This is a genomic window from Erythrobacter sp. SN6-5 (assembly GCF_057364945.1).
In genome coordinates, this window is record NZ_CP200282.1 from 2,506,087 (window position 1) to 2,561,304 (window position 55,218).

Here is a 55,218-nt window from a genome sequence, read left to right on the forward strand (position 1 = left end):
CTTGATGGTAGAAGAAGCCGCCGCCCCATGTGCCGCTTTCGTTGAGCGGCCAGCCTTGCGTGTGAATGACACGGCCCGGCACGTGCTTACCCGGTTCAATGTCCCACAATTCCTTGATGCCGAGGCCATAAACCTGCGGTTCGCAATTGGCCTCAAGGTCGTATTGCGCCTTCATCTGCTTGGTCAGCGATCCGCGCGCGCCCTCAGCAAACAGGGTGTATTTGGCCTCAATCTCCATGCCAGGCTGATAATCTGGCTTTTGCGAGCCATCCTCGGCGATGCCCATGTCTTGCGTGATGACACCGCGCACCGCGCCCTTGTCATCAAACATCACTTCATTCGCGGGGAAGCCGGGGAAGACCATCACACCCAGCGCTTCGGCCTGCTCACCCAGCCAGCGAGTCATATTGCCCAGCGAACCGGTGTAGCAGCCGTGATTGCTCATTAGGGGCGGCATTACGAGATGTGGGATCGACGTCTTGCCGTTCTTTGACAGAACCCAGTGCCAGTTATCGGTCACTGGTGTTTCTGCCATTGGGCAATCCATATCGCGCCATTCCGGCAGCAGCTCAGTCAGGGCCTTTGGATCGACCACCGCGCCAGACAAAATATGAGCGCCAATTTCGGAGCCCTTTTCAAGGACTACAACCTCAAGCTCTTCATTGATCTGTTTCAGCCGAATTGCCGCAGAGAGGCCCGCTGGACCGCCGCCGACAATAACGACGTCGCATGGCATTGATTCCCGTTCGCTCATGAGCCTATTTGATCCCCGAATAATCCTAGAGTTTGCGTGCCTACCCACTTGCTAACTGCCACGGCTAAGGTCAAGACCTCCGATTAACAGTATGTCCGCCCCCGCTCCGCCTTTGTCCCGAGAATTTGTTGCTACCCTTGATTGGTGGCGCGCGGCCGGTGTGGACATCGACTTTGCCGATGACGTTACGGATTGGCTTGCGAAGCCAGAACGTGAGGCAGAGCCAGGCGACGGTGCTAAGGCGAAGAAGCAGGAAAAATCGGGTGGGACTTCGCAAAAGACCGAAATCAGCGATCCGCAAAAAACTCTAGGACCGAAGGGCGATTTACTGGGCGAGGACGCGCCGAGCGACCTAGCGGCGTTCCAAGAATGGTGGCTGAATGCGCCCGGTCTCGATCCGATTGGCCCGCGCGGCCGCGTGCCGCCACGCGGGAAGAGCGGCGCGAAGCTAATGGTGCTGGTGCTCGCGCCAGAGGATGGCGACAGCGAACAATTGCTGTCCGGGCCGCAGGGGCGATTGCTCGCCAATATGCTGGCCGCAATGGGCTTTACGCAGGATGAGGTCTACTTCGCCTCCGCCCTCACCCGGCCTACACCCATGGCCGACACTGCCGCTTTGGCTCATGCGGGAATGGCAGAGGTCTTGGCCCTGCACATTAAATTGGCCGCACCAGAAAAGGTTTTGGCGCTCGGTTCCAACATCCCGCCGCTTTTGGGCCACGCAGCGGCGCAAGACACAATCAATTCACAAAAAAGTAACCACACATCTGCACCAGAAAACAACCCTAGTGAGCCATTAACTAAGCTTCTTGTTAGCGAAAGTCTGGAAAGCCTGATGGCAAGCCCAAGGCTGAAAGCGCGTTTTTGGCGGAGATGGATTGAATGGTCGGCAAATCGGTGATGGCGAAAAGCCTTAGGCCAGTAATATTGGCCGCTTCATTCGCCGCCGCACTTGCCACGCCGAGCGTCGCTTTGGCGCAAGCGGGCAGCATGGTTGCGCATTACGATGCGAGCTCGAATGGGCGCAGCGAGGCTGTGCCAACTGTCCTATCCGCAAATGAGCGCGCGTTTTATTCTGACCTGTTTGGTGCGATTGACGCGCAGCAGTGGGAGCGTGTTGAAGGTATGCTGGCCCAGCGCCGGGGCGGATTGCTGCACCAGATCGCACGCGCCGAATATTACACCCATGCCAACAGCCCAAAGATTGAGGCGGAGCGGATTGCCCGCTGGTTCGACGATGGTGTGCACCTGCCTCAGGCGGCACAGCTGGGGCGGATGGGTGCGAAGCGCGGTGTCGAAAACCTGCCCTATTTGCCTCAGGCTCAGCGGTTTAGCTCAGCAACCATATGCATCAAAGCGGATCCGTCCGCGTCCGGTGAATGATGGTACAATGCCATCCAGCACCAAGTCAGCGATCCTCGACCGTATCAAGAACGATGATCCGGCGGGCGCGCACAGCCTGTTGATTGAGGTCGACCCGCAGCTCAGCTCTGCTGCTCGGGCAGAATGGCGCCAAAAAGTCGCGTGGAGCTATTACATCGAGAATGATGACACCTCGGCGCAGGCCCTGGCCGAAACTGTCTCAGAAGGTTCCGGCGCATGGGTTGCCGAAGGTGAATGGGTCGCTGGCCTAGCCGCATGGCGCCAGGGTTTTTGCGCGCTAGCGAGTGAGAGCTTTGCCCGCGCCGCTGATCGATCCTCCAATGTAGAACTGACCGCTGCGGCACATTATTGGGCGCATCGCTCGCTGGTCCGTTGCCGCGAGCCGGGCCAGGCCCAGCGGCACCTTAGCGCCGCTGCGCGCCATGACGAGACGCTCTATGGCTTGCTGGTCGAGCGAGCAATTGGGCGTGAAGGTACCCGATAGCGCCAAGCCTGCGCCTTTCACCCGGGATGACTGGAGCGTTCTGCAACGAAGCACCAATCCGCGCATCGCAGCCGCGCTTAACGAGATTGGCCGTCCGGTGCTGGCAGATGAAGTGCTGCGCCATCAGGCGCGGATCGGCAATCCGAACGAATTTCCTCTGCTAGCGCGCTTTGCCCGCGAGCTTGGCATGCCATCAACGCAATTGTTCATGGCGCACAACGCCCCGCGCGGCATGCGTTCTGACCCATCACTGCGTTATCCCGTGGCTCGCTGGCAACCGGCGACAGGCTGGACGGTTGATCCCGCCCTCGCCTTTGCTCACGCTCTGCAGGAATCGAACTTCCGCGCTGGCGCGGTTAGCCCAGCCAATGCGCGCGGGCTGATGCAGATCATGCCTGGCACGGCGCGTGACCACAATCGCCGCCTGAACCTTGGCGCGAGCTATGCTGATCTCAACAATCCAGAGGTCAACCTCGCTTATGGACAGCGCCATCTGGAGATGCTGCGCGACAGCTACGCCACCGAGGGCAAACTTCCAAAGATCATGGCTGCTTATAACGCAGGCCTTACGCCGATCAGCCGGTGGAACAGTGAAGTGCGCGACTACGATGATCCGCTGCTCTACATGGAATCGATCCCCTATTGGGAAACGCGCGGCTATGTCGCGATCGTGATGCGCAATTACTGGATGTACGAGCGCGCTGCGGGAGTTTCCTCGCCAAGCCGCCGGGCGCTCGCCGAAGGGCGCTGGCCAGAGTTTCCGCAAATGTCTATGGGGCGCTCTGCACGTTTGGAAAGGTAGTACGCGATGGCCATTGATGAGGCGAAACCATTCACCCCGATCAATATTGCCGTCCTAACCGTTTCCGATACGCGGACCCCAGAAACTGACACGTCGGGCGATATTCTCGCCGCGCGGGTCAGCGCGAAGGGCCACTCGTTGGCTGCGCGAGAGATCATCAAAGACGATGCAAGCACTCTGGTTGATCAATTCAATGCTTGGATTGATGATCCCGATATCGATGCGATCGTCAGCACCGGCGGGACTGGCCTGACCGGGCGTGATGTTACGCCAGAGGCGCTGTCCCGGATCGAAGACGCGCGAGACATTCCCGGATTTGGCGAATTGTTTCGTTGGCTTAGTTTCAAGACCATCGGCACCAGCACAGTCCAATCGCGCGCCTGCGCGGTTGTGGCACGCGGCACCTATATCTTCGCCCTGCCCGGTTCAAACGGCGCGGTGAAGGATGGCTGGGACGGGATCCTCAGCGAGCAATTGGACAATCGCAATCGCCCTTGTAATTTCGTGGAACTGATGCCTCGGCTAACCGAGAAATAGCACCCTCGCGCCTGTTACTCGCTTGGATTGAGGGTGTGCATTGATGCGTCGAAATCCTTAAGGTCAGGCTTTTCTGGCTTGTCACCATAACCCTTCACAACAGCGGCAAGCACCGGCTGTTTCGTGCCAGGCGTTCCTTTGGACTTGCGCTCCATTCCAAGCACTTTTTCGCCGATGTATTGGAACACTTGTGCAGCGACGCCTTGCTCTTCAGCTTTCTTAATGCGGACCTGAGCCTTGGGCGAGACGATGTAGAATTCTTCCCCGCGAACCAACACTGCACGGCCACCTTCGCTGGTGCGCACCACATCGCCGATTTCCAAACGTGTGCCCTTGGCGGCATAGAGTGCCTTAGCATCGCGGGTGATCGAAACCTGCCCGTCTGTCTCAGAAATCATCCAGCCAGAATCACTGGCGAGTGCTGCACTGCTTGAAAAGAGCCCAGCAAGAATGCACAGATGTTTTGACAGTTTGATCATGGCCTTACCTCGGGATCCTTAGATTAGACTAGGCATCCACGTTAGGCCGATGGTTTTCCCAACCGATTAAACCGATTGGCTAAGAAAGCCTTGGACCATTGGGTTAACTTTCCCTTTTTTGGTCCGCTTTCGACGTATGACTGAAAACGCAGTTTCGCCAGAGATCCATCATCCAAACACGTCCCCGCCCTCGCCCGGCTTAAATCGCATCAATCGGCTGTCGATCAGGGCAGCGCTGCGATTCACAACGGCCAGTTGATAGTTCGGGTCTTTGATCATTTGGAAGAACGCCCCGCTATTCGGGTATTGCGCGACAAAGCCATCGTGCCACACCTTGTCATCCGGCTCCGGCCCAGTGACCATGGTTTGAAATGCGCCGCGCCAAACAATCGACCCGCCAACCCGGCGAAAAATTGGACCGCTGGTCGCGCCATATTCTTTATAGGCCCGCCGTCCGCTCCAACCATTGCCGTGACGCTCATGTCCTTCAGGATACTCGGCAATGTCGCGATAGCGCAGCAGGTTGAGCATATGGATCGGCTCATCGCGTGGCAGATCCTTGAATGCCTGGAAATTATTCAGACTGGGATCGATATAGTTTGTCATCAACTTGGCTCCTCAAACTGCAATTTCGCGCCATTCACCGGGCGACAATCCCTCAACTGACCAATCTCCGACACTCCAGCGCACTAAGCGCAAGGTCGGAAGGCCCACGGCGGCTGTCATGCGCCGCACTTGCCGGTTCTTCCCTTCCGATATGCTCAGAGAAATCCAAGCATCTGGCACATTCTTGCGGAAGCGGATCGGCGGATCGCGATCCCACAACTCAGGTGAGTCAATCCTCGCTGCTTTGGCCGGTTTAGTCATACCGTCTTTCAGCTTCACGCCACGTCGCAGCGCCTCCAGCGCTTGCGTCTCTGGCTCACCTTCGACCTGCGCAAGATAGGTCTTTTCCGTCTTATAGCGCGGCTCGGCTATCTGGGACTGTAATCGGCCATCATCGGTCAGCAGCAACAGCCCTTCGCTATCCTTGTCCAGACGCCCAGCAGGGTAGACCGTCGGCATATCGATCAGACGCGCCAGCGTGTCTTGAACGCCTTCCTTGCCGCCGCTAAATTGCGACAGGACACCAAAGGGTTTGTTCAGCAGGATCAGCCGAGCGATTGCGGCGGCCTCCTAAGCGCCTTCGAGCTTATAATCGCTGAACCGGTCGCGCAGGTTCTTCTTGGAAATCTTACCTGTTGCTGTGTGCGGAATATCATCCACAAACTCGACCGCATCGGGCATCCACCATTTCGCGATCAGGGGTTTGAGATGCTCTAGCACATCGTTACTCGAGAGGTCCGCGCCCTCGTTCTTTACGACGAACAGCACGGGCCGCTCATCCCATTTTGGATGATACATGCCAATGCAGGCAGCCTCTGCAATGTCCGGATGGCCAACCGCCGCGTTCTCCAGCTCAACCGAGCTAATCCATTCGCCGCCTGATTTGATCACGTCCTTGGTGCGGTCGGTTAGTTGAAGGGTGCCATCGGGATGGATGATGCCGACATCGCCCGTGTCGAACCACCCCTCGTTGTTGACTGCATCCTGTTCGCCTTTGAAATAGCGCCGAATAATCCAGGGACCACGAATTTGTAACGCACCGGAAGCCACGCCATCGCGCGGCAATTCGGTGACCATATCATCAAGATCGACTGTGCGCAGTTCCACGCCAAAGATCGGGCGACCTTGCATTGCGGTCTTATCAACCTTTTGTTCAAACGTAAGCTCATCCCAATCATGGGTTGGTCCGCCAACCGTTCCGATTGGGGACGTTTCCGTCATACCCCAGGCGTGCTGCACCCGTGTGCCATTCTTCATCAGCCGTTCGATCATAAAGCGTGGACAGGCCGAACCGCCAATCGTTGCAGCTTTCAGCGGTGGCAGATCAATGCCTTCTTTGTCGCAATATTGGAAATGGGCGAGCCATACTGTGGGCACACCAGCGCTGTCGGTCACCTTCTCACGCAGCATCAACTCGTGCAAAACCGCTGGGTCATTGACGGTGGAGAACACGAATTTGATTCCCGCCATCGCGCCAGCATAGGGAAGGCCCCAGCTCGCCGCATGAAACATCGGCACCACCGGCAACATAACCGAGGCGCTGCTGAAATTGAACGTCGATGGCTGCAATCCGGCAACAGCATGAAGCACGGTCGAGCGATGCTCATACTGTACGCCCTTGGGATTGCCTGTCGTGCCAGAGGTGTAGCACAGCATGCATGGATCACGCTCGCCCACCTCGGCCCAATTGTATTCGCCATCTTGCGCGCCGATCCAGCTCTCAAATGCGTGACCATCAAAACCGTCAGCTGGATCGTAGCAAACATAGTGCTCAATCGTGGTCCAGCGGTCGCGCATCTTGTCGACGATGGGCTGGAAGGCGGCATCATACAGCAGCACTTTGTCTTCGGCATGATTGACGATGTATTCGAGTTGATCTTCAAACAATCGCGGGTTTACGGTGTGCAATACCCCGCCCATCCCAGCGACGCCGTACCAGCTAACAAGATGGCGTGAGTGGTTCATCGCCAGGCTGGCGACACGATCGCCTTTCTTCACACCAAGCGCTTCGAGGGCCTGTGCCATCTTCAAGGCATCAGCGCGAATGCCTGCCCAATTCGTGCGGGTCTCATTGCCATCGGCCCAGCGTGTTACGATTTCGCGGGTGCCAGATTCTCGCGCGGCGTGATCGATCACATGTGTGATCCGCATCGTCCAGTCTTGCATCGCTCCGAGCATTTATCCACTCTCCCAAATTCGTTGTTTGCCGTTCATGGCTTTGCTCATAGAGACTAGCGATCAGTCCGGGGCGCGCAAGTGATAGAGACGTTCACACAGTTAAAATTATGGCTGGTTGAAAACACCAGCCTAGCGAAGGATGCGCTGCACATTTATGTGGCGCTTGCCGTCTATCTTGGCTCCTGCCTGCTGCTGAGGTGGCGAGCGGCGAGCTTAAAGCCGTGGGCGCTGGTGCTGGCGATCACTCTGCTCGGCGAACTGTGGGATGCGCAAACCAGTCAAGCTCATGGACGTCAGCCCATTCCAGAGGCGCATTGGAAAGACGTTTGGAACACCATGATGGTGCCAACGATCCTGCTAATTGTAGCACGTTTTACCGCCGTGTTTGAGCGACCTGTAGAAGCAAATGAGCCGCCGAAAGACGACCTAAGCGACGAGCTTTAGGTTCGCGCGGCCTCGCAGCGGTTGCAACTCAACGTTCTCAATCCCTTCGATATCGGCGACCCGCTCGGCCAAATCACCGTCGAGAATGAAGCCGCGTCCAAGGCGCATATGCGCCTCCTGCCCGTCAGCCAGGATCAATCGCACAAGAACCTCTCCGGGTGCCTCTTCACCTGTAGTGAGCGACAGTTTCAGCTCGCTCAGCGCCTCAGCCCGGGTCACATCGGCGCGCATCATCATCGGAGTGCGTCCGCTCACGCTGGCGAGAGGCTTCGCCCCGCGCACCGTCAGCCGCGGTGGTTCACCGGGATTGGGCAGATCGAGCTCAACGGATAGTAGCAGGCACGCGCCCTCTGCCGCCCATTTCTCAAATTCTGGCACTAGGCTTTCTTCAAAGCAGGCGGCCGAAAATTGACTACTCGAATCGGAGAAATCCGCGCGCACAAATTCGCCGCCGCGTTTGGTCCGGGCCTTGTTCATACCCTCCACCATCGCTGCGATGACGGCGGTTCCGCGCCCACCGGGTGGAGCACCAGCCTCCATCAGACTTTGATACGTTCGCGCGCCATTGGCCGAGGCAACTTCGCGGTATTGCTGCACCGGATGGGCGGCAAAGTAGAATCCGAAATTCTCGCGCTCTTTCGCCATTTGCTCTGTGCGAGACCATTCCTCGGTCATTTTAAGGCGTAGTTCCTCTTGCGGTGCATTCTCACCGCCAAACAGAGCCACTTGTCCACTCGATCGCTCGCGCTCTGCCGCGTCCGCAATCGCCAGCAACATGTCTGCATTGGCGAAGATCGCCGCGCGGTTGGACTCCAGGCAATCAAGCGCGCCTGCCCCGACCAGACCTTCCAGCTGGCGGCGGTTCATGCTGCCCTGAGGCAGACGGTCGAACAGGTCTTGCAGGCTCTCAAACGGCCCGCTCGCTTGGCGCTCCGCGACAATCGCATCCATCGCCTTCTCACCGACATTGCGGATGCTTAGCCAGCGCATAGCGCACGCCGTACCCATTGTCGTTCTGCTCTACTGTAAAGCGCGCCTCAGAATGGTTGATGTCTGGCGGTAGAACCGTGATCCCACCCTCATCACCGGTGGGATAGCGCCGTGCATCATCGACAAAGATCGACAGCTTTTCCGACTGATGCAGGTCGAAACACATCGAGGCGGCGTAGAATTCCTCTGGGTAATGCGCCTTCAGCCATGCGGTTTGATAGGCGAGCAACGCATAGGCCGCCGCATGCGATTTGTTGAAGCCGTAGCCTGCGAACTTGTCGATCAAGTCGAACAATTCGTTGGCCTGTTTGGCTTCGATGTCAGAGCAGGTCTTGCACCCGTCAACGAAGCGCTGGCGCTGTGCGTCCATCTCGGCCTGGACCTTCTTACCCATCGCCCGGCGCAGCAAATCCGCGTCACCGAGTGAATATCCGGCCAGGATCTGCGCGGCCTGCATAACTTGTTCTTGATAGACAAAAATGCCGTAGGTTTCGGCGAGAATGCCCTCCAATTTCTCGTGCGGATATTCAATCGCGACTTCGCCCGCCTTGCGCTGACCAAACAGCGGGATGTTATCCATCGGGCCTGGGCGATAGAGCGAGACGAGTGCGATAATGTCGCCGAAATTGCTCGGCTTCACCGCTTTCAGCGTGCGCCGCATGCCTTCCGATTCCAGTTGGAACACACCGACTGTGTTACCATCCTGCATGAGATCATAGACCGCAGAGTCATCAAGCGGCAGTTCGCCAAGATCGATGGTGATCCCGCGCAGCTCCAGCAGGTCGACGGCCTTGCGCAGCACCGACAGGGTCTTGAGCCCTAGGAAATCGAATTTGACGAGGCCAGAGCTTTCAACATGCTTCATGTCGAACTGCGTCACTGGCATGTCAGAACGCGGATCACGGTACAGCGGCACCAACTGCGCCAATGGCCGATCACCAATCACCACACCCGCCGCGTGAGTGGAGGAATTACGCGGCAACCCCTCCAACTGCATCGCCAGATCAACCAGGCGCTTTACCTCATTATCATTGGTGTACTCCGCCTTGAAATCGGCCGCTCCATTAAGCGCGCGCGGCAATGTCCACGGATCGGTCGGATGGTTTGGCACCATCTTGCAGAGGCGGTCGACCTGGCCATAGCTCATCTGCAAAATCCGTCCGCAGTCGCGCAGGACCGCGCGTGCCTTCAGCTTACCAAAGGTGATGATCTGGGCGACGTGATCATCGCCATATTTCTGCTGAACATAGCGGATCACCTCGCCCCGCCGGGTTTCGCAGAAGTCGATATCGAAGTCCGGCATGGATACGCGTTCTGGATTGAGGAAGCGTTCAAACAGCAGACCCAATTGGATCGGATCAAGATCGGTGATGGTCAGCGCCCAGGCCACAATCGACCCTGCGCCTGAGCCGCGCCCCGGACCCACCGGAATGCCATTGTCTTTGGCCCATTTGATAAAGTCGGCAACGATCAGGAAGTAGCCGGGAAAGCCCATTTTGACGATTATGTCGATCTCGTAGTCGAGGCGCTCTTTGTATTCGAGCACATCCTCCCAAATTCCGTTCGTCCTGAGCTTATCGAAGGACTGCACTTCTTCTCTAAGCAATCTTGCCGAAGAGAAATGCAATGCTTCGACAAGCTCAGCACGGACGGCTTCCGGGTAGTAAGGCTTCAAGCGGTCCACCAACCCTGCGCGCGATTCCTCCGCCAACATTTTCGCCTCACCCTCCAAATCGCCAGCGAGGCTGGGCAGGATCGGGTCGCGATACGGCGGGGCAAAGGCGCAGCGTTGAGCCACTACGAGTGTGTTCGTCATCGCCTCTGGTATGTCGGCGAATAGCTCGTCCATCATCGGCGCGGATTTGACAAAGGCCTGCGCATTGGAGGTCGGGCGATCCTCGTTCTCGATATAAGTCGAATTGGCAATACACAGCATCGCATCATGCGCCTTGTGCATGTGCGGATCGGCAAAGTTGGACGGGTTTGTCGCAACCAGCGGCAGGTCGCGGGCATAGGCCAGCTCGATAAGAGCCTCCTCCGCCTTCGCCGCCGCGTCATCACCATTGCGTGCCAGCTCCACATAGAGCCGTTCCGGGAACAAGCGCTGCCAAGTATCGCACAGCGTATGTGCTGCCTCGATCTGCTCTTCCGCTAGCAATCGGGTGAGAGCGCCCTCGCCTGCGCCAGTCAGGGCGATCAAGCCATCGGTGCGACCTTCGAGCTCTTCTATGCCGACATGCGGATCCAGCTCCAGCGGGCGATCAAGGTGCGCCTTTGAAACAAGATGGCACAGATTGTCATAGCCCGCCTCGTCCTGAGCAAACAGCGGCAGGTAATCCACAATTGTGCGTTCACGCTCATCATTGCTCGGCCTTGCAACACCCAGCAATGTCCCGATGATCGGCTGCACACCCTCAGCCTTGCAGGCCGAGGCGAACATCACTGCACCATAGAGGCCGTTGCGGTCGCAGATGGCGATTGCGGGAAAGCCGCGTTCCTTGGCGAGTTTTGCAATCCCTTTTGGATCAATCGCCCCCTCCAGCATGGAGTAAGATGATAGAACGCGAAGCGGGATAAACGGAGCGAAAGCCATGCTTGCTACGCTACGATGCTGGCCCGCGCATTCAAGTGACAAAGGCCGCCCGCTTGGGGAAAAGCTGGGGGCAAGCTAATATCGAGCGCAGGAGGTGAAAATGAGCGACAAAATCGAGATTGAGAACGTCAACACTCCTGGGCGCACATCGCGCGTCAATGCGGCGAAATATCAGGATATGCGCCAGGCCTTTGAGCAAGCGCTGCCACGATCATCGCCAGGCCTGACCCAGGACGAAACCCGAAAGGCAGTCAAACCGCATTTGAGTGACGAACTTTTCCCTCAAGGCAAGACTTGCGGATGGTGGGCTAAGACCGTCCAGCTTGATCTGGAGGCCAAAGGCCTAGTGGTGCGCGAGTCGACGAAGCCGCTGCGATGGTTCTGGAAATAGGCAGCCTTACAGTAGCTTTTCGATGTCTTTCGCTATCGCCTCTGGTTTATCGGAAGAGCCATAACGCTTCACAACATTACCCTCACGATCGATCAGGAACTTGGTGAAGTTCCACTTGATTGCCGTCGTGCCCATGACCCCGCGTGCCTCTTTTTTCATCCAGTCGAACAACGGTGAAGCGTCCGAACCATTGACATCGACCTTCTCCATCAGCGGGAAAGTGACTCCAAAGTTGAGCTTACAAAATTCCTGAATTTCCTCGGCACTACCGGGCTCCTGCGCGCCAAACTGATTGCAGGGAAAACCAAGCACTTCAAAGCCCTTGTCTTTGTATCCTTGAAAGACCGCCTCAAGCCCATCATATTGCGGGGTAAAGCCACATTTGCTGGCCGTATTGACCACCAGCAACACTTGCCCCTTCTTATCGGCAAGGTCCAATTCCTCTCCGCGATTGGTGGTCACCTTAAAATCGGCGATAGTGGTCATAGTTCATCCTGGTCAGCGGTGTTGGGTTTCGGCCGATATAGAAAATCAAAGCTGGTTTGCCACGTAAGTCCGTGATCGGGTGAAGCTTCCCCGTGTTGACGCACGCTGCCATCTTCCTTCGGCGTGAAGGTCATGCGGATCAGCAAATGCGGGACAGTCGGCGATGGCCAATTACCCACCAGAACCATCGCGCCATCCGCAACACCGCCGGTAAACTCGACCGCAATCGGTGCGCTGCCGACCCATTTCTGTTTCCATTGCCCGGCAGCAGCGTCGTAATGGTTCAGGCTTGTCCCACCCGCGCCGGAAAGGGGCATCCAGTTTTCAAGCACCGCGCAGCCATTGTGCTTTCGTTCAATACGGCTGTTGGCGACCTTCGTTTCAAGGTCCGAGGCGCTGTAAACATCCCATTCCCCGAGCCAGAAATCGAAGCCAGCGTGCTTTTCTGTCTGGCAATTAGGCGGCGGGGCCGCAGGTGTGGCTGGCTGTTGAATAGCATCAGCGCCAGACGCCTGCAAAACCAACAGCAAAGCGCTCGAAATATTCATCAGCATATCGAGTTCCTTTCCACTATCGTGTGACTTGACGATTTGGCTTGGGACATAGGGCTTCGACAGAAGCCAGCCTGACGTCGCCAGATGTCACTATTCCAGCACCCCATCATGCAAGCGCACCACCCGGTCCATACGGGCGGCCAAACGTTCATTATGCGTCGCGACCAGAGCCGCACTGCCTTCGCCGCGCACCAGCTCAAGGAACTGTCCCAATACACGGTCAGAGGTGGTCTCGTCCAAGTTTCCGGTCGGTTCGTCAGCCAGCACCAATGTTGGTTGGTTGGCGAGCGCCCGCGCGACTGCAACGCGCTGCTGTTCTCCGCCAGAAAGCTGGCTGGGCCTATGTGTCAGGCGGTGCTCCAGCCCGAGTGAGGTCAGCAGGCTGTCAGCGCGTGCTTCAGCCGCTCCACGTTCCTCGCCAGAGATCATTTGCGGCATCACGACATTCTCGCGCGCATCAAAATCGGGCAGCAAGTGGTGGAATTGATAGACAAACCCAAGGTGATCGCGCCGCAAAGCCGTGCGTTTGTCCGTTGGCAATTTGCTTGCCTCGGTTCCCGCGATTGCGATTGAACCCTCAAACCCGCCTTCAAGCAAGCCAACCGCTTGCAGCATCGTCGATTTACCCGAGCCAGAAGGACCAAGCAATGCGACAATCTCGCCTGGCATAATGTCGAGGTCAACGCCGCGCAAAACCTCTATCGTTTGCTCACCCTGGGTGAAGCTGCGTTTGAGCCCCTTGAGCGAGGCAATTGGCGCTGCAGTCAGATTACTCATAACGCAACACCTGTACCGGGTCCGTGCTGGAGGCCTTGAGAGCAGGATAAAGCGTCGCGAGGAAACTCAGGATGAGCGCCAAGGCGACAATGCCCGCGACTTCCCATGGGTCTGTGCGCGATGGCAGGGCCGAGAGGAAGCGCACCTCAGGGTCCCATATCTGCTGCCCGGTGGACCATGCGATGAAGGTCACAATCGGCCCGCGGAAATAGAGGATGATGAAACCAAGCACTAAGCCGGCGGCGGTACCGATCACTCCAACCGTGGAGCCGGTTGTGACGAATATCTTCAGCAGACTGCGGCGGGTTGCCCCCATCGTGCGCATGATCGCAATATCGCGCGTTTTCGCGCGGACCAGCATCACAAGGCTAGAAAGAATGTTAAAGGCGGCCACGAGAACCATGAAACTAAGTGCAAAGAACATCGCAACACGTTCGACCTGTAACGCTTCAAAAAGGGCCGAGTTGATCGTCTGCCAATCCGACACAACCGCGCGCCCGGCGAGTTTTTCCTGAACCGGAGCCAGTATGGACCCGACTTTATCTGGGTCCTCCACCGTCACTTCAATCATACCGATTTTATCGCCCATCAACAGCAATTGTTGAGCATTCACGATCGGCATGATCACGAAGGTTTCATCATAGTCGTAAATGCCCGCTTCGAAGATCGTGACGACCTCGTAATCCACTTGTCGGATTGAGGTTCCGAAAGGCGTCGTGCGCCCTTGCGGATTGATGATCGTCAGGCTGTCACCGACGCGCGCACCGATATTCTGCGCCAGGCGCGAGCCAATCGCGATCCGCCGTTCGCCGGGGACCAAATCGGCAATGTTCCCCTGAACAACTGTGTCCGCAAGCCCTTCTATATCCTCGGCCGTATTACCGCGCACAAAGATCAGGTTTACCCGGCCATTGAGCGAGGCCATCAGTGGCTTTTCAATCAGCGGCGATGCATCGACCACGCCGGGAGTGGCACGCACATCGTCCAGCACGCCCTGCCAATCGCCCAGATCATCATTATAGGCCTGCACAATCGCATGGCCATTAAGCCCGGTGATTTTGTCCAGCAATTCCGCGCGAAACCCGTTCATCACGCTCATTACGACAACCAGCATGGCGACGCTGAGCATCACCACGCCCACCGATATACCGGCGACGAGCGCAATGAAGGCCTCCCCCTTGCCCGGCAAGAGGTAGCGTTTGGCGATCATCCATTCAAAAGGCGTTAGAAACAAAGTGATTAAAGCTCTGATCAATTGAGGCTTAACGCAGGCTGTAAGCGCGCTCTTCCGGCGGCGCAATGTATGGCGGCCACGCGCTTGTGTGAAAAACCCCGGTGAACGCCCTGCCTTATCGCTTGTAATTGAGTTGTAACATCGTCATTGAGGCCCGCATCCAGCAGCGGCGCTTTAGGCAGGATCAGCGATGAATTTCACGCACCCCTTTCATGATGAAGATGGTGACACTCTGCGCGAGGAGTGCGGTATCTTCGGGGCGATCAATTCGTCCGACGCTGCGGCGGCTACGGCTCTGGGCCTTCACGCCCTACAACACCGCGGGCAAGAGGCCGTTGGCATAACCAGCTTTGATGGCGAAACCTTCTTCTCACGCCGTGGCCAAGGGCAGGTTGCGGAGAATTTCTCCTCGCAAGAGGCGATTGACGAGCTTCCAGGCGGCATGGCGGCGGGTCACGTACGCTATTCCACCACTGGCGGTGCGGGTCTGCGCAATGTTCAGCCGCTCTATGCAGAACTCGCCAGCGGCGGCTTTGCGGTGGCGCATAACGGCAATATTTCCAACGCTCAGGCGCTGCGCAAGGATTTGGTTGGTCGCGGATCGATCTTCCAATCGACCTCTGACACTGAGGTGATCATCCATTTGGTGGCGACCTCGCGTTATCCCACAGTGGCAGACCGCTTGATTGACGCTCTGCGTCTGGTTGAAGGGGCCTATGCGCTGATCGTGATGACGCCAGAGGGTATGATTGCCTGCCGTGATCCACTGGGTATTCGTCCGCTCGTGATGGGCAAAATGGGCGATGCGGTCGTTTTTGCCAGCGAAAGCGTGGCCTTTGACGTGGTCGGCGCAGAGATGATCCGAGAGGTTGAACCGGGCGAGATGATCCAGGTTGATTTCTCTGGAGAGATCAAGCCTATCCGCCCATTTGGCGATCACAAACCGCGCCCCTGCATCTTTGAGCATGTCTATTTCAGCCGTCCGGACAGCTATTTTGCCGGGCACAGCGTCTATGAAGCGCGCAAGGCCATTGGTGCCGAACTCGCCAAAGAATCGCCTTGCGATGTCGATCTGGTCATCCCGGTGCCCGACAGCGGCGTTCCCGCAGCCATCGGCTATGCTCAGGCATCAGGTCTGCCGTTTGAGCTTGGAATTATCCGCTCCCACTATGTTGGGCGAACTTTCATTCAGCCATCCGACACAGCCCGCCATGCGAGCGTTAAGCGGAAACACAACGCCAATCGCGGCCTGGTCGAGGGCAAAAAGATCGTGCTGATCGACGATTCGATTGTACGCGGCACCACCAGCCTTCGCATTGTTGAGATGATGCGCGAAGCCGGGGCGAGCGAAGTGCATTTCCGCGTAGCCAGCCCGCCGACGGCACACAGCTGTTTTTACGGGGTCGACACCCCGGAGCGCTCCAAATTGCTCGCAGCCCGGATGGAGCTGGAGCCGATGCGCGACTTTATTCAGGCAGACAGCCTTGCGTTCATCTCGATTGACGGACTGTACCGCGCGGTTGGGGCCAAGGGGCGCGACAAAGCCTGCCCGCAATTCTGCGATGCGTGTTTCACCGGTGACTATCCAACGACGCTCACCGACCTTGATATGGGCGAGCATGAGCCAGCCCAACTGCCATTTAGCGATCACAAAGCGGCGTAAATCACATGACACAGGACAAGCCGCTAAGCGGTAAAACCGCGCTTATTACGGGCGCTAGCCGAGGTATTGGCGCGGCCACAGCGCAAGCACTGGCTGCTGCGGGTGCGCATGTGATTCTGGTCGCGCGCGATGTAAAGGCGCTCGAGGCGATCGAAGACAGGATCCATGCGGTCGGTGGGACTTCGACGATCGCCCCGGTTGATTTGACCGAATCTGACGCCGTCACTCGTCTCGCCGGTGCTATTGGCGGGCGTTGGGATGTGCTAGACTATCTCATCATTTCAGCGGCCTATTTGCCGGAGTTGTCACCGGTCACCCAGATCGATCCCAAGCTTTACAACAAAGCGCTGGTGACCAATGTTGTCGCGACGCAGGCATTGCTCGCCTCGTTTGATCACCTACTGAAGAAATCCAAGGCGGGCCGCATCATCGGCCTCACCAGCAGCGTTGGCGCGGCCCCTCGACCATTCTGGGGCGCTTACGGCTCGACCAAGGCAGCTTTCGACAATTTGATCCTCAGCTACGGCGCAGAGGTAGAGAAACTCGGCAATACCCGCGTGGCCATCCTTGATCCCGGCGCGACTCGCACTGAAATGCGTGCACGCGCCTATCCGGGAGAGAATCCAGAGACGGTCAAAGAGCCCGCAGTGGTCGCTGAACGGATCACAGCACTACTCATTGAAGGCTTTGAGACCGGTCATCGCGAACGCGTCGATTAGTCCTCAGCGCCCGGGCAAGCACCCACAACCATTTCAATTCGTTTGATAAGCGCGCCTCGCGCGGCGCATTTCGTATGCGCATCCTGGCTGCGTCGCTCGTCTGGTAAATATCTGGTAACCATGTTTGACAACTCGCCCTTAACGTTAGGGGCCGAATTTGCGCCCCAAGACCGACCGGCAAGAGACCACAAGCTGATTGGAAATAAGGGTACGCATCCTATGCAGACCGAACACGACCGTTACACATTGGCAGCGCAAGAAGACCGCTGCTCACCGCGCACAAAGCTAACGATACCGGCAACTTTGCGGGCGTCGGGTGGCCGTGCGTTTCAATCCGTTGTCCACGATCTGTCGATCTCCGGCTTTTCAGCCGCGTCGATCAATCGCATGCACGAAGGCCAATTGTGCTGGTTGACCCTGCCTGGCCTCGAATCGCTACAATGTGAAGTCGTATGGTGGGAAAACTGCGTCGTTGGCTGCGCGTTCAATGAACTGCTTAGCCCGATCGTGCATGACAACATCCTGCAACGCTACAGCGAAACCGGCGCTTACCGCCGTTGATTCTTCGCATTTGACGCTCAATCAATCGCGGCGATCTTCGCTGCGATGCCGCCCCATTTGACGCGGTATTCGCTGCTGGTTGCGGTTGGCCAATTGCTGACCACTGCCAACACCAATTGCTCTGATGGCACGATTGTAATGGATTGGCCAAAGATGCCCCGAGCGCCATAATTACCGCCGGGATAGGTCCACCATTGGTAGCCATAGCCAAAGCCACCATTTTGGAAATCGACCTGGGCTGCGCTAAGCAGCGGCAAACCAGCCATCGGGCACAATACCCTCACCCCCTCCTTCTAGGGCGAACAAGCCCATCCTGGCATAATCGCGCAGACGCAGTGACAGGCAACACCCGCCTACATTGCCGCCGCGTGGATCGGTCATCCAAAACAATCCGCCTTCAAAGCCAGCGGGCTCAACGATCTTAGTTTGCGCATATTCAGCGAGGGGCAGGCCGATAGCGTTCTCGACAACCATTCCAATCAGGTTGGTCTCGCCTGTGCTGTAATTCCATTTCTCACCCGCTGGTGCTGCTCGGCCCAATTGCTTCATTTGTTCTACGATCGCATTCGGCCCAAACTCGACAACGAAACGATTGAGCTGCGCCACATCACTAGTCGGATCGGTGTAATTCTCATTCCAGGCTACGCCGCTTGTCATTGTGGCGAGCTGCTTGACTGTTACGCCGTCGTAGGAAGAACCAGCCAATTCCGGCACGTATTGGGTGATCGGATCATCCAAGCTGCCGATAAAACCATCGGCGATTGCTGCACCGAGCAGGGTAGAGGTGAAGCTCTTCGCGACGGAAAAGCTGGTCCAGCGGTCCTCTGCTCCCAGGCGAAGGCTGTAGCTTTCAAAGCGGGTTGTCCCATTCTTGATGACCATCACGCCAGAAGCGCCCGATTGCGTCATCAGTTCAATAATTTCAGCCTGAAGTGCAGGTGGCAGCGGCGCTCCATTGGGCAGCTCGCGCGGATTGGCAGAGGCAGGAACTTCATGACCCGCAAACCAGCTTTCCATCTCGCGAAAACGCGCCGAACGGGTTTCATCATCCCAAAACAGCACCTGCAGTTCTGATGGATCACGTGCTGGCGGAGTGACCAATTGCACTGGCTCTGCCGCGGCAGTGGTTTCCACAGGTCCGCTGTAGCTCGCCGAACATCCTGCAATTGCAAGTGCGGCAATCCCGCTGAGTAGTGTCTTGGTGATCATCATCTGCGCCCTGCTCTCAAATTGGTTTCGAACGGCAACCTTAATAGGATGACACCGCTAAGGACAAGGGGCGAATGGCACTGCGCGTTTCGCTATTCGCCCTTCATCGCCTTGTACGCCGACAGCGCTCGCTCACGCGCTTCCTTGTGACCGATGACTTTCGCTGGGTACGCTTTGGGCAGGCAGCCATGCTCTTCGGGATCGTGAATGTACGGCTCGCTCAGGTCCGCCAGCTCTGGCACATATTCACGAATATAGGCCGCGCTGTCGAACTTCTCCGACTGGCTGAGCGGGGCCATAATCCGCACGAACATATTGGAATCAACACCTGTTCCTGCGGTCCATTGCCAATTGGTCGCGTTGGAGGCGTAATCGGCATCGACCAGCGTATCCCAGAACCACTTTTCGCCCTCGCGCCAATCGATCAGCAGGTGCTTGATCAGGAAGCTTGCCGTGATCATCCGCACGCGGTTGTGCATCCACCCGGTCTGATACAACTGCCGCATGCCTGCATCGACGATGGGATAGCCTGTCTTGCCCTCCTGCCAGGCCTTCAAATCGCACGCGGCGGCCTTGTCGGAATGGGGGTCGCGCCAGTTTAGCTTGTCATAATCCTCGCGGTAATTTGTGCTCGCATAGGCGGGAAACTGAGCGATCGCGTTTTGCGCATAATCGCGCCAGATCAGCTCCTTCTCATATGTCCGCCATCCATCGGAGCGGCTATGCGTCAGCATATGCCATATCTGCACCGGAGAAATCTCGCCAAAGTGCAAATGCGGGGACAGCTGCGATGTTTTCTCAACCGAGGGAAGATTGCGAGCCTCATCGTAGTCCTCGACGTGGTTCTCCCACCAGGCGAGCCGTTCATGCGCGGCCGCCTCGCCCACTTCCCAGAATGCGCGCATACCGCCTGCCCAATCGGGCTTGGTGGGTAGTAACTGCCAATCCTCCAACGCATCACTGGCGGGCCATTTGTCGGGCGAAGACAGTGTCTCTGGCTCTGGCAGAACATCGCGCGGCGGGAACTGCGCCAGGCTCGCTTTGGAAAACGGGGTGTAGATTTTGTACTGCGTGCCAGAGCCGGTCGTGACCGAGCCGGGCGGCGTCAGATAGTTGCCATCATACAGCTTTAGGTCGAGCTTCTCCGCCAGAGCGCCCTGCGCCTTGCGCCACCACGGCTCGTAATGGCGATTGGCATGGATGGCCTCAGCGCTGGTTTCGTGCGCCAGCTTGGTCAACTCCTCCACCGCATCGCCGCGCCTCAGGATGAGCCGCGCATTATGCTGGCCAAGCGACTTTGACAGACTCTCCAACGAATGGTGCAACCACCAGCGTGATGCCCCGCCATAGGCGTGGCCCTTCGCGCATTCATCATCAAGCACATAGAACGCGATGACGGGACCTTGCTGCGCCGCTGCGTACAGAGCCGGGTTGTCGGCCATACGAAGATCGCGCCTCAGCCAGACGATTTGTGGTTTGGTCACTCAAATGCTCCGTTCGTCCTGAGTCTGTCGAAGGACGTGGTTCCTGATGCACGTGGTTCGACAAGCTCACCACGAACGGCTTCCTTAAATGATCCAACGCCGTCATGCTGAACTTGTTTCAGCATCCATCTCATTCGCAAAGATATAATCTGTGCGGGGGATAGACCCTGAACCGAATTCAGGGTGACGAGACGGACAAAGGTTCGCATTTCACATTGGGTAACGCGATGGTGAAGCGATCACGTGATAGCGGGTCATAGAAACGTGCGTCGCGCAGGAGCACAGAACCATCTTCGGCACGCTCGGCGAAAGGTGCCCGTGACCAAAACATGAAAGCGTGAAGCTCCGAATTTTCTGTCCGTTTTTTCGTTAGATCAGGAAAAATGCACTGCGGTGCCGCAGGCTTATAAAAGCCATATCCTAGCTCTTGACCTTGCCACTCACTGGATACCCAATGGTTGTCATAAAGCTGGACAATCCGCTCACGCTCCCAAAAGGCCAAAGGCACCGGACTAATAACAACCTGTTTTCCGTACGGCTCGCTACTCTTCGTCCGATCATCTTTATATTCGGTAATCGCCCCATTCAGCCCGATATACGCCAGCGATACTGCTATCGCGACGCGCGCGGGATTGATCCAATCCCCGCCCTTCTTCTCGCGCCGCAATGAAAACCACGTCGCAAAGCCCATCAGCCCCCACAGCCACACATCGATGATGAACAAAGTATCGCCGTAGAACCACTGCGAGGAGAACGGCTCAAGCAGGCGGATGCCATATACATTCAGCCAATCGAGCGCGGGATGCGTCAGGCAGCCGATAAAGCTAAGCAGGAAAAGCCATTTGAAACTGACCGGGCGTCTACCCTCAGGCCGTTTGCCACGTTTTGCCTGCCACCGGTCAAACCCCCACAGCAGCCCCGCCAATATCAGCGGCAACAGCACCAATGCTGGCGGCCCATGCGTGATCCCGCGCCGAAATCCGAGATGCTCCTGCCCATCCAGCCAGAAGAAACACGCCGCATCAACATCGGGCAAATTCGCCCCAATGATCAGCGCCAGGCATTGCCAGGCCGGTTTTCTTCTTAAGCCCCGCCTGACCCAGCAAAGCGCCGACCAGGCTGTGTGTGAGATTGTCCATGTGCGAGGGCGTATCTCCGCAAGTCCTTTAATCCAAGTGGAAAAGCCGCGTAGAGGAGACTAACGCAGGATCAAACAAAGTTTGGAACGAGGTATCAATATGAGCGCAGCAGCACCCTTTATCCGTCCAGATATGAAGGCATTCTTGGATGCATTGGCGGCCGCAAACGGCCCAGCCATCACCGATATGACGCTGGAAGAAGCGCGGGCAGGCTATGGCGCGCTGCACACCATGGCGGATAGGCCTGCGCGTGACCTGGCGGTGATCCGTGACCTCAACTGTCCCGGCCCAGCGGGCGAGATAGGCCTGCGCCTGTATGATACACGTAAGACGCGAGAAGCTGGCCCAGTGATCATGTTCTATCACGGCGGCGGCTATGTGATCGGCGATCTCGACACGCACCAAAACCTTTGCACCGAAATCGCATATCTAATGGATTTGCCGGTGGTGGCGGTGGATTATCGTCTCGCGCCAGAGGCCCCCTTCCCCGCCGCGATTGAGGATTGCGAGGCGGCGACGCGTTGGGTCGCATCGGGGCCATCAGAACTAGGCCGCCCAGCCAATGGCATCATCACAATTGGTGACAGCGCTAAGCGGCAACTACCGCGATTGTCATGGGGCAGCAATTGGCGGCAAACCCCGCCAATATTCCGGTTGCCTTGCAAGTGCCGATCTTCCCACTTGCCAGCGATGCCATGGGATCAGCCAGCCTTAATGAATTTGCAGACGGCTATGTACTCACCAAGGCGGCTATTGAATTCTTCGATGCGCAGTATCAGCCCAATCGCGGTGACCCGCGCGCCTTCCCAGTTTTAGGCGACCACAGCGCAGCTCCGCCAACGGTACTGGTCACCGCCAGCCTGGATCCAATCCGCGATTCCGGCCGGGATTACGGCGCTGCGCTCTCTCAGGCAGGCGCAGACCACATGCTGATCGAGGTGAAAGGCGTAACACATTCCTTCACCAATCTACGCGGCGCCGTGCCCAGCGCTCAGGCCGATCTGGAACGCATCATCGCCGCTATGAAACACATGCTCGCGGGAGCCACTGCATGAGCAATCTGCCCTATCGTCCCTGCGCTGGTTTCATGCTGGTCAACGCCGATGGTCAAATCTTTGTTGGGCAGCGCATTGATGCCAACCGCGATCCCAAGACGCTTGGCGCCTGGCAGATGCCGCAAGGCGGGATCGACAAGGGCGAGGATGAGGAACAGGCCGCTCTGCGCGAGCTGGAGGAGGAAACCGGCATTGGCGCGCATTTGGTCGAGGTGATCAAACGCTCGGCCACCACACATCTCTATGATTTGCCGCCTGAATTGCTGGGTAAGGTGTGGAAGGGCAAATATCGCGGGCAGGAACAGCATTGGTTCCTCGGCCGGTTTTTGGGGACTGAGGCGGACATCAACCTAAACGTGCACGAACCGGCGGAATTCGAATCCTACAAATGGATCGAGCCTGCGCAACTGCCGGAGCTGATCGTGTCCTTCAAACGCGATGTTTACGCGGCATTGGTTGAAGAGTTTGCGCCGCTGATTTAGCGCAGTGAGCCTCAGTTTTGCGCGACGCCGCCCTCAGCAGCCGCGGTTTCTGCCGCAAGCCGCGCCTGAGCGCCGGTCGCGATGCTGCTTTGCAAAGCCAACGTCTCTGGGCAGTTCGCCCCGCACAGGCTGCGCAGTTGCGCCAGGTTGAGCTTCGCCTTCTCCAGCGCGCCCTTCTCTACCAGAGCCTCACCCTCGCCCGACATGGCCGCAAAATTGCCGGGATCACGCACCAAGGCTTCGCGGTAATAACGGATCGCCTTGCCTTGCAGTCCTTCAAACCGGGCCACACTTGCCAGCTCTAGAAACACCCCGACATAGCCCGGATCAACCGCCAATGCGGCCTCAAAGGCATCAATCGCGGCCTGCGGATCCTCAGCCTTAAGCGATGCCTGGCCCTGCGCCACAAGCGCGGCAGCGCGCGCATCAGGTTTATAATCCTGCGCGCTGGTGACGCTCGCCGAGATGGTGAGTACGAGCGATAGTGCAGCGGCGGCGGGCGCAAAGCGCATAAGCGTCTCCTTAAGGGAAGCTAAGCTGGAAGTTTGAGGCTCAGCCATAGCGCATGAGCTAACACGCAAATTCCAGATTTGCGACAAAAAATCCGTCCGTGCCATGCTGGAACGGATCAAGCCGCCAACCCTCGCCGCGCGGCGTACCCAGCGCCAAGTCTGGTGCCTTCGCTGTCCATCCCTCATGCCGTTCTAGAAAGGCCTTGATCCGGTGCGGGCCCTCTGCATCCAAAAGCGAGCAGGTGACGAACACCATTGAGCCGCCCGGACGAACCAACTGTGCCCCCACGTCGAGCACATGATCCTGAAGCTCGTTCAGCCGGGTAAGTTCGGCCTCGTCTAAGCGCCATCTGCTTTCCGGATTGCGCCGCCAAGTGCCGCTGCCAGAGCAAGGCGCGTCGACCAGCACGTGATCCGCCTTTGCGGCCCACTGGGCCAAGGCCTCCATTTCCTTGCCCGGATCGAGCAAAACGATGTGGTCTACCTCTGCGCCTGTGCGGGCCGCGCGCGGGGCCAGATTGCCAAGCCTGCGTTTGTCGGTATCCGATGCGATAAGAGAGGCTGCATTGCCCAGCTTTGCCGCCAGAGCCAGCGTCTTGCCCCCGGCCCCTGCGCACAGATCAATTACCGTGTCACCGGGTTTCGCCGTCAATGCTTCGCACACCAGCTGGCTGCCGTGGTCTTGCACCTCGATCTTGCCATCGCGGTACGCCTGCCATTGCTCCACCTGAGTACCGAAGGGAAAACGAAGGCCTTGTTCTGAAGCCAACTTCTCGCTCGGTTCAGGGAGTTCAATCGTCACACGATCGGCCTTCAGCGAGTTCACCCGAATGTCGAGCGGTGCGCGGCCGAGCAAGGCTTCGGCGGCCTCGCCGGTAATCCCGCTTTGCGAGAGCAATTCGATCAGCCATCCCGGCGCGACACCGACCTTGGCGAATTTTTCGCCATCTCGGATCTTTGCAGGTCCATGATCGGAACTATCAAACAATTCGAGGATCGCGGGGTCTTCCTGGCCCAGGGCAAGCATCGCCGCTCGCCCATTCTTGGGCACCGGCCCGCACAACCGTATTGCTCGGTAAACCAGCTCGCGAATGGCGCGCCGATCTTTCGACCCAGCATAGCGCCGCGCCTTGAAATATTCCGAGATTAAACGGTCTGCCGGAGCGGCCTTACGCCGGGCGCAATCGATGATCGTATCAAGCAGTTCAATGGCTGCTTGAACGCGCGCTGCGGGCCTCATTTCCTTGACTTTAAGTGGTTCTGCCAGACGGATTCATATTCCGTTAGGGCTGGCGCACTCATGCAGCGATGCTCGTAGCGTACGCCGCTTTTGCCGTTCGCCGCCTGCGTCATTTCCTTCGCCATTTTGGCACCAGCTTCTTCGCATTCCGTCGCTGAGGCGAACAGGAATTCTAGGCGCTGGATATCCGTCTCACCCGGTTGATTTGGATGCCATCCAACAAAGAACAGCATAACCGGCACAAACAATTCCATCATATGATCCTAGCGCGTTGGATAATTGGGGGCTTCGCGAGTAATCGCCACATCGTGAACGTGGCTTTCAGAAAGGCCAGCGTTGGTAATGCGGACGAACTTGCCGCGCTCACGCAGGTCAGGAATGGTAGCAGAACCAGTGTAGCCCATGGCGGCTTTGATGCCGCCAACCAATTGGTGGACCACATCCGCCGCAGGGCCTTTGAACGGCACTTGGCCTTCGATCCCCTCCGGCACCAGCTTCATCGCAGAGACGTCTTGCTGGAAGTAACGATCTGCACTGCCGCGCGCCATCGCGCCGACAGAGCCCATGCCGCGGTATGATTTGTAGCTGCGGCCCTGGTAAAGGAACACCTCGCCGGGGCTTTCCGCGGTGCCAGCCAGCATAGAGCCAACCATGACTGCGGACGCGCCCGCCGCCAGCGCTTTGGCTGCATCGCCGCTGGTCCGCAGGCCGCCATCAGCAATCACTGGCACGCCGGATTTCGCCGCTTCTGCCGCGCTGTCCATGATCGCAGAAAGCTGAGGAACGCCAACCCCGGCTACAACGCGCGTGGTGCAGATTGATCCCGGCCCAATGCCGACCTTCACCGCATCCGCGCCCGCATCGATCAGCGCGCGAGTCGCCTCAGCTGTGGCGACATTTCCAGCGACAACTTGAACCGTGCTGGACAGCGCCTTGGCGCGCTCAACCGCGCGGGCCACGTCCTTGTTATGCCCATGTGCCGTGTCGATGATCACCACATCGACCTCAGCTTCGATCAGTGCCTTGGTGCGTTCAAACCCTTTATCGCCAACTGTACTTGCCGCCGCCACACGCAGGCGCCCGGCCTCATCCTTGGTTGCGTCCGGGTAATTGACGGCTTTTTCAATGTCTTTGACCGTGATCAACCCAATGCATCGATAGTCATCATCGACCACCAACAGTTTTTCGATTCGGCGCGCATGGAGCAGGCGGCGCGCATCTTCCTGGCCAGTGCCAAGCGGGACGGTGGCCAAATTCTCTGTCGTCATCAGCTCGCGCACAGGCTGAGCGGGGTTTTCCGCAAAGCGCACATCGCGATTGGTAACGATGCCAACCAGCTTGCCCGCCGTATCGGTCACCGGAATACCGCTGATCTTGTTCGCATCCATCAGGGCCTGCGCATCGCCAAGCGTCGCATCTGGGCCGATAGTGATCGGATTGACGACCATGCCGCTTTCATAGCGTTTGACCGCGCGAACGGCGGCGCATTGATCGGGCAATTCCAGATTGCGGTGCAGCACACCGATCCCGCCCATTTGCGCCATGGCAATCGCCATGTCCGCCTCTGTCACGGTGTCCATCGCGGCGGACAGGATGGGAATGTTGAGCGCAATGCCGCGCGTCAATTGGGTTTGCGTGTTCGCCATCGAGGGCAGCACATCGCTTTCGGCCGGACGTAGCAATACGTCGTCGAATGTAAGGCCAAGAGGGATGTCCATAAGTGCCACTTTCTAAGTCAGAGCATGATTGATGTGGCGGCCCATGTAACCGCACTTCACCCGATCCGCTAGGGTGTGCAGGTGCGAAAAGCGCTCTTAATCCTCAGCTTGTTGGTTAAGGCGTTGGATAAACCTCGGTATCAGCCAGTCTTTTGACCAATTCTTCATGCAACAGCAGGTCGTCAATTGCCCCGCCGAGTTCAATTTTATCGATATCGTCCGACACGCGGTGGTAATCGGCCTCCAGGTATGGCCCAAGCGTGATTTCCGAGCCAAAGGTCGTGGACAGCACGAGTGCTGGTACGTTCTCTTGCAGCAGGACCCAGGCGTCCTGGCGCTGGATAAAGCTCTCGGCAGTTTCACGGTTGCCTAGCTTTCGGCGCGCGTCATTCAGCACATCCATCACAACCTCATCGAGTACAGTGCGCCCTTCCCCGATAAAGCCAACTGGGCTTCCCTGTGGTGCTAGCGCGACGGTGTCGAAATTGAAGGCCGCAACAATGCTGTCGAGCGGAATGGAGGGCTTTTCGGTGAATGCGCGGATGCCGAGCAAGCCTGCCTCTTCGGCCGTGGTTGCCATTACATAGATATCGCGGTCATGCGGGCCGGCCTCTTTAAGCCGCCGAGCAAGCTCAATGATCAGCGCAATTCCGCTGGCATTGTCAATCGCGCCATTGCAGATTTTGTCTTGATCGCTCTCCGTCCCGCAGGTGCCCAGATGGTCCCAATGCGCCAGCAGCAGCACAGCACCCTCGGCGGGTTGCACGCCGGGCAATCGGCCGATGACATTGAACGAATTGAACTCGCGCCGCCTTGACTTGGCCTCGATTGTGGCCGCCATGGTCAGGTCAATCGCTTCGAATTCATCTTCATCAGAAGCCTGCAGCAGCTCGTCCCAGCGATCCTCACCCAGCATGCCAAGCATCACAGAATTGGTGATGAAGGCGCGCAATTCCTGGCCTTCACGACTCGCCAGGATGAAACGTTCACGCTCGCTTATAAAACGCTGATCCGCGATCGATTTGGTATCTTGCATCACCGTGATGATTGCGACCGGCCCCTTGCCGAACAGGATCTCGCGGCGCGCATCGCTGACGCCGTCCTCGTCCAGCATCAACACCACTTTACCGGCCACTCGCTCGGGTGAAACGCGCGTCGCCTCGCGGCCAACGAAGACCACATCCGCACCCTCCACCAAGGCCAATTGGCGGGTTGTGTAGGCGGCGGCGACCTCCGCGGGCAGCTCTACGTCTCGGGCACCAAAGCTCAACGTGACGGAGCTTTCGCTCGGCTGAGTACTGATCAGGCGAACCGGCGCACGCCATGGATTGCCCGGATCATTGGTGCCGGATTCCAAACCCACACTCTGAAACCGATCAATGATGTAATTGACAGTTAGATCCTGTCCATCAGTGCCCGGCTTGCGTCCGCCATATGTGTCGCTGGCAAGGATATTGATATCACGCGACATGCTGGCGGCGATTTGCGCCCGCTCCGCCTTCGAAACGCTCGCAACGGGCGAGCCTACACAGGCGCTGACCACCAGCCCGAGGACGGCAATCACACATGCTCTTGCAAGGCCTGCTAACCTCGCCCCTGTTTGCGCCCCTGCGTTACTCACTCGGCAGTCCAGCCTCCGTCTATGCTCCAATTGGCTCCGGTCACATTGCCTGCTTCTTCGCGGCAAAGGAAGACCGCAAGCGCGCCAATCTCTGCTGGCTGCACGAATTTCTTCGTTGGTTGTTTCGCCAGCAGGACGTCGTTTATCACCTCGTCTCGAGTGAGACCGCGCGCCTTCATCGTATCCGGGATCTGCCCCTCGATCAGAGGCGTCCAAACATAGCCTGGGCTGATGCAGTTGGCCGTCACCCCGGTTTGCGCCAGCTCCAGCGCGATTGTCTTCGTGAATCCAGCAATCCCATGCTTGCTGGCGTTATACGCGCTCTTGAACGGAGACGCAGTGAGTGAATGCGCACTCGCGGTGTTGATAATCCGGCCCCAACCGCGCTCCCTCATGCCCGGCACGGCAAGCCGCGTTGTGTGAAACGGTGCAGTGAGGTTTAGCCCGATCACCTGATCCCATTTCTCCGGCGGAAATTCATCGACCGGCGCAACGTGCTGCATCCCGGCATTGTTGACCAGAATATCAACCGTACCGACCTCAGCCATCATGGCTTCGATCGCACCGCTATCGAGCAGGTTTGCGCCGCTGTAATCCGCGCCTATTTCCTCACGCAGCGCCGCAATCTCTGCCTCGTCGCCAAAGCCATTGAGGATCACGTCTGCACCCTCTGCATGAAGCGCGCGGGCCACGGACAAACCAATCCCGGAGGTTGATCCCGTGATAAGCGCGCGTTTGCCCTTGAGGAACATCGGTAACTCCTGCAGTTTCGTTTCCCATCAGGCTTTTGCCATTGCAGGCGGCCCTGTCCAGCATTTATGCAGGCGGGCAGCGCAGCAATGTGCGAAACGCAGTCTAGGCCGTGCGGGATCGCACAGCCCGGACCAGGGAGGGAAAACACAATGCGACTCAACCCGTTCGACACATCCAAGATCAAGGTCCGCTCCAGCAATGGCGGCGGGCGCAGAATGCCGGGCGGCCGGGCTGGCGGAATGGGTTGCGGCACGATTGTGATCGTCGCGATTGCTGCACTGGTGTTTGGTATCGATCCCGGTCAAATGCTAGGCGTCGTCGAAGGCGTGCAGCAGCAAGGCCCGCAGCCACAGGTGCAACAGGGACAAAGAAGTGAGCAGGAAATCTGCTCCAGTAGCCAATATGCAACCGAAGCATGCGCAGCGCTCACATCCTTGAATGAGACATGGGAGCCAGAGTTTGCCCGCGTCAGGCATCCCTTTTGAGCAGCCGTTTCTCGACCTGTTTCGGACAGGACGCGTCAACACGAGCGGCTGCGGCAGCGCCAGTTCCGCCTCTGGCCCGTTTTACTGTCCGGCGGACATGGGCATTTATATCGACACCAGCTTCTATGATCAGCTCGCCCGTATGGCTGGCACGGGCGGCGACTTTGCACGGCTTTATGTGATCGCGCATGAATATGGACATCATATCCAAAACCTCACCGGTATCGCTGGGCAGGTACGCAGCGCCCAACAGCAGAACCCGCGCAATCGCAACCAGTTGCAGGTCCGCATGGAATTGCAGGCCGATTGCTATGCCGGGGTCTGGGCGGGTAAGAATCGCCAATTGATTGAACGTGGCGACCTGGAAGAAGGCATGCGCGCTGCCGCGTCGATTGGGGACGACACCTTACAACGCAATGCAGGTCAACGGATCAATCCTGAAGGTTTCACTCACGGCACCAGTCAGCAACGCATGGAGGCCCTGCGCCGCGGGCTCGACAGCGCCGATAGCGACGTCTGCAATGTCTATTTCGACTTTGGCTGACGTCCTTATCGCATAGTTTCCAACAGAATTCGGGGCCGGAGCGGTTTGACCCGTTCCAGCCCCGAAATACCTGCGGGTATAAGCGCGAGCGATTAAGTCGCTGCGCCCTCCGCCGGGATGGCAGACGTCGGCTCATCAGACTTGGCCGCTGACGACCAATCGATCCGACGAGTCGCATACATCATGCCTGCCAGAGCGAAGAACAGCAGCACCGATCCAATCACTAGAGACCATTCTTCGAGGTTCAGCAGCACATAGAGGCCTGCGTAAAGCGCAACCAGCAGAGCCGCGATGACTCTCGCCCGTTTCCAGCTGCCCAGAATTGCCGCGCTGTAAGCTGACAGCAATCCGATGGTTGCGGCGCTCGCGATCAGATAAGCGATCATGAAACCGAGCATCTCGGAAAAGGCCAGCAGCATCACGAAGAACAGGACAAGTCCTGCCCCGCTGAGCAGATATTCCGCCGCTGCCACACGTGCACCGCCGACGATGTCGAACATCAGAAAGGCCAGAAACGTAAAGCCGATGAACAGGAAACCATATTTCACTGAGCGATTGACGCGGCTGTAAAGATCAACCGGCTCAACCAGGCGGATCGTGGCAATGCTCACGTCGCTGCCGTCGTTTGAGTACGCGGAGAAGCGATCACCGGCATTGATTTGCGGCAGCTGTGCTTCGCTGTTGCGCACCAAAGTTTGTCCGAGCGCCAGGTTCGAGATCGACCAACTGGCCTTAAAGCCAGCATCGCTGATCTTGACCGTCTCATCACCTGGCAGGAAGCTGCCAGCGAAGCTTGGGTGCGGCCATTCGGATTCGACCATCCAATTGGTTTCCTTGCCTTGCGGCACCATGCTGATCGCGCTGCTGCCACGCAGCTTGTAATTGAACTCGACGTTCAGTGGTTCGCTACCGGTCCAGTCAAGGAAGGCGTGCATGCCGCTGCCATCGCTGTTCGTGCCAAGACCTGGTCGCAGGGGAATAGCCTCACCGCCAACGTTCAATTCAGCGTCGGTTTGAATGCCGCGCGGGTCAGAGATCGGGAAACGAATTTCCGCCTCATCCAACAGCAATTGCTCTGGTTCCACCCCGAACCGGTCTAGGTCACTTGGCATAGCGAAGGCCGCCGTCCCCGACAGCACGACATCATAGATTACCGATTTGTGGATCGATCCGCGAGATTTCACCTCAGGATTGATTGCGGTTGTGATGTCCTGCTTCTCCGGAGAGATATACAGCAGCTCTCGGACGGTGATGGTGCGTGTAACCGTCCGGTTGTTCACCTCTTCATTGGTCACGCGCTCCTGATTGTACGGCACGACCAACACTGGCCCTGCGAGTACTTGCGCACCTGCCCAACCCTCGGTGATAGAGTTTTGCGCAATGCGCGCTTGATCTTGCCGGTCATACACCAGCGCGTAGACAGCCAATAATGGTATGGTCAGCGCCATGCCGATAATGGCTGCGAAGAGTAACTTCAGTCCTGGGGATCGTTCTTTCGCCATATCTCGCCCTCCTATCAAGCGATGAAACGTGCAATGAGCGCGATGAACTGAATTTGATATGAACCGATTGACAGGAAACGGCGGACGTCCAAATTAAACGCCCGCCGTCCGATTGTTTCAAATTTGCTCTGAGCCTCTAACCCAGTGTTGGCAGAGCCGATCAGCTCGCGTTGGTGCGTTCCCAATCGCGAATTTGCTCATCCAAGGTGTCGAGCAATTGGCTGCGCAGATTGCCTTGGATCTCGCTGTTATCTGCCAGAGCCTTGCGCGCTTCCCGCAGGCCCTCAAGTGCCTTTGCCATAACTTTGGCCTGGCACAGGTACACCGTTTGATGACCATTGCCGTGCTCAACCACCGCTGCTGGCTCTTTCTGGCCAGAGCGGCACTTCATCTTCACCTTGGTCTTCGCATTTTCGATATCGATCCGGGCCAGTTTGATCTCCCGGCGCGCTTCGGCAATAGCGGCGTCGGCTTCAGCCAGTCCGAGGCGGACATCGACCATGATCTCTTCGACCTCTTCATCGCTGAGATGACCATTCGATTCCACACTGCGGCGGATCTGGATGCTGCGGCTTTGACTACGCTGTGCACGTTCCCGGCTGCGTTCAGCACGTTCGTGGGCGCGTTCTCGGGCTCGTTCGGTGCGCTCTTCCACCCGTTCAGCCAGTTCCTCAGCGCGTTCAACCTCTGCCTCAATACGCTCTTCTTCCAGCTCGATCTCTTCTTCGATCGCATCAAGCTGTTCCTGGCTCGCACCTGGATCAATCGCTTCGATAGCCCCCGCTTGGAGCATAGCAGGCGGTGCAGGAGGAGCTGGCGGCAATGGAGCACCCAGCGCGAGCGGCGCAGCCGGAGCTGGCGGTGCGGCAGGCACTGTGCCTTCCGCATAGGATATTGATGCGGTCAGCGGCAGCGCGAGCACGGCGGCCCCCACCAGGGCGCGGCCAGCAATCCGGCGGCGCGACGACATATTGGACATTTTCAGGCTCCTTAGACGGTGGATAATCGACTTCTCACCCAGCACTGGACACGCCATAGGCGCGGCCAATGCAAACTTGGGCCCTGCTGCGAAAGTGGTAATTAGACTAGCGTAGACTGCGCGCTCTTCCGGGGCCTTTTCAGCCATCACCCGGGCATCGCAGGCTGCCTCTTGATCGCGCCGCATCGCCAGCCAGCCATAACGGCCAAGCGGGTTAAACCAGTGCAAAGCGAACAAGGGTTGAACAATCATATTGGCGAGCAAATCGCGCGCGGAATGGTGTGACAGCTCATGCGCCAGCGCCAAATTGCGAGCGGTGATATCGGCCTGCGCCATAAAACCCTGCGGCAGCGCCACAACTGGATCGATCACGCCAAAGGCGAGCGGCGCGCTGGCGCCTGATGACTCAAGCAGGCGCACGCGGCCACAGCGACCCACTTCACGCGCGTCCTCCAACAGCTCGCGCCGCAAGCGGAAGTAGGCAGAAAAGCGCAACCAGAGAAAAATGGCGGCGCCAACCAGCCATACCGAAATGCAAATCTCCAGGATCGGCATCGGGGTTGTCGGCATCAGCAAGCTGGGCGCCGCGTCCAACCGCCCCAGAGTCGCAGCAGGAGCGTGGGGTTGGACAATCGTGAATAGAAAATCGCCGGACACCGCCTCGGTCGGGCTAGCTTCCGCAAAGGTCGCTGCGGGTGCAGCCTCCTGTGGCGCAGGGTTGAGCCACGCAGGTAGCTCCACCGGGGGCATCAGCAATCGTAAAGCAGGGATCGCCCACAAGGCATAGGCAATCTGCGGCCCGAACCAGCGGGCCACCGGGCGTCGAATAAGCAGGACCAGCGCGATCAATCCGGCGGTCCATAATAGGGTATCAAGTAGCCAGTCCATCATGATTTCAACTCCTTGAGCAGAGCTTCAATATCAGCGAGATCTTCCTCGCTCAGCGCCTCTTGTTCTGCCAGGTGAGCGAACAGAGAGGACGCGCTGCCGCCAAACAGGCGGTCGACCAGGCGGCGGGATTCGCCGCCGACATAATCCACCCGCGCGATCAGCGGGCTGTAAAGAAAACGGCGGCCGTCTGGCTGCGCCGCGATGGCATTCTTACCTACCAAGCGCGAGAGCAACGTTTTGACCGTGGCGAGGCTCCATCCGCGTGGCTCGCACACGGCGTCGCACACGTCAGCAGCGCTCAACGTGCCGCCTTCCCACAATGCCTCCATCACGGCATGTTCAGCATCGCTGATCCGCTCAGGTTTAGAATTATCGGGGGATTTGCCATTTTCGGACTGCGTCACGTGAGCCCTCCTGCTCTCGATTACGTCTGTAGTTTTATCGATTACGTTTGTAAACATGAAGCCTGGATGAACGCGGCACTCTACCCCTTGCCCTTCGATCAGACTGCGATATCCTCCGACGAATGACATGGAAGAAATCACTATTCGCATCGGCCACATTGCTTATCGCTCCGGGCGCGCACGCCCAGGAACCCGATGATATTCTCGCCACGCCAGAGCCAGAGCCTCAGTTTGAAACTGTCAGCGTCGTTCTGGATACCCAGTTGGGCGAGATCACCATTGCGCTGGAAACGGAGCGCGCGCCGATTACGGCGGCGAACTTCTTACGCTATGTTGATGAGGACCGCTTCGATGGCACCGTTTTCTACCGCGCTATGCCACTTGATTGGGGAAAGCAGCCCAATGGCCTGATCCAGGGCGGCACCCAATGGGACCCAGACCGTATCCTTGACGGTATCGAGCACGAGCCGACCACTGTCACCGGGCTCAGCCACACGCGCGGCGCGCTATCCATGGCGATGGGCGAACCCGGCACGGCCAATGGCGATTTCTCTATTGTGCTCGGCGATCAGACTGGGCTGGACGCGAACTCCAACTCAGATGATCCAGTCTGGCGCAATGGCTATGCGGTGTTTGGCTATGTCACCGATGGGATGAGTGTCGTTGAGGCAATCCATGCCGCCCCAATCGATCCAGCGAAGGGCGAAGGCTGGATGAAGGGCCAAATTTTGGCTGAGCCTGTTACTATCGTCGAGGCGCGGCGAGCGCCTAGCGAGACCGAGGAACCGGCTGACTAGAGGTGTTCGAACCCAGCGTGCTGATCGCTGGGCGCCCAATCGGAGTGCCTGCTGCCTGAGGCGTACGCGCACGGAGCGCTGGCATCCACTCGCTCACTTTGGCGCCGATCTGCGTCTGCGGCAAAGAGGCGAAAACCCGCGCCTTGGCCTCCCAATCCGCGATTGAACGGTTTGCTTCCTTTGAAGCATCAGCCAAGGATTGCGGTTTTCGCAGCGCATTGTTGATCAGCGCATCACCAAAGAATGTCCAATCATTGTCCGCCTGACACCCGAATGAGGTGCGATTGTCCGCCGCCGCAGTCAGGATAGCCGTGTTGTCACTGGCGAGTTTCGGCACGAACACACCCGCATAACATGCGCTGATAATCAGAACCCGCCGCTCTATGCCCAGCTCTTCCAGTGCGGCCTTGAAACGGTCAGGCGACAGCACGCCATAGCCGGTGTCGCCATAGTGATAGGCCAAGCCCTGCTGCAGACCGTGGCTGGTGGTGTAGAGCACCAGCACGTCTTCGCTGGTGTCCATAACCTCTGAAATGTGCGCGAGGGTAGAGAGAAACGCGCTGATCGAGCCTTTGGGCAGCTCGTTGCTCGTTCCATCTGGGCTAAGCCAGCGTGATCGTGCGCCCCGCCGCGCCATATCGCCGCGAAAGCACTTTGGCTGCCTCGCGCGCTTCGCGGGCAAACACCGGATCGCTATCCAGCGCCACGGTGAGGACATAAGCATCGACGGTCCCAGGGCGATTGGGCTGTAGCGCGCTGAATACCGCATCCAGCTTGCGCCGCTGGCGGAGCAAAGCCGCGGGCGAACTCTCACGCTCAAACTCTGGCGATGCAGCCAGACTGGCATTGATCGCAGCACGGTTTTGACCCGAGACGAAATTGGGCCACGGCTTGGTGTGCGGCGGCGGCTGATTGGGATTGCTGGCGCTGTCCGAATTGCTCTGAGTATAGGCTGGCCCAGCGACCACCAACGCGAGCGCCGCGACCGCGATTCGAAAAGATGCGCCCCGTTTCATATGAGGCTTATGGTGTGCGGAGCGATGGATAGCGTCAAGCCTGAAGGCAGGTCTCGTATGCACCATTGGTTCGCAGTCTATCGAAATGGATCAAACGGTTCAAACAGAAGCCACATTCGTCCTGAGCCTGTCGAAGGATATACGTCAGAGACGCCTGCTTACCCATGATCAGACCACCTCAATTCGCCACCGATTTGACCTCTTATAAATCGATACATTAGAATTTTCAGACGCAATTTCGTCGAGCCACCTATCCAGCATTTGCGTATCATCAAGCCCTTGATCATTCGCGAAATCATTCTGAATTTCCGCACGCATCTTTTCGCCTGTGCCAGACAACGAGAACAGAAAACCCTTGTAGGACGAAAAATGGACGACTGATCTTTTCGCTTCGTCAAGCTGCTCAAAAATACGACCGTCGAGAACCACGCCAGAGGTTTCGACCTCCTTTTCCAATGCTGACAATCCATGGGCGTCGCCTCTTCCGGCAAAGTAGCGAGCTAAAGTTTCGATCAACTCCCAAGGAAAGCGTGTCTTGAAACGCCAATCATCGAAAAACACGAACCCTTCTTCGTTATCAAGTTCGGAATCCGACGCTTGAGTGACCCATTCATCACGAAGACCTCCTATCTCAAGTCCTGATTTGCTCGCATTTGATCTGAGCCAAGCTTGGGCTTGCCCGCCCAATGGTAGAGCCTGTTTTACAGCCTCTAAAGCACTATCGGCTTCGTCAGAATCTTCGAACATCCACGTGCGTTCGTGCCTTTTCGCCAAGCGATTTAACGCCTGTACGCAGGTCAATTCTTCAAACCCTTCTTCAAAGCTGTATCTGTCTGCCGAGTTTTGAAAATTGTCGGACGACACTTCTATCCGGACTTTGGGATCTGGCGCTCTTTCGACTTCGTTGACATCCAACAAGCTGACTTCGTGAAAGAGATCAGCTATTTCATTTTCATCGAAACCTGCCGCTCTCAACGTTCGAATGGCACCGTCTAGAACTTCCTTCGCGATCACATCCCTTTTGCTGAAACCAAGCGAAGAAAAAAATTTAGCCATCAATAAACCCGCGCTTTCGGTTCGATATAGGTCGCATCGTCGGTCAGTGTGTATTCGTGCACGGGGCGATAATCGATCTTCATATCGCCTTTGCCGCTGCCCTTGGCGCCGCCGCCCCAACCATCAAACCAGGTGATGGTGTGCTTCATCCATTCTTTGTCGTTGCGATCCGGGAAATCTTCGTGGCTGTGCGCTCCGCGGCTTTCCTTGCGGTTCGCCGCGCTCGCCATGGTCACATTCGCCTGTGACATCAGATTGTCGAGCTCCAGCGTTTCGATCAAATCGCTGTTCCAAACGAGCGATTGGTCGGACACGTGAATGTCTTCCATCCGCTTGTTCTGCTCGGCCAGGATTTTGACGCCTTCTTCGAGCAGAGCGCTGTCACGGAACACAGCCGCATGTTTCTGCATGCCCTTTTGCATTTCGCTGCGGATTTGTGCGGTTGGTGAACCGCCCTGCGCATAACGGAAATGGTCAAGCCGACTGAGCGCCAGCTCGGCGCTATCTGCGGGCAGCTCTGGCTGGCTTGCGCCCGCCTTCGTAATGTCGCGCAGACGATGACCGGTCGCGCGGCCAAACACCACGAGATCGATTAGCGAGTTGGAACCCAGACGGTTTGCGCCGTGTACCGACACACAGGCTGCCTCGCCCACGGCGAACAGGCCGGGGACCACGTGATCCGGATTGCCATCCGGGCCGATGGTCACAACCTCGCCGTGATAATTGCAGGGGATGCCGCCCATATTATAGTGCACGGTCGGAGTGACTGGCAGAGCCTGCTTGGTCAGATCGACGCCAGCGAAAATCTTGCCGCTTTCGGTGATGCCCGGCAGGCGCTCAGCCAAGACCTTTGGATCAATGTGATCGAGGTGCAGATGAATGTGATCACCATCTGCGCCCACGCCGCGCCCTTCGCGCATTTCCAACGCCATAGAACGGCTGACCACGTCGCGCGAAGCAAGGTCTTTTGCCGATGGAGCGTAGCGCTCCATAAACCGTTCACCCTCGCTATTGGTGAGGTAACCGCCCTCGCCCCGCGCGCCTTCTGTGATCAGGACGCCCGCGCCATAAATGCCGGTTGGGTGGAATTGAACAAATTCCATATCCTGCAAAGGCAGGCCAGCGCGTAACACCATGCCGCCGCCATCGCCGGTGCAGGTATGCGCCGAAGTCGCCGTATAATAGCAGCGACCATAGCCGCCGGTTGCCAGCACTACGTTTTGCGCACGGAACCGGTGAATGGTGCCATCGTCCAGGCACTGAGCAATCACGCCGACGCATTTGCGATTCCCCCCTCGCCCGTCATGATCAGGTCGAGCGCGAAATATTCGATGAAGAAATCCGCGTCATACTTCAGGCTCTGCTGATAGAGCGCGTGCAGCATGGCGTGACCGGTACGATCGGCCGCGGCGCAAGTCCGCTGAACCGGCGGGCCATCGCCCATATTCTGCATGTGGCCGCCAAAGGGGCGCTGATAAATCGTGCCGTCTTCGTTGCGAGAGAACGGAACACCAGCGTGCTCCAGCTCGTAAACAGCGGCGGGTGCTTCCCGCGCGAGATATTCAATCGCGTCTTGATCGCCCAGCCAATCTGCGCCCTTCACCGTGTCATACATATGCCATGACCAGTGATCAGGCGTGTTATTGCCCAGCGATGCCGCGATCCCGCCTTGCGCCGCGACAGTGTGCGAACGGGTTGGGAAAACCTTAGAAATATTGGCAGTGCGCAGGCCAGCCTCGGCCGCGCCCATGGTTGCGCGCAGGCCAGAGCCGCCAGCGCCAACAACAACAACGTCGTACGTGTGATCGATAATCTTGTAGGAATTCAGGTCAGCCATCAGGCGGCTCCTCCGAGTGCGAGCCGGGCGACGCTAAAGATAGCGAATGCACCGCCGCCAATGACAGCAAGGTTGAGTGCAGCGATCACGCCAAATTTGGTGCCGCTGTTTTCGACATAATCTTCGATCAGCACCTGAAGCCCCAGGCGCGCGTGCCAGAATGTGCAGATCACCAGCAGGATCATCGCCGTGGCTGGCACGGGGTGAGAGATCCAACCGCTGACCGTGGCATATCCAAGATCCGGCAGCAGCATGATGCTGGCCACCAGCCAGATCGTGAGGACAACATTGCCAATCGCCGTAAAGCGCTGCAGCAGCCAATGATGCGCGCCAGCATGCGAAGAGCCGAGACCGCGTACTTTTCCGAGTGAAGTTCCACTACCCATCAGATCACTCCCTGCTTGCTTAGCATGAAGCCCCAGAAGGCCGCAGTGAGGAGGATCGCCAGAATGGGTGATGCAATTGACCAGATCTTATTGGCATTCAATTCATAGCCAGCGCCGATGTCGAGGACAAAGTGCCGCAGGCCGCTCATCATATGGGTGAAGAATGCCCATGTCAGACCGACCAGCACAACATAGCCAAAGGGCGAAGTTGCTACCGTCTGAAACGCATTATACGCCTCTGGTCCGCTCGCCAATGCGCCAAGCCACCAAACCAATACAGCCAGGCCAACAATTGCCAAGCCGTCGCCGGATACCCGGTGCAAAATCGAAACCAGCATGTGCGGCCCCCAGCGCCAGATCTGCAAGTGGGGGGAAAGCGGTCTATTCGCCATTATTTTTTGATCCCATACATTTCGTTCCCCCCACTTAACGTGACAATCGCGTGTGACAAGCGGTGAGCGCTCGACTCCCGGTGCAAAGTTTTGGATAGAGTGTTGCATGAAGTACATTCTCCTTACCGGATCGAGCCGTGGGATCGGCGCGGCGGCCCGCGAAGAACTGACAGCGCGCGGGGCAAAAGTGATCGGCCACGCGACACGCAGCGGCGATGATCAGACGATCGCCGCAGACTTCACCGATCCCGGCGCAGCGCAGGCCCTATGGGACGCAATGCTGGAGAGAACCGGCGGCAAAGTGGATGTGCTGATCAACAATGCGGGACTGTTTGACGCCAATCCGCTGGATGGTTCCGACATTGCCTGGCTGGACGGGTGGGAAGACACCTTGCGCATCAACCTAACCGCCGCGGCCCAGCTTTCCCGCTTTGCGGTGCGCCATTGGCAAAGCACGGGTATCACAGGACGCATAGTGCATGTCGCTAGCCGCGCCGGGCACCGGGGCGATTCTGCCTGCGCATTGGCATTATGCCGCGGCAAAGGGCGGCATGCTGGCCATGCACAAGACCATCGCGCGCGCTTATGCCAGTGAAGGCATATTCAGCTATGCGATAGCTCCGGGCTTTACAGATACGGCCATGGCCGGAGATTATCTGGAGAGTCGCGGCGGCGACGGTCTGCTGAAAGACATTCCTTTGGGCAAAGTCGCTCAGCCAGAAGAGATCGCGCGCATCATCACATTCTGTGCGCTGGATGCCCCACCCAGCATGACCGGCGCGGTGATTGACGCCAATGGAGCGAGCTATGTTCGGTAGATTGGGCGTGATCACGAGCGCGTTGTTGCTCACAGCTTGTTCTACGTCGCTCGCGAACGAAGAAGAGCCTTCTGGGTTACCTGCTGACCAGCAAGCATTTCTTGACGCCTGCGAGCCTTGGGACGACTGGGACAAGCCTGCCCCGCCCTTCAAGATTCACGGCAGTTCCTATTACGTCGGCACATGCGGTATCTCTGCGATCCTGATCACCGATGACAGCGGCCACATCCTGCTCGATAGCGGGACCGAGGCAGGAGCCCGCGTTGTAGAGAGCAACATCGAGAGCTTGGGCTTCAACCCGAACGACATACTCCTGCTCGGATTTAGCCACGAACATTTCGACCATGTTGGCGGCATGGCCTATTTGCAGGAGCTGACCGGGGCAACTCTGGTTTCGCTGGAGGCGGGCGCCGAGGCGATGCGTACAGGCCGCGATCAACCGGGCGACCCGCAAAACGGGATGCATGAGCCATTTTCACCCGTTCGCGTCGACATTATCCATCAGGACGGGGATGCAATGGGCACAGGACAAACCTCTGTCCGCTCTATCGCAACCCCGGGTCACACGCCCGGCGCGACAAGTTGGGAATGGGAAAGCTGCGAAAACGACGTTTGCAAAACCATCGTCTATGCTGACAGCCTCTCTCCGGTTAGCGCAGATGGATATCGCTTCTCCGATCATCCGGATTACTTGGCAAAGTATCGCGCGGGCCTTGATCGTTTGACAGCCATTGACTGCGATATCTTGATCGCTGCGCATCCATCGCATGGGCAGTTGTTCCAATGGTTTGAAAAGGGCGGCCTGCTGGCCATGGAAGCGCCCTGCGCTAAATATGTCGCCAAAAAGCACCGCGATCTTGATGCCCGCCTCGCCAAAGAAGCCGCTAGCGAATGAGCACAAGTTGGAAGCTATCGGCCTTTGCGCCAAAGAAGGCCGTCCAGGCCGCTCTGCTGACGCATGATGAGCTGGATGATTGGGATTTTGATCTCGTCATTTCTGGCCGCGAAATTGCCGAGGATCGCCCACAGGAATGGGTGCTGGAAGGGTGGTATCCGAGCAAGCCTGGGGCAGCGCAAAAGAGCGCTCTTACCAATCTGTTCGCCGGTAAAGCGCCCAAGATCACGGTCGAGAAATTGCCCGATCAGGATTGGCTCACTCTGAGCCAGCAAGGCGTCGAGCCGATCCGCGCCGGACCATTCTACATTCATACGCCCGATTTTGCGCCAGACCCATCTGCCATCAATTTTGCGATCCCAGCGGCCCAAGCCTTTGGCACCGGCCAGCATGAGACCACCGCTGGCTGTCTCGAAATGCTCGCGGCGATGAAGCGCACCGGGATGAATGCGCGCAATCTCGCCGATATCGGCACAGGCACAGGGCTGCTCGGTTTCGCGGCGCTCAAGCTTTGGCCTGCTGCGCGCGCCACCGCATCCGATATCGATCCCGTCTGCGTCCACGTGATTGAGGATAATGCCGCCCTCAATACCATCCGACTTGGCCCGCGCCCTGGCGAAATGGCGATGGTGATCGCGGATGGCATGGACGATCCATTGCTGCGGGCACGCGCGCCTTATGACCTCTTGATCGCCAATATTCTGGCAGGACCGCTGACCGAGCTGGCACCTGATTTCGCCGCCTCTGTTCCGCCAGGCGGCAGCGTCTTGCTTGCCGGCTTGCTGACCACGCAGGAGCAAGGCATTCGCCGAGCCTATCGCCGCGCTGGCTTTCGCCTGACCGCACGCCTTATCAGGGGCGATTGGTCGATCCTGTGGCTGCGGCGGCGCGGCACCTGATGGCCAGCAAGGTGCTGCCCAGAATTGGTCGGGCGCTGAAATATGCGCTCATCGCCTTGGTGGCTGCACTTGCGGTGTTCCTGCTCACCGCATGGTTTGGATCAATGATCCCGCGCGGCACACTCGCTGAGGAGCCGATCGCCGATCCGGTTACGATCATGGTTGAGACCAATGGAGTGCACACGCAATTCGTGTTGCCGGTGGCCAATGCGCACAAGGATTGGCGCGAGACATTTCCCAGCGCGAATGAATGGCTGGGCACCGCCGAGCCGACCCATGTCGCGATTGGATTTGGCGACCGGCAAGCCATGATGGAGATACCGCAAATCTCCGATCTGTCGGTATCCAGCGCGCTCAGGATCGGGACCATTGGCGGACCCGGCGTGATCCGCGTCAGCCGCTATATCAATCCGCCCCTCGATAAAGAGCGCCGCGCGATGCGCGTGTCGGGCGAACAATACAAAGCCTTGGTCAAAGCAATTGAAGCAGACCTGCCGCCGCTGGGCGCCGACCCGTTTCGCGATTACGAACGCGATACGTTCAGCCGGGATGCGTATTACACCGCGATCCCAAGCTACAATCTCACACAGACGTGCAACCAATGGACCAGCAATCGGCTAGCGATGGCGGACATACGCACCGGTCTTTGGACGCCTATGTCTGGCGGGGTGATGAAGTGGCTCCCGGTGCATCGCACGGAGCTGGGCGAGCGCTAAACTCTATTCAATCCTTGCAAAGCGTTGCTCTAAATATCGCCGTTCTGCGCTGCGCGGACTGAGTTTCAATGCTGCATTCAGAGATACCTTTGCCTCTTCATCGCGCCCCAATCGGATCATCATATCCGCTCGCGCCGCATGATAGGGCCTAAGTGATTGGAGCTTCTCTTTCGGAAGCTCTTCCAACGCAGCAAGCCCAGCGGCAGGACTCTCCGCTTGCGACAGTGCAACCGCCCGGTTCAACGCCACCACAGCGCCCGGCCGCATCACCATGAGTGCATCATAAAACTTCAAGATTGCCGCCCAATCGGTCGTACCATCGGTCCGGCGCCGCGCATGGCACAGCTGAATTGCGGCCATCACTTGATACGGCCCGGTTCGCGAAAATGCATGCGCCTGATCAAGAAAGAGCCGCGCATGTTCAATCAGTGCGCCGTCCCAAAGGCTGCAATCCTGCTGAGACAGAGGGACCATTGCTCCGGCCTCATCCACCCTCGCCGCCTCCCGCGATCTTGCAAGCGCGATGAGCGCCGCCAGCCCCAACACTTCCGGCTCCTTTGGCAGCAATTCGGTCAACATATTGGCAAGCCGTGAGACCTCACCCGCCAGCTCTCCATCGCGTTCGTTCGCCGCATCCTGATATGCCACCGTATAGGCCAATTCCAAGGTGAGGAGTACCGCATCTAACCGCTCTGCCCATGCCGTTCGCGGTGGCAATTCGAACGCAATGCCTGCTTTGTGGATCTTTGTTTTGGCCCGCGTGATGCGCTGAAACATGGCTGGTTCATTGCACACAAAGACTCGCGCAATTTCCGACACTGGCACACCGCAAATCACCTTCAGCGCTAATGCCGTGCGCGCCTCCAAAGCAATCGCTGGATGACAGCAGATGAAGATCAGCCGCAGCCGTTCGTCCGGTATCGCTTCGGGCAATTGGATAACATTGCTCATCTCGCTTACCTGGGCCGCATCGCTGACAGCCCGGTCCTGAGCCGCCTGCCTACGCATCGCGTCGAGCGCCTTGCGCTTAGCTGTGACGAAGAGCCACGCGGCGGGACGGTCTGCCGCGACACCTTTGGAAATGTACGTCTCCGCCGCTTCGGCGAAGGCATCCTCCGCCATATCCAGATCGCGTAGTTGCGCAGCAAGAGCCGCGATCACGCGCGGCCGCGCCTCTGCAATGGCATCAGCGATTTGCACAGACGCGGCCGCCAAAGTCACTCCTGCCAAACGGGGCGCACTTCGATCCCGCCATTGCCAGGCACTGGAATTCTACGAGCCCATTCAATGGCTGTGTCGAGATCATCCGCTTCGATGATGTAGTAGCCACCCAGTTCTTCATGCGTTTCAGCATAGGGACCATCATGCAAAGTGCCCTCACCAGCTTTGTATTTGATGGTCGTGGCAGTGGCTCCAGGCTGCAATCGATTGCCTCCGCCATAGACGCCAGCCTTTTCCATATCTGCGATTAACGCCATGTGTTTGCCAACGGTTTCCTCCATCAATTTGCCACCATCATCACCCTTATAAATGTTCTCATCTTCGGTGATCAGCAACATATATTGCATGGGTCTTCTCCTTTGTGGCCCGCGCCACCGCGGCGAGGCTCTGATCAGAAGACGAAACTGGCAAGTCGGATTCGACAGTTACTCAGAATTTTTCACTCGCTGAGTGTTTGCTCCAGCAGATTGAGCGCATTGCGAGTGAAGGCCTGCATGTTTTCGATCCGGTTTTCGCTGCCTGTCTCCAGCACAAGCGTGTGCTCGCTCTCTGGCCCGATAAGCGCTGCGCAACTGCGCCCAGATGGCGCGCCACTCGGATGCTTGCTGCCGCCGACAGAGCCGCTCTCAGCGATGCCCCAATCTGCACCAAAATTATCGCGGATCGCGCGCGCTTGAAGCAGGGCGTATTCTTCGCTCGCGCCGCGCATGCCCTTATAGGCCTCGCGCGGTAGATCAAACAGAACATCGCGCGCCCGGAACGAATAGACCACGCCGCCGCCAACAAAAAAATCGAGCGCGCCAGGCACACTCAACATGCTGGCCGCGATCAATCCTCCGGTTGCACCATCGGCCACCGCAATTTTCTCACCGCGAGCACGCAAGAGATCGGCAATCCGCAGCGCCTGTGGGTGCGCTTCCGTGAGCATTATTCCTGATCTTTCGGTTTGCGGGTCCATGGGTAGGCCATCTGTTTAAGATAGCTACGCGGCACATCCTCAGGAATACCATAGTCCTTTGGCCAGCGTCCTTTCGGAAGATGGAAGGTGCCAAACAGCTTGTCGATCCACGGAAAATGTATCGCGAAATTCACATCAAACGCCTCTTGTTCCAAGCCGTGATGCCAATGGTGAAACCTTGGCGTTGCCAGCCAATGTCCAAGACGGTCGAAATCTCCGCCGACATTCGCGTGAAGCAGCGACGACCAAACGTATATGAAACCCAGATAGACCTGCATTACCGATGGACTGAACCCGAGCGTAAAGAGCGGCAGGCTGGTCACCATTCGCAGCAACACAACCTCAATCAAATGCATGCGCGAACCGGCAAGCCAATCCATCGACTTTGCGCTGTGATGGATCGCGTGAAAGCCCCAAAGGAATGGAACCTTATGGAACAGGCGGTGATACCAATATTGCAGGAAATCAGACGCAACCAAGACGATCACGAATTGAACCAGCCATGGCAGGTCGGCGACACCCGCACGAAACGCCTCCCAGCTATTGGTGTTCGCGTTGATGATGGTCGAAGGCGCAAGCGTTAGAAACGTAAGTATCTGCACAAACATTGTGCTGACCAGGAAATAGAACAGATCCTCTCGCCATTCATTACGGAACAAGCGCTGCTCGCGGCGATGCGGGAACAGCCTTTCGAATGGGGCGAACATCAAGCCGGTGACCAGCAAGTTGACGATAAAGAAATCGAGACCGAAAAAGATTCCCCAACTGTTCGTCTCCTCTGGCTGAACATTGGCACCGCCGAGCAAGGCTGCTCCAATGCCAATGACCAACGCGCTCACGCCCAGCACCTTGCGCGGCCTCAACAGCAAGCTCAGCAATGCCAGCGAGTAACTCGCCAGCAGAACACCGTGCACGAGCGTGCGAAACCCGGTCCATTCCTTGACGATCTCTAGTTCTGGTGTCGCGAACCATTCTGGAAAGCGGAGCGCGATGACAAGGAAGAACCCTGCGATTGAAAAAAGCAGCGCGAAAAAGCCAGCGAACCAGCCACTGCCAAAACGGCGCACTTCGCGCGGCGATTCCAGATCGCGCATCAGCTTGCGAAAATAACCGGAGACCTCCGCCTCGGCGCGTTTTTCGATCTTGCAGCTCATCCCGCCGCCGCCACAATTGCGGCCCAGCCTGCCTCATCCATCACTTCAATCCCCAGGCTTTGCGCCTTTTTGAGTTTCGATCCCGCCCCCGGCCCTGCAACCAGAATATCGGTCTTGGCGCTGACTGAGCCGCTGGCCTTTGCGCCAAGCCGTTCGGCCTGCGCTTTCGCTTCATCGCGGCTCATTGTCTCCAACTTGCCGGTAAACACCACGGTCTTACCCGCGACCGGACTGTCGAGCGTTTCTACCACATAGGCCGCAGCGGTGAAACCTGGCTCAGCATATCTTCCCAAACGGCGACATTGTGCGGCTCGTGAAAAAAATCTGCGAGCGAATGCGCGACCGTCGCGCCGAACCCATCGCTGACGCCGAAAATGTCTTTCGCGGCGTTGTCCATGCGGGCCTTGAACGGTGACGGTTTCTCGTCATCGCCCAGTGGATTTTCAAGGCGATATGTTGAAAATTGCTGCGCAGCATTCCGCAGCATATTGATGTCACTCAGCGCCTTCATCAGGTCGCGTGCAGTGACCTCACCAACATGGCGAATGCCCAGACCGAACAGCAATTTTGCTGCATCCGGTTCACGCTTTGCCTCGATAGAGGCGACGAGGTTGTCGACCGACTTTTCCTGCCAACCTTCCAACGCCAGAATGTTGTTGCGGCGATCCTTCAGGCGGAAGATACCAGCCGGGCTTTCCAGCCAACCAAGCTCAAAGAACTGGTCAATGGTCTTCTCGCCCAGCCCATCAATATCCATCGCCTTGCGGCTGACAAAATGTTCAAGCCGCTGGGTCCGTTGAGCCGAGCAGATCAGCCCGCCGGTGCAGCGCATATCAACCTCGCCCTCTTCACGCGCAGCCTCGCTGCCGCACTCCGGGCAAATCTCAGGGAAATCGAAAGGCTCGCGCTCCGCATCGCGGGTCAGATTGTCGACCACCTGCGGGATCACATCACCGGCGCGCTGAACGACAATCCGGTCACCTGGCCGCACGCCCAGGCGCGCGATCTCATCGCGATTGTGCAGCGTCACATTGGTGACCGTCACCCCGCCAACCAGAACCGGGGCGAGCCTGCCGACCGGGGTCAGCTTGCCGGTGCGCCCGACCTGAATGTCGATCGCCTCCAGCGTAGTCTGCGCCTGCTCGGCCGGAAATTTGTGCGCCAACGCCCAACGCGGAGCCTTCGCAACAAAGCCAAGCCGACCCTGCCAATCAAGCCGGTCGACCTTATAGACCACACCATCGATCTCGTAATCGAGGTCCGGACGAACAGCGCCAATTTTCTCATAATGCGCGATCAAAGCATCCGTGCTCTCAACGCGTTTGAACAGCGGCGAGATCGGAAAGCCCCAGCGCCGCAAGGTCTCCACAACCTCGCTTTGGGTTGCGCCCGGAACTGCGGAAGCCGCGCCCCAACCATGCGCCCAGAACCGCAAAACGCGTTTTGCTGTGACGCTGGCATCCTTCTGGCGTAGCGATCCTGCGGCGGCGTTGCGGGGGTTCGCAAACAACTTTGCCTCCACCTCCTGCTGCGCAGCATTAAGCGCAGCAAAGGCCTGTCTTTCCATATAAACTTCACCGCGCACTTCGAATACATCGGGCACATCATTACCGCGCAGTTCCTGCGGAATGTCGGCAATATGCTGCACATTGGCGGTCACATCTTCGCCGACCTGCCCATCGCCTCGCGTCGCCGCACGCACCAGCTTGCTGCCTTCATAACGCAAGCTGCAGGACAGTCCGTCAATCTTATCCTCAGCAGTGAAAGCCATCACCTGCCCATCATCCAGGGAGAGGAAACGCCGCACCCGCGCGGTCCATTCCTCAATCTCTTCGCGCGAGAAACCATTGTCGAGGCTCATCATGCGAACCTCATGCGTCACCTTGCTCAGCGGCGATGCAGCAATTTGATGGCCGACATTTTTGGACGGGCTATCATCACGGATCAGATGCGGAAACGCCGCCTCCAATTCCGCATTACGCCGCACCAGCGCGTCATATTCCTGGTCGGTGATCTCCGGATTGTCCTGCGCATGATAGAGCTTATCATGCTTCGCGATCAGGCGCGCGAGGCGCATCAGCTCATTGGCTGCATCGGCTTCTGAGAGGTTCGCCAATTCAGGCTCCCATTACAGGCTTTGTCTCTACCCGCGTTCCGAAACCAGCAATGTGCGGGCGCGCCTTGCCAATTGCCGCCTGGACTGAAGACATCTGGAGGCTGTTCGCATGATCAGTCTTCGTCTGCCAAACTTCGGTGATCCAAATCGAGTTGGGGTCTTCGAGGTCTTCGCCGATCATATAGGCGATGTTTCCTGGCATATCACGTGTACCTTCGAGCAAGGCAGAAATAACTTCTGCACGCTTACCTTCAGCGGTTTTCATCTGGCCGATCAGACCATACATTTCTTCCAAGTGTTGAGCTCCTAAAAGTCTGGTTGAGCACCCGCCCAACAAGGATAATGCAGCAAGGCCTGCAAATTCACGCCGCTGCATCACGCAACTCCATCATTTTGGGAAGTGTTGGGGATCGCTGCAAGACTCACTCAACCAAAACAAACATCGACAATATCAAGAGCGCCGCACCAAAGCAGCCAGCGATAGCCCAGCCTCTAGCCGACGCATATCCCCGAGTAAGCCGCAGCATCAGCCATCCAACTGCGCCGGAAAAGACGAGCCACATCGCGGTCGTTATCGCATAGGTTGGCCAGGTATCTGCATCTATTGGACTGTAGTGCGAGCTTACCATGATCACCACGAGCCACGACACTGTCGCACCCAGGATCGCGAAAATCCCGGCGACCAATGCCAGGATTTGCAGGCCGCTCATTTTAGGCTTCACGCCTTCCATCATGCGTTCTCCAACAAACGGTCCGCCTGCGCGCGCGCCTCTGGTGTGACTTCCGCGCCCGACAGCATCCTCGCGATCTCTTCCTTGCGCTCCTTTGAACTCAGTTTCGAGACCGAAGTTTTGGTAACGGTGCCGCTGGACGCCTTAGCGATAAGATAATGCTGCCCGCCGCGCGCGGCGACTTGCGGGGAGTGCGTCACGGCCAGCAATTGGCCGCTGTCGGCCAGCCTTGCAAGCCGCTCTCCAATCGCGCTTGCCACCGCGCCGCCAACGCCGCGATCAATCTCGTCAAAGATTACGGTTGCGGCCCCGCCCTGCTCGGCCAAGGCCACCTTCAGCGCGAGGATAAAGCGCGACAATTCGCCGCCCGATGCGATCTTGTTGAGCGGCGCAAAATCGGCGCCTGGATTGGTCGCAATCAGAAATTCGGCGCTGTCCATTCCGGCCGCGCCCCATTTGTCTTCTGGCAATTTACCCACCGCGGTCAGGAAACGCGCGGCGTCCAGCTTCAACGGGGCCAGTTCTGCCTCAACAGCCTTGTCCAGTTTCTTGGCCGCTTTCAGTCGCACAGCATGCGCTTTTTCCGCCTTAGCCAGATATATCTCTCGCGCTTCACGGGCGGCGGTTTCCAGCGCGTCCAATTGCGCCTCACCGCCCTCAATTGCGTCAAGTTGTGCCCGCATGTCACGCATCAGCTCTGGCAGGTCATCAACATCGCAGCGATGCTTGCGCGCAATCGCTCTTAGTTCAAACAAACGCGTCTCAGCAGCATCCAGCGCCTGGGGATCATGGACCAGAGCATTGCCCGCATCCATTAAGCGATCCTCCGCCTCGCCCGCTTCTATCACAGCGCGGTCCAGCGCTGCCAATGCCTCGGTCAGCAAGGGATGCTCGCCCGCGATCCGATCCAGCTTGCGTGCGGCCACCCGCAGCGATGCCAGCGGCGAATCTGAGCCTTCCCAAATATGGCGCAGCTCCTCCAAATCACCGGATAATTTCTCGCCCTTTTGCATGGCGGCGCGGGTCTCCGCGAGGCGAACCTCTTCGCCCGCCTGCGGCTCAATCTCGGTCAGTTCAGCCAGATGGGCGAGCAGCAATTCCTGATCAGCTGCGGCCTGCTCCACCGTGCCGCGTGCCTCGGCCAATTGCGCCTCTGTCTTGGCGCATGCCTGCCATGCGCGCTCCAATCCACCCAGATCCGTCCCGGCATACCGATCCAGCAAAGCGCGGTGCCCGCGCGGGTTCACCAGCCCGCGATCATCATGCTGTCCGTGCAGTTCAACCAGAGATGCGGAAAGCTCTCGCAGCAAGGCAACGCCAACAGGCTGGTCATTGATAAAGGCCTTGGAACCGCCATCGGCCTTCACCTGACGGCGAATGATCAGCGGCTCTCCCGGCTCCAACTCTATATCTGCATCATCCAATGTGGCGACGATTGCGGCAGGAAACGCGCCAAATTCAAAACTGGCAGTTACACTGGCCTTGGCCTCGCACGCGCGCACCAAAGAAGTCTCTGCCCGGTCGCCCAGCACGAGGCCGAGCGCATCGAGCAAGATCGACTTACCCGCGCCTGTTTCGCCGGTGAGCACGCCCAACCCGCGCGTAAACTCTAGGTCAAGCGCCTCGATAAGCACGATATTGCGGATGGACAGGCGGGTCAGCATTTCAGCGGGTTTTCTAACCGCTCAAATGCCGCACGTCACCTGCTGAGCTGAGACAACAAACAGCTAGTTTTGCGCTGCGTGCATTCGCCGAGGTTTTGTCTGAGTATTACTCGCCAGCGGAGGGGCTAGTCGGGCTGCTTTCAGCACGTAAAATATTGGGCTGGTAATGGGTCCACCGCCACGCCTGCGCCGGGTCTTTCTGGCTGTCTTCATCAGGCCATTCAATCAGCTCAAAATCATCCAGCTCAATGGTCTTGTCGCCAGCGGCCCGTTTGTCTTTGAAACGGATTTTCAGGATCACTCGGAATGCGCGCGCCGCTCCATTGGTCTCTTCCGGACGGTTGAAATCGAATTTCAAATCGCGCCAGTCGCCTCCGGCTAGTTCGATTGTGCCGATCGATGTTCCGCGAATGGAGGATGATGGCGCGGCCCCTTCTTGCGGGCGCTCCTTTAAGATCAATTCCACCTCGGCGTCGCGGGGAAATTTGATCTTGCTCTGCAGGGTAAAGCGGGTCGCATAGACATCACGAATGTAAGAACGCGAATAGAGATAAGGCAGTTTGGGTCCGCCGTCGGGCAGCAGCGCCATATAGCCTTCGCCATTCGACCAAGTGCGGAAATCAATCGCGGCATTGCGCGACATCCAGAACCGGTCCCCGGCCAGCTCAAACTGAGTGCTTTCAAAGTCGCCGCGCGGGATCATATTGCGGCCATAACTGCCCCGCTCGCTGATGCAGGCAGGTGCGAAATGCGCAAGGTTGAACTCTTTGGGGAAACGGCATTGCGGGCGCTCAATGCCCCTGCGTTTGGCCCAAACGGCGGAGTGCCCACCTGTCTGCGCCAGCACAGTGCCCATCTCTTCCGACAGCCAATGCAGCCGGGTTAGCACCGCCTGACGCATGCCGCCGGTTGCCGGAACGGGGCGGTAATCGAGCATGTTAAGCGGGATCGCTTCTGCGCGCAGGAACTCTCCCTTTTCCAACCAGACCTTCAGCGCGTAAGTGACTTGGGTGTGCGGGTGCTCCTGATCAAACAGGAAATTGCCGAGCGAATGCGCGATCAATCCGCCGCGATATATCTCTAACCCGTGGGTCACGTGCGGGTGGTGGCCGATGACCAGCGGAGAGCCTTTTTCAATCGCAGCGCGGAAACGTGGGAGCGACAATTCCGATGGCCGGTCGGCATATTCCATATTGCCGTGGAAATGCATAATCGGAACATATCCGGCACGTCGTTCACGCTTGGTCACGCGCTCGACATCGCTGCGCTTGCCCCAGGCTGCACCGCCTTTGATTTCGGTGGCGGTCTGGTTCGGCGTCCATGTGCCGCGCCATCCGACAAAGCCATAGATGCCCAGCTTGTGCTCGGCGAGATCGAAGCGAGAGGCGCGCTCTGCCTCGGTCACATCCATGCCCGCGCCAGACCATGCAACACCGGCGGCGTCCAAGGCGTCAATCGTAGTTTTCAACCCGGCATCGCGGTAATCGGCGGTGTGATTGTTGCCCAGTGAGACGTGATCAATTCCTGCACGCGCCAGAGCATGCGTCAGTTCCGGCGGGGAGAAGAACAAGTATTTCTTGGGTGCCGAGCGGTCCAGGTTGCTCCGCTGCGACCACGGATTCCAGATTGATCGAGGCCAGATCGCTGGTCTCTAGATAGGGTGTGATGGCGGTAAAAAGGTGATCCAAATCGCTGTCCAGCGTCACCTTATCGAGCACCGCCTCTTCACCGCGCGGGGCCGAGAAATAGCGCCGACCCGCCATGCTATCGCCGCCAAAGAACAGCTCGATGCGGCCCTTTTTACGCGCGACCATCTCTATCGGCGGGATCGACAGGCAATCACAGCGCGCATCGCGCAGCTCTGCATTGCCGAAGGTTTGTACCATGGTGAAAATGCGCTCGCCTTTGATGTCGACGCGGTAATAGGGTGCGAGTTGCACCGCGGCGGTGAAATGCCCGTCCTCGGCCAGATCGGTCGGGGCGCCATTGATCGTCACCGCAATGCCATCAAACTTGACGCCATCACGGCGCCCGTCGAGCATTCCGCCAATCAAAATCTCGCCAGGCCCAGCATCTGCCCCTCCGACCAATCCGTGGTCAGGGTGCGCAGTGGCAGGCGCAGTAAGGCCAACCGCTGCCAGACAGGCAAACAGCGGCGCAAATAGGGTAAAGCAAAACGAACGTCTCATGGCCGCGCGGACTAACGCACAGCAGATGATATTTGGTTAATGCGGAGCTAGCACGGGCCTAAGGGATTGCCCCAAACCCCGCAGCCACAAGCCAATCAGCTTGGAGAAACGCCCGCTGCGTGGTCCTGAACCAGCTCAAAGGCCTTTTCGTACCATTCATCACCGGGATAGTTCGCGCCCAGCACAGCGGCATATTTCACCGCTTCGTTCGGCACGCCCAGCGCCAGGCTGCTCTCCGTCAGGCGGTACAAAGCTTCTGGCGCATGGCTGGTCGTATCAAAATTCTCCAGCACATTGCGGAACCGCAAATTCGCCGCCAGCCACCGGCCAGAACGCTGATAATAGCGCCCAATTTCCATTTCCTTGTCGGCCAAGTGATCATCCACCAGGTCCAGCTTCAACCGCGCATCGGCGGCATATTCGCTCGCCGGGAAACGCCGGTTCACCTCGCGCAGGGCCGTCTTCGCCTGCTCTGTGATCTTCTGGTCGCGGTTCACATCGCTGATCTGCTCGTAATAGCTCAGCGCGATCAGATAATACGCATAGGGCGCATCCTTGTTACCCGGGTGGATCGACAGGAACCGCTGAGAGCTCTGGATTGCCTTGTTGTAATCACGCGCCACGTAATAGCTGAAAGCGCTCATCAATTGCGCCCGCCGCGCCCATGGCGAATATGGGTGCTGCCGCTCAACCTCGTCAAACAGCGCGGCGGCGAGCAGCGTGTTGCCGGTATCCATCCGCCGCTTCGCCTCGCCATAAAGCGATTCCACGTCCCGCGCGACATAGGCCACGTCTTCATTGGCAGAGCCCCCGCCACAAGCCGTGGTAAACAGCGTGGCACCGGCTAGGCCCGCCAACATGGCAGACTTGCGGAGGATACGGGCGAAAGAGCGAGCGCTATCAGGGGCAGTGGTCATACTCCACCTATAACCGCGCCTTACGTGAACGCCAAGTGAAGTTGACGCCGCAAACCACACTTCATGCACATCTCTCGCATATCCGAGCAGCACTCGGTTCACCGCACGTGAGCCACGCTTGGAACGGCTGGAACACAGTTTTAGGCCAAAAATCCAATCGATCAGAACGCGGCTGACTAATCGCTTTTTCCGATCAAGGTTGAGATACGAGCGCATAACCGCGCCATAGCGCCCTGCGTGGGAGTAGGAAAATGAGAGCGCAGCTGCGCGATTTCAAAGCAGCCTGATTGTTGGATAGCGGTGATCGCTCCGCGTTTCGCGGAACGCAAGCCCAACGCCTACTGGATGGCGATGATCCGGCGAGCGATCAGCGAGCGGCAAGGGCGACTGCCCGCCCGAGCTTATGCGAGGATAGCCAAGCGAACGGAGGTGAGCGCTAGGCGCTTGAGGCAAAACAAACAAACACCTGCGGAACACAGAGCCCGAGATCGTGAACGCGAAGCATCAGGTGCGGGAGCGCAAGGTTGCGAAGCCTAAGACGCGGTTGAGCACTAAGGATAAAAGTTGGGAATCGTAGTACTAGAACTAACTACGGCTATGACTGAAAATTGCCGATTGCGGAATGTTCGCGTTAGTCCAATCAGAAGCGAAGAGTCGCCATTCCGCTCACGACCCAGTTACGGAAATGACGGACTTGCTATGCCTCGCTCACTAACTCTAGGTGGTTGCCGAACTCCATAGAATAGTATCAAAAAAGATCGAACTGCGACTAGCTTTTACTCGTCGAAGTGTTAAAACTCCTTCTAACATTAGTGGAGGCGAATGTTGCAAAAGCCGATTTTCACCGTCGTAACAATCGCAATAGCGACCGTCAGTGCCTCATCTGCACATGCACGCTTTTTGCAGACTGATCCGATAGGCTACGAGGATCAAGTCAATCTCTATGCCTACGTTGGCAATGATCCGATAAATGGCATCGATCCAACGGGTTTGAGCTGTGTTTCTGCCGAGAGTGGAGAAGGTTTCTCTTGCTCACTCGACGATACAGGAAACTTGTCAGACGATGAGATTGCTGAGGTTAATTCCGCTTATACAAGTGCGGTGAATGAACTGATGAGTAACCCTGACAGACAAGTTTCTATTACTTTGAAGCTTGATGGAAAAGAAGTGAGTTCGACCTTTACTGCGGGCGAGGTCGGGCAGCGCTTGGTTGATGCAGAGGTCGTTGCGCAGCCAGCAAGCACGACTGCCAGAGGTGCGAATCGAGCATATGCTCAAGCTGAAGGAGGTCCAGGTAGTAGGCGTGCTGACGGCTCTCAGACGATTACAGTCTATAGGCGACTTTTCCAGAAAGATGCTTTTGGGCAGCAAACCACGTTTACCCATGAAGGGCTGCATTTAAGTGAAGGCCAAGCCGCTTTCGTAGAACCTTTCGGTCGCAACGACCTCCGTAACAGGATATTTAGGAGTCAAGCTTTTGGTTCTCGCCATCGGGCGCCCTACAACGACGCGGCTAAAGTGCTCTTGGGCCGCCCGTCGAGATGAAGTTTTGGATGGCAGCGATAGTTGCTGCAGCCTCTGTATCAGGCTGCGAAAAATCTGCGCCCGAAATCAATAAGTGGTCGCACTATGACCATAGAATTGCTTATGCCTCTGAAATAACAAAGGAAGTTGCCCTCTTTGATCTAGAGGCAGGAAACTATGCATACGCAATTTACACCGACGACCCGCAGCGCCCGTATGAGGTAACTGATATAGGTGGGGCGCAGGAACTATGTAGTAACATAGATTTCTTTTGCATTA

The 55,218-nt window shown here is 57.8% G+C and carries 57 protein-coding genes and 6 pseudogenes (2 of these 63 cut by a window edge); 22 read left to right on the forward strand and 41 right to left on the reverse strand.

Translation table 11 applies throughout. The features are described from left to right. Positions 1 to 754 carry the 5' end (the start) of an electron transfer flavoprotein-ubiquinone oxidoreductase gene (locus AC0V6Z_RS12475; protein WP_472638780.1) on the reverse strand. The gene continues 893 nt to the left of window position 1, outside the view, so 754 of the gene's 1,647 nt are visible here — the first part of the coding sequence; the start codon lies at positions 752 to 754; the stop codon falls past the left edge of the window. Between the two features lie 160 nt (positions 755 to 914). On the opposite strand from AC0V6Z_RS12475, the gene AC0V6Z_RS12480 reads away from it, so the two are divergent. The 5 genes from AC0V6Z_RS12480 to moaB are packed head-to-tail and all read left to right on the forward strand — an operon-like array spanning position 915 to position 3,960. Then, on the forward strand, positions 915 to 1,655 hold the full coding sequence (locus AC0V6Z_RS12480; protein WP_486176486.1) for a uracil-DNA glycosylase family protein: 741 nt from the start codon (positions 915 to 917) through the stop codon (positions 1,653 to 1,655). Further along, complete coding sequence (locus tag AC0V6Z_RS12485) at positions 1,637 to 2,137, forward strand: hypothetical protein (RefSeq protein WP_472638782.1); 501 nt, start codon at positions 1,637 to 1,639, stop codon at positions 2,135 to 2,137. The genes AC0V6Z_RS12480 and AC0V6Z_RS12485 overlap by 19 nt, the downstream gene beginning before the upstream one ends. A 7-nt stretch (positions 2,138 to 2,144) precedes the next feature. Next, positions 2,145 to 2,621, forward strand: coding sequence for a hypothetical protein (locus AC0V6Z_RS12490; protein WP_472638783.1), 477 nt, complete (start codon positions 2,145 to 2,147; stop codon positions 2,619 to 2,621). Further along, positions 2,605 to 3,423, forward strand: coding sequence for a lytic transglycosylase domain-containing protein (locus AC0V6Z_RS12495; protein WP_486176487.1), 819 nt, complete (start codon positions 2,605 to 2,607; stop codon positions 3,421 to 3,423). The genes AC0V6Z_RS12490 and AC0V6Z_RS12495 overlap by 17 nt, the downstream gene beginning before the upstream one ends. Positions 3,424 to 3,429: 6 nt before the next feature. Next, a complete protein-coding gene (gene moaB / locus AC0V6Z_RS12500; protein WP_472638785.1) occupies positions 3,430 to 3,960 on the forward strand; it encodes a molybdenum cofactor biosynthesis protein B in 531 nt (176 codons plus the stop codon). A gap of 14 nt (positions 3,961 to 3,974) precedes the next feature. On the opposite strand, the gene AC0V6Z_RS12505 is transcribed toward moaB, so the two are convergent. From AC0V6Z_RS12505 to AC0V6Z_RS12520, 4 genes are all read right to left on the reverse strand, one after another. Beyond that, positions 3,975 to 4,439 carry a hypothetical protein gene (locus tag AC0V6Z_RS12505; protein ID WP_472638786.1) on the reverse strand — a complete coding sequence of 155 codons (465 nt, stop codon included), beginning with the start codon at positions 4,437 to 4,439 and terminating at the stop codon, positions 3,975 to 3,977. A 168-nt stretch (positions 4,440 to 4,607) separates the two neighbouring features. Continuing rightward, a complete protein-coding gene (locus AC0V6Z_RS12510; RefSeq protein ID WP_472638787.1) occupies positions 4,608 to 5,045 on the reverse strand; it encodes a DUF1330 domain-containing protein in 438 nt (145 codons plus the stop codon). A 12-nt stretch (positions 5,046 to 5,057) separates the two neighbouring features. Beyond that, positions 5,058 to 5,603 carry a pseudouridine synthase gene (locus tag AC0V6Z_RS12515; protein WP_472640914.1) on the reverse strand — a complete coding sequence of 182 codons (546 nt, stop codon included), beginning with the start codon at positions 5,601 to 5,603 and terminating at the stop codon, positions 5,058 to 5,060. 12 nt (positions 5,604 to 5,615) lie between these two features. Then, a complete protein-coding gene (locus tag AC0V6Z_RS12520; protein ID WP_472638788.1) occupies positions 5,616 to 7,223 on the reverse strand; it encodes a long-chain fatty acid--CoA ligase in 1,608 nt (535 codons plus the stop codon). 78 nt (positions 7,224 to 7,301) lie between these two features. Here AC0V6Z_RS12520 and AC0V6Z_RS12525 point away from each other — a divergent pair, with 78 nt between their 5' ends. Beyond that, entirely contained in the window at positions 7,302 to 7,667 is a 366-nt protein-coding gene (locus AC0V6Z_RS12525) for a hypothetical protein (RefSeq protein ID WP_472638789.1), read from the forward strand. Here the strand turns inward: AC0V6Z_RS12525 and dnaE are convergent. Further along, positions 7,650 to 11,250 (reverse strand): annotated as a pseudogene (gene dnaE, locus AC0V6Z_RS12530) (DNA polymerase III subunit alpha). The gene AC0V6Z_RS12525 and the pseudogene dnaE sit on opposite strands and share 18 nt — an antisense overlap. 100 nt (positions 11,251 to 11,350) lie before the next feature. Here dnaE and AC0V6Z_RS12535 point away from each other — a divergent pair. Next, a complete protein-coding gene (locus AC0V6Z_RS12535; protein WP_472638790.1) occupies positions 11,351 to 11,641 on the forward strand; it encodes a DUF6958 family protein in 291 nt (96 codons plus the stop codon). A gap of 6 nt (positions 11,642 to 11,647) precedes the next feature. On the opposite strand, the gene AC0V6Z_RS12540 is transcribed toward AC0V6Z_RS12535, so the two are convergent. From AC0V6Z_RS12540 to AC0V6Z_RS12555, 4 genes are all read right to left on the reverse strand, one after another. Beyond that, positions 11,648 to 12,127: a glutathione peroxidase gene (locus AC0V6Z_RS12540; RefSeq protein WP_472638791.1), complete on the reverse strand. Its 480-nt coding sequence runs from the start codon at positions 12,125 to 12,127 to the stop codon at positions 11,648 to 11,650. Then, positions 12,124 to 12,675: a hypothetical protein gene (locus AC0V6Z_RS12545; RefSeq protein WP_472638792.1), complete on the reverse strand. Its 552-nt coding sequence runs from the start codon at positions 12,673 to 12,675 to the stop codon at positions 12,124 to 12,126. The genes AC0V6Z_RS12540 and AC0V6Z_RS12545 overlap by 4 nt, the downstream gene beginning before the upstream one ends. A gap of 96 nt (positions 12,676 to 12,771) precedes the next feature. After that, a complete protein-coding gene (locus AC0V6Z_RS12550; RefSeq protein WP_472638793.1) occupies positions 12,772 to 13,458 on the reverse strand; it encodes an ABC transporter ATP-binding protein in 687 nt (228 codons plus the stop codon). Continuing rightward, positions 13,451 to 14,692, reverse strand: coding sequence for a lipoprotein-releasing ABC transporter permease subunit (locus AC0V6Z_RS12555; protein WP_472638794.1), 1,242 nt, complete (start codon positions 14,690 to 14,692; stop codon positions 13,451 to 13,453). The genes AC0V6Z_RS12550 and AC0V6Z_RS12555 overlap by 8 nt, the downstream gene beginning before the upstream one ends. A 190-nt stretch (positions 14,693 to 14,882) precedes the next feature. On the opposite strand from AC0V6Z_RS12555, the gene purF reads away from it, so the two are divergent. The 3 genes from purF (at position 14,883) to AC0V6Z_RS12570 (ending at position 17,635) form a co-directional block, all read left to right on the forward strand. Further along, positions 14,883 to 16,355, forward strand: a complete 1,473-nt coding sequence (gene purF / locus AC0V6Z_RS12560) for an amidophosphoribosyltransferase (protein WP_472638795.1) — start codon at positions 14,883 to 14,885, stop codon at positions 16,353 to 16,355. Between the two features lie 5 nt (positions 16,356 to 16,360). Next, entirely contained in the window at positions 16,361 to 17,074 is a 714-nt protein-coding gene (locus tag AC0V6Z_RS12565; protein ID WP_472638796.1) for an SDR family NAD(P)-dependent oxidoreductase, read from the forward strand. Between the two features lie 219 nt (positions 17,075 to 17,293). Next, positions 17,294 to 17,635 carry a PilZ domain-containing protein gene (locus AC0V6Z_RS12570; protein WP_472638797.1) on the forward strand — a complete coding sequence of 114 codons (342 nt, stop codon included), beginning with the start codon at positions 17,294 to 17,296 and terminating at the stop codon, positions 17,633 to 17,635. A 17-nt stretch (positions 17,636 to 17,652) separates the two neighbouring features. Here AC0V6Z_RS12570 and AC0V6Z_RS12575 read toward each other — a convergent pair whose 3' ends face one another. The 4 genes from AC0V6Z_RS12575 to AC0V6Z_RS12590 form a co-directional block, all read right to left on the reverse strand. Further along, complete coding sequence (locus tag AC0V6Z_RS12575) at positions 17,653 to 17,901, reverse strand: serine hydrolase domain-containing protein (RefSeq protein ID WP_472638798.1); 249 nt, start codon at positions 17,899 to 17,901, stop codon at positions 17,653 to 17,655. After that, a complete protein-coding gene (locus AC0V6Z_RS12580) occupies positions 17,879 to 18,844 on the reverse strand; it encodes a serine hydrolase domain-containing protein (RefSeq protein ID WP_486176488.1) in 966 nt (321 codons plus the stop codon). Before AC0V6Z_RS12580 ends, AC0V6Z_RS12575 begins: the two co-directional genes overlap by 23 nt. Before the next feature lie 92 nt (positions 18,845 to 18,936). Beyond that, positions 18,937 to 20,328, reverse strand: a complete 1,392-nt coding sequence (locus AC0V6Z_RS12585) for a cryptochrome/photolyase family protein (RefSeq protein WP_472638800.1) — start codon at positions 20,326 to 20,328, stop codon at positions 18,937 to 18,939. Positions 20,329 to 20,506: 178 nt separating this feature from the next. Then, positions 20,507 to 21,499, reverse strand: a complete 993-nt coding sequence (locus tag AC0V6Z_RS12590; protein WP_472640915.1) for a metal-dependent hydrolase — start codon at positions 21,497 to 21,499, stop codon at positions 20,507 to 20,509. A 322-nt stretch (positions 21,500 to 21,821) separates the two neighbouring features. Between AC0V6Z_RS12590 and AC0V6Z_RS12595 the strand changes: the two are divergent. The 4 genes and pseudogenes from AC0V6Z_RS12595 to AC0V6Z_RS12610 form a co-directional block, all read left to right on the forward strand. Next, positions 21,822 to 21,998 (forward strand): annotated as a pseudogene (locus AC0V6Z_RS12595) (alpha/beta hydrolase fold domain-containing protein); the annotation flags it as partial. Positions 21,999 to 22,081: 83 nt separating this feature from the next. Beyond that, positions 22,082 to 22,372: pseudogene (locus tag AC0V6Z_RS12600) on the forward strand (alpha/beta hydrolase fold domain-containing protein); the annotation flags it as partial. A 21-nt stretch (positions 22,373 to 22,393) separates the two neighbouring features. Next, positions 22,394 to 22,522: a hypothetical protein gene (locus tag AC0V6Z_RS12605; RefSeq protein WP_472640948.1), complete on the forward strand. Its 129-nt coding sequence runs from the start codon at positions 22,394 to 22,396 to the stop codon at positions 22,520 to 22,522. Further along, positions 22,519 to 23,004, forward strand: a complete 486-nt coding sequence (locus tag AC0V6Z_RS12610; RefSeq protein ID WP_472638801.1) for an RNA pyrophosphohydrolase — start codon at positions 22,519 to 22,521, stop codon at positions 23,002 to 23,004. Before AC0V6Z_RS12605 ends, AC0V6Z_RS12610 begins: the two co-directional genes overlap by 4 nt. Before the next feature lie 11 nt (positions 23,005 to 23,015). Here AC0V6Z_RS12610 and AC0V6Z_RS12615 read toward each other — a convergent pair whose 3' ends face one another. From AC0V6Z_RS12615 to AC0V6Z_RS12640, 6 genes are all read right to left on the reverse strand, one after another. Continuing rightward, a complete protein-coding gene (locus AC0V6Z_RS12615; protein ID WP_472638802.1) occupies positions 23,016 to 23,516 on the reverse strand; it encodes a tetratricopeptide repeat protein in 501 nt (166 codons plus the stop codon). A gap of 58 nt (positions 23,517 to 23,574) precedes the next feature. Beyond that, positions 23,575 to 24,756, reverse strand: a complete 1,182-nt coding sequence (locus tag AC0V6Z_RS12620) for an RsmB/NOP family class I SAM-dependent RNA methyltransferase (RefSeq protein WP_472638803.1) — start codon at positions 24,754 to 24,756, stop codon at positions 23,575 to 23,577. After that, positions 24,753 to 25,013, reverse strand: a complete 261-nt coding sequence (locus AC0V6Z_RS12625) for a hypothetical protein (RefSeq protein WP_472638804.1) — start codon at positions 25,011 to 25,013, stop codon at positions 24,753 to 24,755. Before AC0V6Z_RS12625 ends, AC0V6Z_RS12620 begins: the two co-directional genes overlap by 4 nt. Positions 25,014 to 25,019: 6 nt before the next feature. Beyond that, positions 25,020 to 26,474: an IMP dehydrogenase gene (gene guaB / locus AC0V6Z_RS12630; RefSeq protein ID WP_472638805.1), complete on the reverse strand. Its 1,455-nt coding sequence runs from the start codon at positions 26,472 to 26,474 to the stop codon at positions 25,020 to 25,022. Between the two features lie 115 nt (positions 26,475 to 26,589). Then, a complete protein-coding gene (locus AC0V6Z_RS12635) occupies positions 26,590 to 28,038 on the reverse strand; it encodes a M20/M25/M40 family metallo-hydrolase (protein WP_472638806.1) in 1,449 nt (482 codons plus the stop codon). A 53-nt stretch (positions 28,039 to 28,091) separates the two neighbouring features. Beyond that, a complete protein-coding gene (locus AC0V6Z_RS12640; protein ID WP_472638807.1) occupies positions 28,092 to 28,847 on the reverse strand; it encodes a 3-hydroxybutyrate dehydrogenase in 756 nt (251 codons plus the stop codon). Between the two features lie 150 nt (positions 28,848 to 28,997). Between AC0V6Z_RS12640 and ypfJ the strand changes: the two are divergent. Next, positions 28,998 to 29,877 (forward strand): annotated as a pseudogene (gene ypfJ / locus AC0V6Z_RS12645) (KPN_02809 family neutral zinc metallopeptidase). Positions 29,878 to 29,969: 92 nt separating this feature from the next. On the opposite strand, the gene creD reads toward ypfJ, so the two are convergent. From creD to AC0V6Z_RS12660, 3 genes are all read right to left on the reverse strand, one after another. Further along, positions 29,970 to 31,379 (reverse strand): cell envelope integrity protein CreD, encoded by a 1,410-nt coding sequence (gene creD / locus AC0V6Z_RS12650; RefSeq protein ID WP_472638808.1) that lies wholly within the window; start codon positions 31,377 to 31,379, stop codon positions 29,970 to 29,972. 160 nt (positions 31,380 to 31,539) lie between these two features. Then, the gene (locus AC0V6Z_RS12655; protein WP_472638809.1) at positions 31,540 to 33,249 is read right to left on the reverse strand and encodes a M56 family metallopeptidase; all 1,710 of its coding nucleotides are present in this window, start codon (positions 33,247 to 33,249) and stop codon (positions 31,540 to 31,542) included. Next, positions 33,246 to 33,653: a BlaI/MecI/CopY family transcriptional regulator gene (locus AC0V6Z_RS12660; RefSeq protein ID WP_472638810.1), complete on the reverse strand. Its 408-nt coding sequence runs from the start codon at positions 33,651 to 33,653 to the stop codon at positions 33,246 to 33,248. Before AC0V6Z_RS12660 ends, AC0V6Z_RS12655 begins: the two co-directional genes overlap by 4 nt. A 122-nt stretch (positions 33,654 to 33,775) precedes the next feature. Between AC0V6Z_RS12660 and AC0V6Z_RS12665 the strand changes: the two genes are divergently transcribed. After that, positions 33,776 to 34,450 (forward strand): peptidylprolyl isomerase, encoded by a 675-nt coding sequence (locus AC0V6Z_RS12665; RefSeq protein ID WP_472638811.1) that lies wholly within the window; start codon positions 33,776 to 33,778, stop codon positions 34,448 to 34,450. Here the strand turns inward: AC0V6Z_RS12665 and AC0V6Z_RS12670 are convergent. From AC0V6Z_RS12670 to sdhC, 6 genes and pseudogenes are all read right to left on the reverse strand, one after another. Further along, positions 34,422 to 35,087 carry a C13 family peptidase gene (locus tag AC0V6Z_RS12670; RefSeq protein ID WP_472638812.1) on the reverse strand — a complete coding sequence of 222 codons (666 nt, stop codon included), beginning with the start codon at positions 35,085 to 35,087 and terminating at the stop codon, positions 34,422 to 34,424. The genes AC0V6Z_RS12665 and AC0V6Z_RS12670 overlap by 29 nt on opposite strands. After that, positions 35,053 to 35,466 carry a hypothetical protein gene (locus AC0V6Z_RS12675; protein WP_472638813.1) on the reverse strand — a complete coding sequence of 138 codons (414 nt, stop codon included), beginning with the start codon at positions 35,464 to 35,466 and terminating at the stop codon, positions 35,053 to 35,055. The genes AC0V6Z_RS12670 and AC0V6Z_RS12675 overlap by 35 nt, the downstream gene beginning before the upstream one ends. Before the next feature lie 168 nt (positions 35,467 to 35,634). Continuing rightward, on the reverse strand, positions 35,635 to 36,522 hold the full coding sequence (locus AC0V6Z_RS12680; protein WP_472638814.1) for a hypothetical protein: 888 nt from the start codon (positions 36,520 to 36,522) through the stop codon (positions 35,635 to 35,637). Continuing rightward, a pseudogene (gene sdhA / locus AC0V6Z_RS12685) lies at positions 36,522 to 38,359 on the reverse strand (succinate dehydrogenase flavoprotein subunit). Before sdhA ends, AC0V6Z_RS12680 begins: the two are co-directional and overlap by 1 nt. Beyond that, positions 38,359 to 38,745: a succinate dehydrogenase, hydrophobic membrane anchor protein gene (sdhD, locus tag AC0V6Z_RS12690; RefSeq protein ID WP_472638815.1), complete on the reverse strand. Its 387-nt coding sequence runs from the start codon at positions 38,743 to 38,745 to the stop codon at positions 38,359 to 38,361. Before sdhD ends, sdhA begins: the two are co-directional and overlap by 1 nt. Then, entirely contained in the window at positions 38,745 to 39,137 is a 393-nt protein-coding gene (sdhC, locus tag AC0V6Z_RS12695) for a succinate dehydrogenase, cytochrome b556 subunit (protein ID WP_472638816.1), read from the reverse strand. Before sdhC ends, sdhD begins: the two co-directional genes overlap by 1 nt. A gap of 106 nt (positions 39,138 to 39,243) precedes the next feature. Between sdhC and AC0V6Z_RS12700 the strand changes: the two are divergent. The 4 genes and pseudogenes from AC0V6Z_RS12700 to AC0V6Z_RS12715 all read left to right on the forward strand — a co-directional run bounded on the left by AC0V6Z_RS12700 (position 39,244) and on the right by AC0V6Z_RS12715 (position 42,465). Beyond that, positions 39,244 to 39,955, forward strand: a pseudogene (locus AC0V6Z_RS12700) (SDR family NAD(P)-dependent oxidoreductase). Next, positions 39,945 to 40,850 (forward strand): subclass B3 metallo-beta-lactamase, encoded by a 906-nt coding sequence (bla, locus tag AC0V6Z_RS12705; protein ID WP_472638817.1) that lies wholly within the window; start codon positions 39,945 to 39,947, stop codon positions 40,848 to 40,850. The pseudogene AC0V6Z_RS12700 and the gene bla overlap by 11 nt, the downstream one beginning before the upstream one ends. Beyond that, on the forward strand, positions 40,847 to 41,749 hold the full coding sequence (locus AC0V6Z_RS12710) for a 50S ribosomal protein L11 methyltransferase (protein WP_472638818.1): 903 nt from the start codon (positions 40,847 to 40,849) through the stop codon (positions 41,747 to 41,749). The genes bla and AC0V6Z_RS12710 overlap by 4 nt, the downstream gene beginning before the upstream one ends. Continuing rightward, on the forward strand, positions 41,749 to 42,465 hold the full coding sequence (locus AC0V6Z_RS12715) for a DUF2459 domain-containing protein (protein ID WP_472638819.1): 717 nt from the start codon (positions 41,749 to 41,751) through the stop codon (positions 42,463 to 42,465). The genes AC0V6Z_RS12710 and AC0V6Z_RS12715 overlap by 1 nt, the downstream gene beginning before the upstream one ends. A gap of 3 nt (positions 42,466 to 42,468) precedes the next feature. Here the strand turns inward: AC0V6Z_RS12715 and AC0V6Z_RS12720 are convergent, their stop codons facing one another. The 12 genes from AC0V6Z_RS12720 to AC0V6Z_RS12775 all read right to left on the reverse strand — a co-directional run bounded on the left by AC0V6Z_RS12720 (position 42,469) and on the right by AC0V6Z_RS12775 (position 53,358). Continuing rightward, positions 42,469 to 43,680, reverse strand: coding sequence for an RNA polymerase sigma factor (locus tag AC0V6Z_RS12720; protein WP_472638820.1), 1,212 nt, complete (start codon positions 43,678 to 43,680; stop codon positions 42,469 to 42,471). 2 nt (positions 43,681 to 43,682) lie between these two features. Beyond that, positions 43,683 to 44,033: a YciI family protein gene (locus tag AC0V6Z_RS12725; protein ID WP_472638821.1), complete on the reverse strand. Its 351-nt coding sequence runs from the start codon at positions 44,031 to 44,033 to the stop codon at positions 43,683 to 43,685. A gap of 92 nt (positions 44,034 to 44,125) precedes the next feature. Beyond that, the gene (locus AC0V6Z_RS12730) at positions 44,126 to 44,614 is read right to left on the reverse strand and encodes a CinA family protein (RefSeq protein ID WP_472638822.1); all 489 of its coding nucleotides are present in this window, start codon (positions 44,612 to 44,614) and stop codon (positions 44,126 to 44,128) included. Then, positions 44,614 to 45,798, reverse strand: a complete 1,185-nt coding sequence (locus tag AC0V6Z_RS12735) for a sterol desaturase family protein (protein WP_472638823.1) — start codon at positions 45,796 to 45,798, stop codon at positions 44,614 to 44,616. The genes AC0V6Z_RS12730 and AC0V6Z_RS12735 overlap by 1 nt, the downstream gene beginning before the upstream one ends. Continuing rightward, positions 45,795 to 46,049, reverse strand: coding sequence for a BRCT domain-containing protein (locus AC0V6Z_RS12740; RefSeq protein WP_472638824.1), 255 nt, complete (start codon positions 46,047 to 46,049; stop codon positions 45,795 to 45,797). Before AC0V6Z_RS12740 ends, AC0V6Z_RS12735 begins: the two co-directional genes overlap by 4 nt. Beyond that, positions 46,043 to 47,875, reverse strand: coding sequence for an NAD-dependent DNA ligase LigA (ligA, locus tag AC0V6Z_RS12745; RefSeq protein ID WP_472640916.1), 1,833 nt, complete (start codon positions 47,873 to 47,875; stop codon positions 46,043 to 46,045). The genes AC0V6Z_RS12740 and ligA overlap by 7 nt, the downstream gene beginning before the upstream one ends. A 40-nt stretch (positions 47,876 to 47,915) precedes the next feature. After that, positions 47,916 to 48,200, reverse strand: a complete 285-nt coding sequence (locus AC0V6Z_RS12750) for a putative quinol monooxygenase (protein ID WP_472640917.1) — start codon at positions 48,198 to 48,200, stop codon at positions 47,916 to 47,918. Between the two features lie 136 nt (positions 48,201 to 48,336). Next, a complete protein-coding gene (locus tag AC0V6Z_RS12755) occupies positions 48,337 to 48,624 on the reverse strand; it encodes a hypothetical protein (protein WP_472638825.1) in 288 nt (95 codons plus the stop codon). 20 nt (positions 48,625 to 48,644) lie between these two features. Next, positions 48,645 to 50,309 carry a DNA repair protein RecN gene (gene recN / locus AC0V6Z_RS12760; RefSeq protein WP_472638826.1) on the reverse strand — a complete coding sequence of 555 codons (1,665 nt, stop codon included), beginning with the start codon at positions 50,307 to 50,309 and terminating at the stop codon, positions 48,645 to 48,647. Positions 50,310 to 50,415: 106 nt separating this feature from the next. Then, positions 50,416 to 51,879 carry a CapA family protein gene (locus AC0V6Z_RS12765; protein WP_472638827.1) on the reverse strand — a complete coding sequence of 488 codons (1,464 nt, stop codon included), beginning with the start codon at positions 51,877 to 51,879 and terminating at the stop codon, positions 50,416 to 50,418. After that, positions 51,827 to 52,498: a hypothetical protein gene (locus AC0V6Z_RS12770; protein WP_472638828.1), complete on the reverse strand. Its 672-nt coding sequence runs from the start codon at positions 52,496 to 52,498 to the stop codon at positions 51,827 to 51,829. Before AC0V6Z_RS12770 ends, AC0V6Z_RS12765 begins: the two co-directional genes overlap by 53 nt. Before the next feature lie 95 nt (positions 52,499 to 52,593). Beyond that, entirely contained in the window at positions 52,594 to 53,358 is a 765-nt protein-coding gene (locus AC0V6Z_RS12775; protein ID WP_472640918.1) for an outer membrane protein assembly factor BamD, read from the reverse strand. Positions 53,359 to 54,240: 882 nt separating this feature from the next. Between AC0V6Z_RS12775 and AC0V6Z_RS12780 the strand changes: the two genes are divergently transcribed. Both AC0V6Z_RS12780 and AC0V6Z_RS12785 read left to right on the forward strand, forming a co-directional pair. Further along, on the forward strand, positions 54,241 to 54,960 hold the full coding sequence (locus tag AC0V6Z_RS12780; RefSeq protein WP_486176489.1) for an RHS repeat-associated core domain-containing protein: 720 nt from the start codon (positions 54,241 to 54,243) through the stop codon (positions 54,958 to 54,960). Positions 54,961 to 54,968: 8 nt separating this feature from the next. After that, on the forward strand, positions 54,969 to 55,218 hold the 5' end (the start) of the coding sequence (locus tag AC0V6Z_RS12785; RefSeq protein ID WP_472638830.1) for a hypothetical protein. 254 nt of this gene lie beyond the right edge of the window; only the first 250 of its 504 coding nucleotides appear in the window; its start codon is at positions 54,969 to 54,971; its stop codon lies off the right edge, out of view.

Bases quoted from the DNA above. Each gene is read 5' to 3' on its own strand.
- AC0V6Z_RS12570 (WP_472638797.1), top strand. From the start codon at position 17,294: ATGCAGACCGAACACGACCGTTACACATTGGCAGCGCAAGAAGACCGC.
- AC0V6Z_RS12775 (WP_472640918.1), bottom strand. From the start codon at position 53,358: ATGTTGGCGGGCCTAGCCGGTGCCACGCTGTTTACCACGGCTTGTGGC.
- AC0V6Z_RS12490 (WP_472638783.1), top strand. From the start codon at position 2,145: ATGCCATCCAGCACCAAGTCAGCGATCCTCGACCGTATCAAGAACGAT.
- AC0V6Z_RS12755 (WP_472638825.1), bottom strand. From the start codon at position 48,624: ATGAGCGGCCTGCAAATCCTGGCATTGGTCGCCGGGATTTTCGCGATC.
- AC0V6Z_RS12675 (WP_472638813.1), bottom strand. From the start codon at position 35,466: ATGAAACGGGGCGCATCTTTTCGAATCGCGGTCGCGGCGCTCGCGTTG.
- AC0V6Z_RS12770 (WP_472638828.1), bottom strand. From the start codon at position 52,498: ATGAGACGTTCGTTTTGCTTTACCCTATTTGCGCCGCTGTTTGCCTGT.
- AC0V6Z_RS12565 (WP_472638796.1), top strand. From the start codon at position 16,361: ATGACACAGGACAAGCCGCTAAGCGGTAAAACCGCGCTTATTACGGGC.
- recN (WP_472638826.1), bottom strand. From the start codon at position 50,309: ATGCTGACCCGCCTGTCCATCCGCAATATCGTGCTTATCGAGGCGCTT.
- AC0V6Z_RS12670 (WP_472638812.1), bottom strand. From the start codon at position 35,087: ATGGCGCGGCGGGGCGCACGATCACGCTGGCTTAGCCCAGATGGAACG.
- AC0V6Z_RS12715 (WP_472638819.1), top strand. From the start codon at position 41,749: ATGGCCAGCAAGGTGCTGCCCAGAATTGGTCGGGCGCTGAAATATGCG.
- AC0V6Z_RS12540 (WP_472638791.1), bottom strand. From the start codon at position 12,127: ATGACCACTATCGCCGATTTTAAGGTGACCACCAATCGCGGAGAGGAA.
- AC0V6Z_RS12580 (WP_486176488.1), bottom strand. From the start codon at position 18,844: ATGATCACCAAGACACTACTCAGCGGGATTGCCGCACTTGCAATTGCA.
- AC0V6Z_RS12730 (WP_472638822.1), bottom strand. From the start codon at position 44,614: ATGCTCACGGAAGCGCACCCACAGGCGCTGCGGATTGCCGATCTCTTG.
- AC0V6Z_RS12710 (WP_472638818.1), top strand. From the start codon at position 40,847: ATGAGCACAAGTTGGAAGCTATCGGCCTTTGCGCCAAAGAAGGCCGTC.
- AC0V6Z_RS12735 (WP_472638823.1), bottom strand. From the start codon at position 45,798: ATGAGCTGCAAGATCGAAAAACGCGCCGAGGCGGAGGTCTCCGGTTAT.
- AC0V6Z_RS12520 (WP_472638788.1), bottom strand. From the start codon at position 7,223: ATGCTCGGAGCGATGCAAGACTGGACGATGCGGATCACACATGTGATC.
- sdhD (WP_472638815.1), bottom strand. From the start codon at position 38,745: ATGGGTAGTGGAACTTCACTCGGAAAAGTACGCGGTCTCGGCTCTTCG.
- AC0V6Z_RS12625 (WP_472638804.1), bottom strand. From the start codon at position 25,013: ATGATGGAATTGTTTGTGCCGGTTATGCTGTTCTTTGTTGGATGGCAT.
- AC0V6Z_RS12750 (WP_472640917.1), bottom strand. From the start codon at position 48,200: ATGTATGGTCTGATCGGCCAGATGAAAACCGCTGAAGGTAAGCGTGCA.
- AC0V6Z_RS12615 (WP_472638802.1), bottom strand. From the start codon at position 23,516: ATGCGCTTTGCGCCCGCCGCCGCTGCACTATCGCTCGTACTCACCATC.
- bla (WP_472638817.1), top strand. From the start codon at position 39,945: ATGTTCGGTAGATTGGGCGTGATCACGAGCGCGTTGTTGCTCACAGCT.
- AC0V6Z_RS12575 (WP_472638798.1), bottom strand. From the start codon at position 17,901: ATGGCTGGTTTGCCGCTGCTTAGCGCAGCCCAGGTCGATTTCCAAAAT.
- AC0V6Z_RS12505 (WP_472638786.1), bottom strand. From the start codon at position 4,439: ATGATCAAACTGTCAAAACATCTGTGCATTCTTGCTGGGCTCTTTTCA.
- AC0V6Z_RS12535 (WP_472638790.1), top strand. From the start codon at position 11,351: ATGAGCGACAAAATCGAGATTGAGAACGTCAACACTCCTGGGCGCACA.
- AC0V6Z_RS12620 (WP_472638803.1), bottom strand. From the start codon at position 24,756: ATGAGGCCCGCAGCGCGCGTTCAAGCAGCCATTGAACTGCTTGATACG.
- creD (WP_472638808.1), bottom strand. From the start codon at position 31,379: ATGGCGAAAGAACGATCCCCAGGACTGAAGTTACTCTTCGCAGCCATT.
- ligA (WP_472640916.1), bottom strand. From the start codon at position 47,875: ATGCGCCTCGCGCGCCTGATCGCGAAGCATGATAAGCTCTATCATGCG.
- AC0V6Z_RS12725 (WP_472638821.1), bottom strand. From the start codon at position 44,033: ATGCAATATATGTTGCTGATCACCGAAGATGAGAACATTTATAAGGGT.
- AC0V6Z_RS12485 (WP_472638782.1), top strand. From the start codon at position 1,637: ATGGTCGGCAAATCGGTGATGGCGAAAAGCCTTAGGCCAGTAATATTG.
- AC0V6Z_RS12605 (WP_472640948.1), top strand. From the start codon at position 22,394: ATGCTGATCGAGGTGAAAGGCGTAACACATTCCTTCACCAATCTACGC.
- moaB (WP_472638785.1), top strand. From the start codon at position 3,430: ATGGCCATTGATGAGGCGAAACCATTCACCCCGATCAATATTGCCGTC.
- AC0V6Z_RS12655 (WP_472638809.1), bottom strand. From the start codon at position 33,249: ATGATGGACTGGCTACTTGATACCCTATTATGGACCGCCGGATTGATC.
- AC0V6Z_RS12610 (WP_472638801.1), top strand. From the start codon at position 22,519: ATGAGCAATCTGCCCTATCGTCCCTGCGCTGGTTTCATGCTGGTCAAC.
- purF (WP_472638795.1), top strand. From the start codon at position 14,883: ATGAATTTCACGCACCCCTTTCATGATGAAGATGGTGACACTCTGCGC.
- sdhC (WP_472638816.1), bottom strand. From the start codon at position 39,137: ATGGCGAATAGACCGCTTTCCCCCCACTTGCAGATCTGGCGCTGGGGG.
- AC0V6Z_RS12510 (WP_472638787.1), bottom strand. From the start codon at position 5,045: ATGACAAACTATATCGATCCCAGTCTGAATAATTTCCAGGCATTCAAG.
- AC0V6Z_RS12680 (WP_472638814.1), bottom strand. From the start codon at position 36,522: ATGGCTAAATTTTTTTCTTCGCTTGGTTTCAGCAAAAGGGATGTGATC.
- AC0V6Z_RS12545 (WP_472638792.1), bottom strand. From the start codon at position 12,675: ATGAATATTTCGAGCGCTTTGCTGTTGGTTTTGCAGGCGTCTGGCGCT.
- guaB (WP_472638805.1), bottom strand. From the start codon at position 26,474: ATGGACATCCCTCTTGGCCTTACATTCGACGACGTATTGCTACGTCCG.
- AC0V6Z_RS12665 (WP_472638811.1), top strand. From the start codon at position 33,776: ATGACATGGAAGAAATCACTATTCGCATCGGCCACATTGCTTATCGCT.
- AC0V6Z_RS12550 (WP_472638793.1), bottom strand. From the start codon at position 13,458: ATGAGTAATCTGACTGCAGCGCCAATTGCCTCGCTCAAGGGGCTCAAA.
- AC0V6Z_RS12640 (WP_472638807.1), bottom strand. From the start codon at position 28,847: ATGTTCCTCAAGGGCAAACGCGCGCTTATCACGGGATCAACCTCCGGG.